This window comes from Psychrobacter piscatorii, assembly GCF_001444505.1.
GTDB classification, from domain to species: Bacteria; Pseudomonadota; Gammaproteobacteria; order Pseudomonadales; family Moraxellaceae; genus Psychrobacter; species Psychrobacter piscatorii_B.
Window position 1 is genome coordinate 1 of the sequence record NZ_LNDJ01000050.1, and the last position, 50589, is coordinate 50589.

Annotated in this window: 50 protein-coding genes; 21 read left to right on the forward strand and 29 right to left on the reverse strand. The window is 43.2% G+C overall.

Annotation, left to right across the window (positions count from 1 at the left end; genetic code table 11):
- The 3 genes from AS194_RS03245 to pdxA all read right to left on the reverse strand — a co-directional run.
- The coding region (locus tag AS194_RS03245) for a transposase (RefSeq protein WP_200960310.1) at window positions 1-237 on the reverse strand (237 nt) is incomplete at its 3' end.
- Window positions 238-550: 313 nt separating this feature from the next.
- On the reverse strand, window positions 551-892 hold the full coding sequence (locus AS194_RS03250; protein ID WP_058024042.1) for a hypothetical protein: 342 nt from the start codon (window positions 890-892) through the stop codon (window positions 551-553).
- Window positions 893-1120: 228 nt separating this feature from the next.
- Complete coding sequence (pdxA, locus tag AS194_RS03255; protein ID WP_058024043.1) at window positions 1121-2221, reverse strand: 4-hydroxythreonine-4-phosphate dehydrogenase PdxA; 1101 nt, start codon at window positions 2219-2221, stop codon at window positions 1121-1123.
- Window positions 2222-2519: 298 nt separating this feature from the next.
- Between pdxA and dnaB the strand changes: the two genes are divergently transcribed.
- The 3 genes from dnaB to argF all read left to right on the forward strand — a co-directional run bounded on the left by dnaB (window position 2520) and on the right by argF (window position 6334).
- Window positions 2520-3923 carry a replicative DNA helicase gene (dnaB, locus tag AS194_RS03260; RefSeq protein WP_058024044.1) on the forward strand — a complete coding sequence of 468 codons (1404 nt, stop codon included), beginning with the start codon at window positions 2520-2522 and terminating at the stop codon, window positions 3921-3923.
- A 164-nt stretch (window positions 3924-4087) separates the two neighbouring features.
- Window positions 4088-5194, forward strand: coding sequence for an alanine racemase (gene alr, locus AS194_RS03265; RefSeq protein WP_058024045.1), 1107 nt, complete (start codon window positions 4088-4090; stop codon window positions 5192-5194).
- Window positions 5195-5410: 216 nt separating this feature from the next.
- On the forward strand, window positions 5411-6334 hold the full coding sequence (gene argF / locus AS194_RS03270) for an ornithine carbamoyltransferase (RefSeq protein WP_057760398.1): 924 nt from the start codon (window positions 5411-5413) through the stop codon (window positions 6332-6334).
- A gap of 122 nt (window positions 6335-6456) precedes the next feature.
- Here argF and rpiA read toward each other — a convergent pair whose 3' ends face one another.
- Window positions 6457-7116 carry a ribose-5-phosphate isomerase RpiA gene (gene rpiA / locus AS194_RS03275; RefSeq protein WP_058024046.1) on the reverse strand — a complete coding sequence of 220 codons (660 nt, stop codon included), beginning with the start codon at window positions 7114-7116 and terminating at the stop codon, window positions 6457-6459.
- Window positions 7117-7429: 313 nt separating this feature from the next.
- Here rpiA and ilvA point away from each other — a divergent pair, with 313 nt between their 5' ends.
- The 7 genes from ilvA to AS194_RS03310 all read left to right on the forward strand — a co-directional run bounded on the left by ilvA (window position 7430) and on the right by AS194_RS03310 (window position 13782).
- Entirely contained in the window at window positions 7430-8983 is a 1554-nt protein-coding gene (gene ilvA / locus AS194_RS03280; RefSeq protein ID WP_058024047.1) for a threonine ammonia-lyase, biosynthetic, read from the forward strand.
- A 188-nt stretch (window positions 8984-9171) separates the two neighbouring features.
- The gene (locus tag AS194_RS03285) at window positions 9172-9594 is read left to right on the forward strand and encodes an RNA-binding S4 domain-containing protein (protein ID WP_058024048.1); all 423 of its coding nucleotides are present in this window, start codon (window positions 9172-9174) and stop codon (window positions 9592-9594) included.
- A 206-nt stretch (window positions 9595-9800) separates the two neighbouring features.
- Window positions 9801-10298 carry a low molecular weight protein-tyrosine-phosphatase gene (locus AS194_RS03290; protein ID WP_083499582.1) on the forward strand — a complete coding sequence of 166 codons (498 nt, stop codon included), beginning with the start codon at window positions 9801-9803 and terminating at the stop codon, window positions 10296-10298.
- A 237-nt stretch (window positions 10299-10535) separates the two neighbouring features.
- Window positions 10536-11645 (forward strand): UDP-N-acetylmuramate dehydrogenase, encoded by a 1110-nt coding sequence (gene murB, locus AS194_RS03295; protein ID WP_058024084.1) that lies wholly within the window; start codon window positions 10536-10538, stop codon window positions 11643-11645.
- Window positions 11635-12408 carry a YdcF family protein gene (locus AS194_RS03300; protein WP_058024049.1) on the forward strand — a complete coding sequence of 258 codons (774 nt, stop codon included), beginning with the start codon at window positions 11635-11637 and terminating at the stop codon, window positions 12406-12408. Before murB ends, AS194_RS03300 begins: the two co-directional genes overlap by 11 nt.
- A gap of 128 nt (window positions 12409-12536) precedes the next feature.
- On the forward strand, window positions 12537-12812 hold the full coding sequence (ccoS, locus tag AS194_RS13875) for a cbb3-type cytochrome oxidase assembly protein CcoS (protein ID WP_058024050.1): 276 nt from the start codon (window positions 12537-12539) through the stop codon (window positions 12810-12812).
- Between the two features lie 91 nt (window positions 12813-12903).
- On the forward strand, window positions 12904-13782 hold the full coding sequence (locus tag AS194_RS03310; protein WP_058024051.1) for a sulfite exporter TauE/SafE family protein: 879 nt from the start codon (window positions 12904-12906) through the stop codon (window positions 13780-13782).
- Between the two features lie 113 nt (window positions 13783-13895).
- Here AS194_RS03310 and AS194_RS03315 read toward each other — a convergent pair whose 3' ends face one another.
- Window positions 13896-15050 (reverse strand): DEAD/DEAH box helicase, encoded by a 1155-nt coding sequence (locus AS194_RS03315; RefSeq protein WP_058024052.1) that lies wholly within the window; start codon window positions 15048-15050, stop codon window positions 13896-13898.
- 278 nt (window positions 15051-15328) lie between these two features.
- Window positions 15329-15544 carry a cold-shock protein gene (locus AS194_RS03320; RefSeq protein WP_058024053.1) on the reverse strand — a complete coding sequence of 72 codons (216 nt, stop codon included), beginning with the start codon at window positions 15542-15544 and terminating at the stop codon, window positions 15329-15331.
- A gap of 417 nt (window positions 15545-15961) precedes the next feature.
- On the opposite strand from AS194_RS03320, the gene aroQ reads away from it, so the two are divergent.
- Both aroQ and AS194_RS03330 read left to right on the forward strand, forming a co-directional pair.
- Window positions 15962-16498: a type II 3-dehydroquinate dehydratase gene (gene aroQ / locus AS194_RS03325; protein WP_058024054.1), complete on the forward strand. Its 537-nt coding sequence runs from the start codon at window positions 15962-15964 to the stop codon at window positions 16496-16498.
- 156 nt (window positions 16499-16654) lie between these two features.
- Window positions 16655-17956 carry an ABC1 kinase family protein gene (locus AS194_RS03330; RefSeq protein ID WP_058024055.1) on the forward strand — a complete coding sequence of 434 codons (1302 nt, stop codon included), beginning with the start codon at window positions 16655-16657 and terminating at the stop codon, window positions 17954-17956.
- A 46-nt stretch (window positions 17957-18002) separates the two neighbouring features.
- On the opposite strand, the gene AS194_RS03335 is transcribed toward AS194_RS03330, so the two are convergent.
- Window positions 18003-18833: an ion transporter gene (locus AS194_RS03335; RefSeq protein WP_058024056.1), complete on the reverse strand. Its 831-nt coding sequence runs from the start codon at window positions 18831-18833 to the stop codon at window positions 18003-18005.
- A gap of 318 nt (window positions 18834-19151) precedes the next feature.
- Between AS194_RS03335 and AS194_RS03340 the strand changes: the two genes are divergently transcribed.
- Window positions 19152-19901, forward strand: a complete 750-nt coding sequence (locus AS194_RS03340) for a YebC/PmpR family DNA-binding transcriptional regulator (protein ID WP_058024057.1) — start codon at window positions 19152-19154, stop codon at window positions 19899-19901.
- A gap of 114 nt (window positions 19902-20015) precedes the next feature.
- Here the strand turns inward: AS194_RS03340 and AS194_RS03345 are convergent, their stop codons facing one another.
- Window positions 20016-20588 (reverse strand): methylated-DNA--[protein]-cysteine S-methyltransferase, encoded by a 573-nt coding sequence (locus AS194_RS03345; RefSeq protein WP_058024058.1) that lies wholly within the window; start codon window positions 20586-20588, stop codon window positions 20016-20018.
- A gap of 54 nt (window positions 20589-20642) precedes the next feature.
- Entirely contained in the window at window positions 20643-22013 is a 1371-nt protein-coding gene (gene ftsY, locus AS194_RS03350) for a signal recognition particle-docking protein FtsY (protein WP_058024059.1), read from the reverse strand.
- 293 nt (window positions 22014-22306) lie between these two features.
- On the opposite strand from ftsY, the gene AS194_RS13715 reads away from it, so the two are divergent.
- From AS194_RS13715 to AS194_RS03360, 3 genes are all read left to right on the forward strand, one after another.
- A complete protein-coding gene (locus tag AS194_RS13715) occupies window positions 22307-22459 on the forward strand; it encodes a hypothetical protein (RefSeq protein WP_156770952.1) in 153 nt (50 codons plus the stop codon).
- A gap of 64 nt (window positions 22460-22523) precedes the next feature.
- Window positions 22524-24023, forward strand: a complete 1500-nt coding sequence (locus AS194_RS03355) for a M16 family metallopeptidase (RefSeq protein WP_058024060.1) — start codon at window positions 22524-22526, stop codon at window positions 24021-24023.
- Between the two features lie 200 nt (window positions 24024-24223).
- The gene (locus AS194_RS03360) at window positions 24224-25666 is read left to right on the forward strand and encodes a M16 family metallopeptidase (protein WP_227511565.1); all 1443 of its coding nucleotides are present in this window, start codon (window positions 24224-24226) and stop codon (window positions 25664-25666) included.
- 132 nt (window positions 25667-25798) lie between these two features.
- Here AS194_RS03360 and AS194_RS03365 read toward each other — a convergent pair whose 3' ends face one another.
- Both AS194_RS03365 and AS194_RS03370 read right to left on the reverse strand, forming a co-directional pair.
- The gene (locus tag AS194_RS03365) at window positions 25799-26293 is read right to left on the reverse strand and encodes a hypothetical protein (protein ID WP_058024062.1); all 495 of its coding nucleotides are present in this window, start codon (window positions 26291-26293) and stop codon (window positions 25799-25801) included.
- Between the two features lie 497 nt (window positions 26294-26790).
- Entirely contained in the window at window positions 26791-27759 is a 969-nt protein-coding gene (locus AS194_RS03370) for a D-Ala-D-Ala carboxypeptidase family metallohydrolase (protein ID WP_058024063.1), read from the reverse strand.
- Window positions 27760-28041: 282 nt separating this feature from the next.
- Here AS194_RS03370 and rodA point away from each other — a divergent pair, with 282 nt between their 5' ends.
- A complete protein-coding gene (gene rodA, locus AS194_RS03375) occupies window positions 28042-29184 on the forward strand; it encodes a rod shape-determining protein RodA (protein ID WP_058024064.1) in 1143 nt (380 codons plus the stop codon).
- Between the two features lie 1048 nt (window positions 29185-30232).
- The gene (locus AS194_RS03380; protein ID WP_058024065.1) at window positions 30233-30847 is read left to right on the forward strand and encodes a septal ring lytic transglycosylase RlpA family protein; all 615 of its coding nucleotides are present in this window, start codon (window positions 30233-30235) and stop codon (window positions 30845-30847) included.
- Between the two features lie 96 nt (window positions 30848-30943).
- Here AS194_RS03380 and radA read toward each other — a convergent pair whose 3' ends face one another.
- From radA to AS194_RS03435, 11 genes are all read right to left on the reverse strand, one after another.
- Window positions 30944-32380, reverse strand: a complete 1437-nt coding sequence (radA, locus tag AS194_RS03385; RefSeq protein ID WP_058024066.1) for a DNA repair protein RadA — start codon at window positions 32378-32380, stop codon at window positions 30944-30946.
- Between the two features lie 267 nt (window positions 32381-32647).
- A complete protein-coding gene (lptB, locus tag AS194_RS03390) occupies window positions 32648-33358 on the reverse strand; it encodes an LPS export ABC transporter ATP-binding protein (protein WP_371532639.1) in 711 nt (236 codons plus the stop codon).
- 135 nt (window positions 33359-33493) lie between these two features.
- A complete protein-coding gene (gene lptA, locus AS194_RS03395) occupies window positions 33494-33976 on the reverse strand; it encodes a lipopolysaccharide transport periplasmic protein LptA (RefSeq protein WP_227511569.1) in 483 nt (160 codons plus the stop codon).
- Window positions 33977-34129: 153 nt separating this feature from the next.
- Window positions 34130-34714: an LPS export ABC transporter periplasmic protein LptC gene (gene lptC, locus AS194_RS03400; RefSeq protein ID WP_058024069.1), complete on the reverse strand. Its 585-nt coding sequence runs from the start codon at window positions 34712-34714 to the stop codon at window positions 34130-34132.
- Complete coding sequence (locus AS194_RS03405; protein WP_058024070.1) at window positions 34711-35277, reverse strand: KdsC family phosphatase; 567 nt, start codon at window positions 35275-35277, stop codon at window positions 34711-34713. Before AS194_RS03405 ends, lptC begins: the two co-directional genes overlap by 4 nt.
- 76 nt (window positions 35278-35353) lie before the next feature.
- Window positions 35354-36346 (reverse strand): KpsF/GutQ family sugar-phosphate isomerase, encoded by a 993-nt coding sequence (locus tag AS194_RS03410; protein WP_058024071.1) that lies wholly within the window; start codon window positions 36344-36346, stop codon window positions 35354-35356.
- Between the two features lie 220 nt (window positions 36347-36566).
- Window positions 36567-37097, reverse strand: a complete 531-nt coding sequence (gene hfq, locus AS194_RS03415) for an RNA chaperone Hfq (protein WP_058024072.1) — start codon at window positions 37095-37097, stop codon at window positions 36567-36569.
- A gap of 417 nt (window positions 37098-37514) precedes the next feature.
- Window positions 37515-38678: a tRNA (adenosine(37)-N6)-dimethylallyltransferase MiaA gene (miaA, locus tag AS194_RS03420; protein ID WP_058024073.1), complete on the reverse strand. Its 1164-nt coding sequence runs from the start codon at window positions 38676-38678 to the stop codon at window positions 37515-37517.
- 52 nt (window positions 38679-38730) lie between these two features.
- Window positions 38731-40467 carry a DNA mismatch repair endonuclease MutL gene (mutL, locus tag AS194_RS03425; RefSeq protein ID WP_058024074.1) on the reverse strand — a complete coding sequence of 579 codons (1737 nt, stop codon included), beginning with the start codon at window positions 40465-40467 and terminating at the stop codon, window positions 38731-38733.
- Window positions 40468-40508: 41 nt separating this feature from the next.
- Window positions 40509-41033: a tRNA (adenosine(37)-N6)-threonylcarbamoyltransferase complex ATPase subunit type 1 TsaE gene (gene tsaE, locus AS194_RS03430; RefSeq protein WP_058024075.1), complete on the reverse strand. Its 525-nt coding sequence runs from the start codon at window positions 41031-41033 to the stop codon at window positions 40509-40511.
- Entirely contained in the window at window positions 41026-41628 is a 603-nt protein-coding gene (locus AS194_RS03435; protein WP_058024076.1) for a 6-pyruvoyl trahydropterin synthase family protein, read from the reverse strand. The genes tsaE and AS194_RS03435 overlap by 8 nt, the downstream gene beginning before the upstream one ends.
- 362 nt (window positions 41629-41990) lie before the next feature.
- Here AS194_RS03435 and AS194_RS14010 point away from each other — a divergent pair, with 362 nt between their 5' ends.
- Window positions 41991-42113 (forward strand): hypothetical protein, encoded by a 123-nt coding sequence (locus AS194_RS14010; protein ID WP_264753426.1) that lies wholly within the window; start codon window positions 41991-41993, stop codon window positions 42111-42113.
- A gap of 74 nt (window positions 42114-42187) precedes the next feature.
- Here AS194_RS14010 and AS194_RS13610 read toward each other — a convergent pair whose 3' ends face one another.
- Complete coding sequence (locus AS194_RS13610) at window positions 42188-42520, reverse strand: YnfA family protein (RefSeq protein WP_058024077.1); 333 nt, start codon at window positions 42518-42520, stop codon at window positions 42188-42190.
- A gap of 6 nt (window positions 42521-42526) precedes the next feature.
- Window positions 42527-43339 carry a PhzF family phenazine biosynthesis protein gene (locus tag AS194_RS03445; RefSeq protein ID WP_058024078.1) on the reverse strand — a complete coding sequence of 271 codons (813 nt, stop codon included), beginning with the start codon at window positions 43337-43339 and terminating at the stop codon, window positions 42527-42529.
- Between the two features lie 350 nt (window positions 43340-43689).
- Here AS194_RS03445 and htpX point away from each other — a divergent pair, with 350 nt between their 5' ends.
- Entirely contained in the window at window positions 43690-44604 is a 915-nt protein-coding gene (gene htpX, locus AS194_RS03450; protein WP_058024079.1) for a protease HtpX, read from the forward strand.
- A gap of 148 nt (window positions 44605-44752) precedes the next feature.
- Here htpX and AS194_RS03455 read toward each other — a convergent pair whose 3' ends face one another.
- From AS194_RS03455 to AS194_RS03465, 3 genes are all read right to left on the reverse strand, one after another.
- Window positions 44753-45304, reverse strand: a complete 552-nt coding sequence (locus tag AS194_RS03455; protein WP_058024080.1) for a ParB N-terminal domain-containing protein — start codon at window positions 45302-45304, stop codon at window positions 44753-44755.
- 292 nt (window positions 45305-45596) lie between these two features.
- Window positions 45597-46871 carry a saccharopine dehydrogenase family protein gene (locus tag AS194_RS03460; protein WP_058024081.1) on the reverse strand — a complete coding sequence of 425 codons (1275 nt, stop codon included), beginning with the start codon at window positions 46869-46871 and terminating at the stop codon, window positions 45597-45599.
- A gap of 296 nt (window positions 46872-47167) precedes the next feature.
- The gene (locus AS194_RS03465; protein WP_058024082.1) at window positions 47168-48409 is read right to left on the reverse strand and encodes a carboxynorspermidine decarboxylase; all 1242 of its coding nucleotides are present in this window, start codon (window positions 48407-48409) and stop codon (window positions 47168-47170) included.
- A 99-nt stretch (window positions 48410-48508) separates the two neighbouring features.
- Here AS194_RS03465 and AS194_RS03470 point away from each other — a divergent pair, with 99 nt between their 5' ends.
- Entirely contained in the window at window positions 48509-49174 is a 666-nt protein-coding gene (locus AS194_RS03470) for a DUF924 family protein (RefSeq protein WP_062946403.1), read from the forward strand.
- Between the two features lie 122 nt (window positions 49175-49296).
- Here the strand turns inward: AS194_RS03470 and AS194_RS03475 are convergent, their stop codons facing one another.
- Together AS194_RS03475 and AS194_RS13880 are read right to left on the reverse strand one after the other, a co-directional pair.
- A complete protein-coding gene (locus tag AS194_RS03475) occupies window positions 49297-50361 on the reverse strand; it encodes a CAP domain-containing protein (protein ID WP_227511566.1) in 1065 nt (354 codons plus the stop codon).
- Window positions 50330-50539 carry a hypothetical protein gene (locus AS194_RS13880; protein ID WP_227511567.1) on the reverse strand — a complete coding sequence of 70 codons (210 nt, stop codon included), beginning with the start codon at window positions 50537-50539 and terminating at the stop codon, window positions 50330-50332. The genes AS194_RS03475 and AS194_RS13880 overlap by 32 nt, the downstream gene beginning before the upstream one ends.
- Window positions 50540-50589 lie beyond the last annotated feature (50 nt).

The following is a 50589-nucleotide window of genomic DNA, read 5'->3' on the forward strand; positions in this document are numbered from 1 at the left end:
TATCTCAAGATCGCCTGTGTCACTGCGTACTGTCTTTTTAGTGTGACCGTTGCGCTTGTTTTGCTTATCCGCCTTTTCATGCTTAGGATAGCCTAGATGATCTTCCATCTCGGCTTCTAAGGCAGTGTCAATAAATGACTGCATGAGCTCTTTTTGAAATGCTTTGATGTCTTCGAAGCTTCCAACGTGTTTAGCCATTTGTTCGGCTAATTTCTTTAGTTCTGTTTCTTTTGTCATTGCTTATTCTCCTTTACATTGGATTATAAGCAGTTACACAGAGTTTGGGAAAGGCTCTTTTGAGATATTTTATCTATAAACCATGTACAATCTAGCACAATCAACACGGCAGCTTTTTGTTCTCGAACCATCTAACATAAGACCCATAATGGGAATAAGGGTGGTACCCTAGTGAGGAGTCGAATCTTTGGCTGTGGGCTAGTGGTAGCAATGGTTCGAGTTGTTGAATTAACAGCAGTGTACTTCATGGTGTACTTACCATGCATATTCTATTCGTGATCGGTGCGCTATACAGGCACCGAACTGTTGGATACTAACGGCTATTCAATAAATTATTGTCAACACTTACTATCAAACTAGTTATATCACTTCTCAACTTTGTTAACACTTTGTTTGCTTCAACTCTTTCGTTAAAGTCTTCTCTCCAAATGAAGAAATCCGAAAAGCTACCATTACCGGAGTTCATAAGACTGTAGGTGTCTCCAACGCTTTTAATGGTTGCTTTAGCGTCTTCGTTATATTTTAACGAGTACTGTATTCTATTTATAATTACATTAATTCCTCTTATATAGTTGTGTTCATCCTCCTGAAGTAAAATTTCTCTCAATTTTAAAAAATAGTGATTTAGCTCAGTTAATTTATCTATATTATTCATTTTATTTGCCTATCGAATTTCCTGAAATAACGTTAGCTATACAATTTTTTATAGGGCATACCCCAAGGGAACCAGCTATTTATCCCTATAACCCCATTTATAGACCACTTAAAACAGAACGGTATAATGGAACCACTTATATCAGGTCATGCTTGATAATTTATAAATAGACATAGCTGATATTAGACTTATCCCATAATGCCTAACAAATCTAGATAAGACAGCAACTTATACAATAGATCCACTAACAATGGATCTGTCTGCCATCTCATTTGCCATTACAATGGCTTGGTATAAACTCGTCGCACTTGCGCCGCCGCGCCCTGCCAAATCAAGCGCCGTACCATGATCGACAGAGGTTCGAATATAAGGCAAGCCTAAGGTTAAATTAACAGTATCGCCAAAACCATGTGATTTGAGTACAGGCAATCCTTGGTCATGATACATGGCAATGACCGCATCGCAATTAGCCAAATGCCTGGTGGTAAATAACGTATCCGCTGGCATCGACTCTGAAATATTGACGCCTGCATCGATGAATTCTCGTAAGACTGGGTTGATGATTTCAATCTCTTCCATACCCAAATGTCCACCCTCGCCTGCATGTGGATTGAGGCCGCAAACCAAGATACGAGGCTGCATGAGACCAAACTTCTCTCTCATGTCATCGATGACGATTTGTACCGTTTGGCGTACATTGTCGGCAGTAATCGCAGCAGGTATGTCTTTTAATGGCAAATGGGTAGTGACAAGCGCGACTTTCATCGCTTGATTGGCTAGCATCATGACGACTTTCTCACAGCCACTTTGCTGCATAAAAAACTCAGTGTGACCGCTAAATATAGTGCCATCTAACAGCTTGATACCAGCATCTATCAGCGCTGATTTTTGTAAGGGACCTGTGACGATAGCGGCAACTGTTCCATTTACTGCTAACTGATGAGCAATGTCTAATTGCTGAGCCACCATCGCTGAGTTGGCAATATTGATTTGTCCGCCAGTAACTCGTTCTGCACAAGGGACATTAAGCAAAATAAAAGCACTATCAACGTTGATCTTTTGCTTTGATATCTGCTCTACCAAGTTAACATCGAAGTTATCGACATTTACATCTGTATTGATAGTATGCCAACTAGGTATGCTTTTGAGCACGCCAGCCGCGACCAGCTCATCTGCGCGAACTTGCATGGCTTTAGCATCGGCGGTCACCCAGATGGGGCGGTCAAAATCTTGTAGCTTGCCCTCTGCCGCCAGATTCAATACGACATCCATTCCAATGCCCGCAGGCTCACCTGTCGTGATTAATAATGGACGTTTTTTTTCTGTCATAACAATAGCCTTATTTTATTTAAATTTTTGATTTTATTATATTTATCGTCAATATTTTCAGTTTTTACGTTTAGACAATGGATGCGGTCTCTTATTTTATGCATAACAACCACTGTAGATTTAGTTGCTTACCCAGCCTAAAAAATCACATTATGTGTTAAACTTTCGCTTCTGATTGTAGCATTTACAGACAAACCTAAAACCACGTTTTGGTACATCTACCGTAGAGATGTACCATATCTGTTTTGCGCTACCATCGACATCCTTTTTTATACCCATTTTGACTCATTAGGCACTCATGGCAGAAAACGACAAAACCGACGACTTACTCAATCAGACACCGCCGCACAATATCGATATTGAAAAGGCATTGCTCGCGTCTTTGATGAGTATCGAAGAGGCGTACGACAAGATTGCCGATATCGTCACCAAAGATGACTTTTATGCTGGGCGACATCAATATATTTTTGATGCCATTGCTCACCTTGCAGCCGTGAATGAGCCTTATGATACGGTCATGGTACACGACTGGTTAGAGGCGCAAAAGTTACTCAAAGGTGCAGGTGGGGACAGCTACTTAGCCGATATTTTGAGCCAAAGTCCGGCGACCTTGTTTAACCTGACCGCTTACGCTCAGCGCGTACGTGAGCTCTCAACGCTGCGTCAGCTCATTACCACGGGTAATGACATGCTAGCGCTGGCCTACAATCCAAAAGACCAAAGCGTTAGTGATATCTTGGACAATGTCGAAGGTAAGATATTTAGTATCAATGAGCAGCATAACAAACGCGCGGAACAGCGTGGCCCTGTCGGTATTACTTCGGTCTTAACCAATGTTATCGATCAGATTCAAGAGTTAAAGTCCAACCCTGACGGCATGATTGGTTTACAAACACCATTTGTCGAGCTGAATAATAAAACGCAAGGTCTGCAAGCGGGTGATCTGATTATCGTTGCTGCGCGTCCTTCTATGGGTAAAACCACTTTTGCGATGAACTTGGCAGAAGGGATTTTGTTTAATGAAGATTTGCCCGTTGTGGTGTTTTCGATGGAGATGCCTGCAGAGTCTATCGTCATGCGTTTGCTGTCATCATGGGGCGCGATTAACCAGACACATCTGCGCTCTGGGCAGATGAATGAAGATGAATGGGCAAAAATGATGAATGCCATTCAACATCTGCAATCAAAGCATTTATATATCGATGACAGTACCGCCCTACCGCCCTCTGAGATGCGCTCTCGCTGCCGCCGTATCGCCAAAAACCATGATGGTCGTTTGGGTGCTATCGTGGTCGATTATCTTCAGCTCATGAAAGTGCCAAGTCTAGATGGTAACCGCGTTGGCGAGATTTCTGAGATTTCGCGCAGTCTAAAGGCACTCGCGCGTGAGCTTGAATGCCCAGTGATTGCCTTGTCGCAGCTTAACCGCAGTCTAGAGAACCGCCCAAACAAGCGCCCTATCATGTCGGATTTGCGTGAATCTGGTGCAATTGAGCAGGATGCCGATTTGATTATGTTCATCTATCGTGATGAGGTTTATAATGAAAACTCAGACCACAAAGGCGTGGCGGAAATTATCATTGGTAAACAACGTAACGGCCCTATTGGTACCGTACGCTTGGGTTTTGAAGGTCAATTTACCCGCTTCATCAATCTAACGCCAGAATACTATCAAGGCGTCAGTTTTGAGAATGATGAGTAATCAGCGTTATAACATTTAAGTCTTAGTGAAATGTAAGCCCATACCGATTCTGGCTTACTCACAAGTTAGTAAGTAGCTTTAACCACATAGCCAGTATAGTATCAACTCCATTGATGCTGTACTGGCTTTATCACTTCATAATTCTACTCATAAAGAAGGCGATTATGCGCACTATCACCATAAAACCAAAAGCCCTTACCCATAACCTAAATCAAGTAAAAAAGCGTGCACCCCAGTCTAAGGTATTGGCTATGGTCAAATCCAATGCTTACGGGCATGGCGTGGCGGCAGTCTTGCCAGCCCTGCAGCAAGCAGATGGTATCGGTGTCGCTACTTTGACTGAAGCGCTAGAAGCCAGACAGCTAGGTTGGGAGAAAACCATTGGTCTAGTAGAAGGGGCATTTAGCGCTGATGAGTGGCAACAAGCGATTGATCATGAGATTAGCTGCGTGATTCACCACGGACCACAGCTAGAGTGGGCACTACAAAATGTCCCGCCAGCTGGCAGTGCAACTAGAATGGCTTGGCTCAAATACAATACGGGTATGAACCGTTTGGGTTTCAATGCTGAGGGTGTGCTATCAGCAGCAAAACGCCTACATGAAGCGGGTTATCAGCTGATTCTAGCCACGCATTTCGCCAATGCTGATGACCACGATCACCCATTAAATGCGATGCAGATTGAGCGCTTCTCAAGCGTACTTGCGACCTTGCAAGATACCATTAGCCCAGATATCCAAGGCTCATTATGCAACTCTGCTGGTATCGTCAACTTCCCAGAGTACCATTATGATTGGGTACGCCCAGGCATCATCTTATACGGTAGCTCGCCTGTCGTCGATAAAAGCGCGCAGGATTTAGACTTGCAGCCCGCGATGGAGTTTAGTGCTCAAATCATTGCTTTACAAACCGTTAGCGCAAATGATGCGATCGGCTATGGTAGCCGCTGGCGTGCGCAGCAAGATACCAGAACGGCGTTGGTCAGCGTTGGATATGGAGATGGCTATCCACGTGTGGTTACTGATGATGCGTATGTCACTGTCATCGATGCTAACGACAGCCAAAGCTACCGCTGCCCAGTAATTGGGCGCGTGGCTATGGATATGATTGTCATTGATATCAGTAGCGCACCTGAGAGTCTTGCTATAGATAGCAAAGTCATGCTCTGGGGCGATGCGCCGCGTGTCGATGAAGTGGCAGGTCATGCTGGGACGATTAGCTATGAGCTATTATGTCGCCTCAGCATACGTCCAAACCGTACACAGGCATAATCATTAGCGGCACAGTCATTAGCATACGAGTATTGTGGCTTGCTAATGCGATTTTGGTCTATTTAGCAAGCCATTGAATCTTGGTAAAATTGAACGTTTACATTGAAAGTAAATACGCTATACTAAAAGTTTGTTGTCAACCCAGTATACGCACTGACGCGATGCTATTGAAGACTGATGACGTTTCACTGACTGCGATCGACTGCTAGGATTACTATGAGTTTGCGCCATTTTTTAACCTTATCTGATTTAACCAAACAAGAACTAGAAAACTTAATCAAACGTGCAAGCGAATTGCGTAAAATGCAACACGCAGGCGAGATATATCAGCCTTTTGTTGGTCGTACACTTGGCATGATATTTGAAAAATCTTCAACGCGTACCCGTATCTCCTTTGAGACGGGTATGGGTCAATTTGGTGGTAATGCTATCTTTTTATCACCCAACGATACGCAGCTCGGTCGCGGTGAGCCATTAGAAGACTCGGCACGCGTGATCTCCAGCATGGTTGATATCATTATGATTCGTACCTTTGGGCACGAAAAAGTTGAAACCTTTGCTGAATACTCAAGCGTCCCTATTATCAATGCGTTGACCGATGACTATCATCCATGCCAGTTGCTCGCTGATATGCAGACCTATTACGAGCACCGCGGTAGTATCGAAAATAAGATCGTCACGTGGGTCGGTGATGGCAACAATATGTGCTCATCCTTTATGCAAGCGGCCAACCAGTTTGGTTTTGAATTACGCGTCGCAGCGCCTTATGGGTTCGAGCCTGATCCAAAGCTTATGGAACGTTTCTCACATTGCGTGAGCTTGGTCGAAAACGTCCAAGATGCGGCAAAAGATTCTAATTTGATTGTCACCGATGTATGGGCAAGTATGGGTCAAGAGTCCGAGCAAAATACGCGTGCACGTCGTTTTGCCCCGTATCAAGTGACGCCGTCTCTGTTAGACAAAGCCGATCCTGAAGTGGTGTTTATGCACTGCTTACCCGCCCATCGTGGTGAGGAGATCTCTCATGATATGCTAAACGATCCGCGCTCTGTTGTGTGGGATGAAGCCGAAAATCGTCTACATGCGCAAAAAGCCTTGATGGAGTTTTTGCTAAAAGACAAAATCAAACTACCTGCCTAACTTACCGTGTAAAAAAAACAGTAAGATAAGTTATTAGTCCGTTCATAAATAAAAAAGCCGTTCAGATTTGGACGGCTTTTTTATCTGTAAAAATGGCTTGAGACTGTATTCTTGAGACTGTATTAGCGCGTAAGCGTTGTTACGCCATCTGCACTGGCTTTTAATAGCACATCCGCTTGGTTTACTGCAAAGATACCATTACAGACCACACCCACGATATTATTCAGCTCTTTTTCAAGCGCGATTGGATTGCTCACATCCAAGTCATAAGTATCTAGAATGACGTTGCCGTAATCAGTGACAAAGTCTTCACGATAGACAGGCTCACCGCCCAATTTTGCTAATTGACGCGCGACATAAGAGCGTGCTTGCGGCAGGACTTCAATTGGTACTGGAAACGCGCGACCTAAAATCTCAACGCTTTTGCTCTCATCAACCATACACACAAACTTTTTGGAAGCAGCCGCGACGATCTTTTCGCGAGTCAATGCACCGCCGCCGCCTTTGATAAGTTGCAAGTGCTCATTGACCTCATCAGCACCATCAATATAAACATCAAGCGTACCCGCAAAGTTTAGATCAACAATTTCGATACCAAGCGCACGCAGTTTGTCTTCAGTCACCTGTGAGCTGGCAACCGCACCAGCAAGCTTCAATTGTGGCAACAACTCAATCAAACAGTTGACCGTACTACCCGTCCCTACCCCAAGTATCATATCATCTTCGATATAGCTTAGGGCAGCGCGGGCGGCGGCTTGCTTTTGTGCTTGCTGATCACTCATCATAAATCCTTGGAAAATAAACGTATGGTCTTAAAAAAGTAAAAGGCTAAAACAGATAAAATGCGCGGCTATTATAACCGATGATATTCATCGATGTTAGCGCAATCACATCCTTAATTGGCTGGTCACTGCATATTTATCGAGTACTGGATTATCGAGTACTGGTCTGATACTGATCTTTGCCGCATGTCTTCACTTTAGTGGCTTTCGGGCATAAAACCCCAAGAAAAATGCAATTGAGTCTTGCAAGATATTCAAAATCAGCATAGGCTAATCTATTTCGTTTTTATATTCATTCTGTTTAGGGATTACTATGCTGTCACACTGGGTACGAGCCATACTACAAGCCACCGTCTATGACGTTGCGATTCAAACACCACTTGAAACGGCGCCCAAGCTGACCCAACGTTTTGCCAATGACATTCGATTTAAGCGTGAGGACTTACAACCGGTCAAATCCTTTAAATTGCGCGGTGCTTATAATCGTATCAGTCAGCTAAGCGATGAGCAAAAAGCGCGCGGCGTTATCTGCGCCTCAGCAGGCAACCATGCTCAAGGCGTGGCTTACTCGGCGCGCAAACTGTCATTGAATAACATCATCGTCATGCCAACCACGACTCCCGACATCAAAGTAGATGCCGTCAGAGCACTCGGTGGTAATGTGGATCTGCACGGTGATAGTTTTGATCAAGCAAACCGCTATGCAATAGATCGTGCTGAACGCGAAGGACTTACATTTATTCCACCTTATGACGATGAGCTAGTTATCGCAGGACAAGGAACCATTGCGCTTGAGCTGACACAACAATGGCGCAACATGGATTACGTCTTTGTCGCGGTTGGGGGTGGCGGTCTCATCTCAGGTGTCGCCGCATTTTTGGGAGAAGTGGCACCGCATGTCAAAGTGATCGCGGTAGAAGCGGAACAATCAGCTTGCCTAAAAGCCGCACTTGAAACGGGTGAACGTGTCAAACTTGAGCAAGTCGGACTGTTCGTCGATGGCGTGGCAGTCGCGCAAATTGGTGAACTGCCTTTTGACGTTGTGCGTACTCAGAAAAGTGACAATTCAGGCCCTGTCGTGGAGCCTAACGTCGTCACCTGTAGCAACGATGAAGTCTGCGCAGCAGTCAAAGATGTGTTTGAGGAGAGCCGCAGTATCGTAGAGCCTGCAGGTGCGTTGGCAGTTGCTGGTATGAAAAAATATATCACAGCGAACAATATTCAAGGCAAAAACTGCGTCGGTATCATTTGCGGCGCTAATATGAACTTTGACCGTCTGCGCTATATCGCTGAGCGCACTGAGATTGGTGAGAAAAAAGAAGCCATCTTTGGGGTTACCATCCCTGAACAAACAGGCGCTTTCTTGAATTTCTGTCGCAGTCTATATGGTCGTAATATCACTGAGTTTAACTACCGTGCTGACAGCAAAAAATCGCCAGATTCTATGGAGCCTGCCTCAATCTTTGTCGGTATTGCATTAAAAGAAGGTGAAAAAGAGCGTCAAACTATTAGTACTCAATTGGCAAATGATGGCTATAATGCTTATGATTTGACCGATGACGATATCGCCAAGTCACATATCCGTCATTTGATTGGTGGTCACGCCAAGGTCGAAAATGAGCAGCTGCTACAGGTGGTGTTTCCAGAGCGCCCAGGTGCCTTACTTACTTTCCTAGAAAAATTAGGCGATGATTTTAATATCACTTTATTCCATTATCGTAACCATGGTGCCGCTGAAGGTCGCGTATTGGTTGGTCTGCAAGCTTCTGACAGCAACTCTCGTCAGCTACAAGACGCCCTTTTGGATATCGGTTACGACTGTACGACGGTCAATGACAATATTGGCTATCAGTTGTTTTTAAGATAACTTCCTAAGAGTATGTTCCTAAAATGAATAACAAAAGCGGCTTCTCTTACGATTAGCCGCTTTTTGCATCATATAACCCTATACTAAGTACTACAATCACAAAAATCAATTTGCAAATAGTAAAGTTGCCCTAATATTATTTATATAAAACTATAATTTAATATAAAAACGAATGTAAAAGGATCCTTATGAGTAAAAATACAAATAATAACCCTCAAAGTCTGGCCAAAATTCGTCTCGATAAATGGTTGTGGGCAGCCAGGTTCTACCGCACACGTACGCTTGCCAAGCAAGCCATTGAAAGCGGACGTGTCCATTATGGTGGCAGCCGCGTCAAGACCAGTAAAGAAATCTCAGTCGGCGATGAGCTAACCATTCGTCAAGGCTCAGCGACCGCCATGACTGAAAAGACTGTCATTGTTGAGGCGCTATCTGCACAGCGGGGCAATGCGACCGCCGCTGAAGTGCTATATTCAGAGACCAAAGAGAGCGAAACGCGGCGTGCTTATTATGCCGAACAGCGCAAACTGGCCAACCTTGCTCGTCCTGATAATAAGCCAAATAAAAAAGAGCGCCGTGACTTACAGCGCTTCAAAAGCAATCAAGATTGATACAGCATTACCCTCGCATCACCCAGTTACATATAGCATTGTCATAAACCCAGTATTAAGTGACGCTGTTGTCTAGTCTCTGTCCTTGCCATTCAAGCGATTAAGCGTTACGCTAGTCGTTGGTTCAATCGATTGCATGCTAATAAAAGCCGCATTAACAATGCTGGTTTCTTATAGCATGTTTTTTTGTTATAGAAGGTCATATTATGCTGATGAAAGCCTGTACTCCCTCGTCTGTATTATTGGTTTGTTTAGGAAATATCTGCCGTTCACCAACTGCTGAGGAAGTTTTCCGTCAGCAAGCGGCGATTGCTGGACTCTCAATAAAGATAGACTCAGCAGGTACCAGTGATTCACATGTCGGCGACAAACCTGACCCACGTTCGCAGCGCCATGCGAAATCACATGGCTACACAATTAATAAATTGGTTGCACGCCAGGTAACCGCTAATGACTTTCGTGATTTTGATTTGATCTTAGCCATGGATTCACAGAATTTAGCCGACCTGCAAGCTATTAAAGATGGCATCATAGATACAGAAGATGACTTGGCAAAGCTGGCCCTATTTAGTGAAGAAGACCCTACCTATTGCGGCAGTGATGTGCCAGATCCATATAAAGGCGATAACGATGATTTCGAAGAGGTGATCGAGCGTATCGAATCAAGCGCCCAAGCTTGGATAGAAAGCTGGAAAGCCTGCTAGCCATACCGTCTATATTTCTGCTACTCTTGCATCCGGTATCCTCTATAATATAGTTAATCCTCTATAAAAGAGCTGAAGCGTTAACCGCGCTTGAAGTATCACAATTACGTCTGCACTCAACTGCCTTGTATCTCTTTTAAATTGAATCAACTATAGCTACCTTATTATTTATTATCCTTTTGCCCCATAGGCTATGTTATGACCCAAGCTGCACGCCTTGATCTCGACGCTCAGACCATGACTATAAATGACTCATCAGCGACTCTGTTAGTCAGTAATTCAGTCGATTTGGCACATAGCAATACGATGGCACTGTCCTGTGTCGCTGACTCTGTAGTGACGTTGACCAATGAGGCACAGCTTGATGACTTTATGGCAACCTATGCAGAGGATGTAGAGCATCAGCTGTCATTATTTGTCTTATCTGGCGGTAGCAATGTTTTATTACCAGCAGCGTTAAATGCGGTGGTATTGCAACCCAAAATGCGCGGTATTCACTTGACTGCACAAACCGACGATTATGTTGATATCGAAGTAATGGCGGGCGAAAACTGGCATGATCTAGTCGTACATACAGTCAATCAAGGCTGGTATGGGTTAGAAAACCTTGCGCTCATACCTGGCCTAACTGGTGCAGCGCCAGTACAAAATATCGGTGCGTACGGTGTGCAATTAGAAGACTGCTTACAATATGTACGCGCCTATCATTTACCGACACAAACTTGGCACCATTTATCAGTAGCCGACTGTCAATTTGACTATCGTGATAGTATCTTTAAACGCACGCCAAATACATGGCTGATCAGCCGCGTGGCTTTTAGACTGCATACAGATCCCACCCATATTTTAGCCAGCTATGGAGATGTACAGACTGTGGCGCAGCGCTATGCGGAACAACAAGAGCGCGAGCAAGCCAATCCTCATGACGTTATGCAAGCCATTATAGATATTAGACAACAAAAGCTACCAGACCCTAAGCAGCTACCTAATTGTGGCAGCTTTTTTCAAAATCCTATTATTGGTCAAGATCAATTTACGGCGTTGCAAACAAGCTATCCAGCTATCGTTGGTTATCCGATGCCTGACGCGATGGTAAAAGTTGCCGCAGGTTGGCTCATCGAGCAAGCAGGATTAAAAGGGGGCGGCATCGCACCTATCATGACTCATAAACATCAGGCGCTGGTACTGACCAACCATACTCCTTATCAAGCAACTCAAGAAGATGTGGAAACAGCACAGCGCTATATCGCCAACATCGTCTATGAGAAATTTGCAATTCAGCTATCACGTGAGCCAGTTTGGGTGAATGCTGATGGCTCAATTGGATATGCTGAGCATGTGGTCTAAACAATCATGGTCTAAACGCTTATGGCGAAACTATTTGCGTTCAGCCGAACGAATGGTGAAGCTATTCCGTATCATCAATATTACCTTTGTATTAGGCTCGACGTCTGTTATTTTAGTCCTAATCAGTTTGTTCACACCGCTATTCTCACAAGCCGTTGTCTATATATTTGCGCTTCTTCCTTTACCAAAAATGCCTTCTGCTGCTATGAGCTCTCCGCCGACTGCTTACGTGGTATTAGGCGGTGGTCTAACTAATGATAATAACAATCAAATCATCCTCAATCGCTATAGCCTGAATCGTGCCCGTACCGCGGCTGGGGCCTATCACGATCTTCCCTTACCTATTGTACTAAGCGGCGCTGAAGCCCCTTGGCTCGGTCAGTGGCTCATTGAGCATGGTATCGATGGGCTGATAAGCGAAAATGCCAGTATGAATACGTGCGAAAACGCCCGTTTTACAGCCAAGCGTATTCCGCTTTATCACGTTTACCTTATTACTGATAGTTATCATATGGCACGTGCGCGCAGACAGTTTGCTTTGAATGGTATTAATAGCACACCACTTAGCGCACCATTGCCAGTTAGACGCGACTGGATGAAGCCTGCGCAAAACCTAAGCCATTCACGGCGGGCTGTTTATGAAATCGCCGCCTATCTACGGGATGTGATACGTCCGCAAATGAACTGTCGTCACGCCGATGATGTGACTTCACAGCAGCTCCTAACACCGCGAGGCAGTGCCAAAAAAGCATCTGATGAATAGGTTTTATACTAAACGCGCAGCTAATATCGTCATATGATGCTACGCCTCATTCTAATCGCTACAGATCATCCACTGCATTTGCGATGGGTGTATAATAATAAAAGACACTGCTATTGAAGAGAGTTACCATGCTCAGTATATTTTTATTAATCCCATTAAGTCTCATGCTATTTGTGGTTGCCATCTGGGCGGTGCGTTATGCGGTAAAATCAAACCAGTTCGAAGATTTGGACAATGCATCACAGCGTATCATATTGGATGATCGTCAAGAGCGCAGGCAAACCATGCAGGCTCATGAGCGCGCGGTGCAGTCTCAGCCTTCTGCTGATACCGAGCCGTCAGATGATAACGTTGATAAAGATGCGCTCGTTCGTACTGATGTAGAGAAAAACACAAAAATCTAACCTTTATTCTTCTCTCTTTTCATCGTGTAATGATGAGCTTTCGTTAGATAATAATCGTATACGGCCTTTATGACTTTTAGGAGATGCATCCATGACCATGGCTTTACTTGCTGCGGCATTACTGATGGGTTTTTTTGGCTCGCCGCATTGTTTGGGTATGTGTGGCGGTCTTGTGACGGCATTTGGCCTGTCTATGAAAGATGTCAGCCCTACTAAACGCCGCGCGCTGGTGGCCACCTATCATCTTGGCCGTCTAACCAGTTATGCATTATTAGGTTTGGTCGCAGGACTTATTGGTGTCACGGTACTAGCGCCATTGATGCAGGGCAACAGCATGCCGCGCATCTTGTTAGGACTGGTATTGGTATTTGTCGGTGCTACCATGCTTGGCGCGCCGTTTTTGACAAAGCTCGAGCGTTTTGGCATGCGCTTTTGGCAGTATCTTAGCCCGCTGCGTCAAAAAGTGTTTCCACTCAATACTTTTCCGCGCGCACTGACTGCTGGATTGTTGTGGGGCTTTTTGCCTTGCGGCTTGGTCTATGGCGCCTTACTGATTGCTGTCGTCGCTCACAACCCATTAAGCGGTGCCGCATTGATGTTTGTATTCGGCTTAGGAACCATACCGATGTTAGTTGCAACGCACAAGACAGTCGGCTGGTTACGTGACAAGATTGGTCGTTTTCGCTTAAGGCAGTTAAATGGCGCGGTGATGGTACTCTCAGGTTTGGCAGTTGCTGTCGTTCCTATGGTCATGGCAAATATGCATGGTGGGCATGGTGGTGGACACGCACAGATGGATCATAGTAGCCACTCTGCTATGATGTCTGAGACAGATGCTCATGATATAGATCAGATGAATCACGATATGACGCCAGCTATGGATCATGGTATGCAAGACATGGATAATCATATGGATCATAGCATGCATGATATGGGTGATGACGCCCCCTCCATGCATCATGGTCAATAATTTCTAACACATAACTCGAGTACTGCGCGGACTTTACCAAGCGTACAAAAACCCCTTAATATCAAAAATAATATTAAGGGGTTTATTGGTTAAGTGATACCTATTTATAGCAATTATTCCTGCCACTGCTCAAGCGTAAACTTGGTTTCTAAATGCTTCTCTAATGCTGGTATATTAAATGCGTCATCTTCACTGACAAAGCTAATGCTAATGCCTGTTTGCCCAGCGCGGCCCGTACGACCAATACGGTGGACATAATCATCTGGTTGATCTGGCAAGGTATAGTTGACCACATGACTGATATCATCGACATGGATGCCGCGCCCGGCGACATCGGTCGCCACCAAGATAGATGCGTGACCATCTTTAAAGCGCTGCAAGTATTTCTCACGTTTTTGCTGAATCACATCACCTGAGAGCATGACAATCTTATGTGCTTGACGCAGTTTATGATAGAGACGCTTGACTTGATCTTTGCGATTGGCGAATACAATGACCTTTTCAACGGCCTCATCACTAATAATACGCTGCAGGGCTTCGAGTTTTTGATCCTCTGTCAGTAAGTAAAAGTGCTGATCAACCAATTCGCTGGTTTTGTGTTCTGGCTCGATTTCCACAAACTGCGGCTCATGCAACCAGCGATACGCCAAATTCATCACATCTTGGTTAAAAGTAGCAGAAAACAGTAAGCTTTGACGGTCTGTATTGGCGGGCATACGCCCCACAAGGCGCTTGATATCAGGGATAAAACCCATGTCCAGCATACGGTCTGCTTCGTCCAATACCAACACCTCTACTCGATCTAAATACACCATGCCTTTATTGGCAAGATCAATCAGACGGCCAGGCGTCGCCACCAAAATATCAACGTATTGGCGCTCAAGCTCATGCTGCTGGGTTTCGTAATTGGTCCCACCCATGATACAGACACTATGCAGCGATGTATATTTGGTCAATGCTATGCAGTCGTCAAATATCTGCTGAGCGAGCTCACGCGTCGGTGCCATAACGACTGCACGTGGCTCACCAAGATAGCGCTCTTCATCATGAGCAAAAGGACGTTTGAGTAACGCCTCCATAATAGTCAGCAAAAACGTTGCTGTCTTACCCGTTCCCGTTTGCGCCTGTCCGATGGCATCTTGATTTGCTAATGTATGCGGTAGTATTTTTGCCTGAATAGGCGTTAAATCAGTGAAACCCAAATCACTCACTGCCCGCAGGGTCGCGGTTGAAAGTGGCAAATCAGTAAACGTTGTAAAATTACTCAAAAAAATATCCTTTTAAATTAGTTGCTTGTATTTTATCAATCACAAATCAGCTCACAATAAAATTTTATACTGACATAAGCGTGACCAATAGCAGTCGCAACATTATATCTATAGATGGCCGCTAGACATACGGGTACAAAAAAAGCCAAGCCCAATACCTGACCTACCAAATATGCTGTTGTTAACTCAACATGGGTAAGACAATACGGGCTTGACTCAGTAGTATATCAGTAGTTCGTACAGACATTATAACTAAACTGCTTTAATGTCTGGATAGATTACTCTTCTAACTTTCTGACTTCTTCAGCTTGTAGACCTTTTTCACCTTCTACTACGCTGAACTCAACTTTTTCGCCATCTTTTAAAGAACGATAGCCATCACCCTGAATCGCGCGGAAATGGACAAAAATATCTTCTCCGCTGTCACGTTGAATGAAACCAAAGCCTTTTGAGTCATTAAACCACTTAACGATACCTTGCTCACGAGCTGACATAATATTACTTCCTAAAAAAGTTCGCTTAGCCCCAAATTCCTTTGCAACATTGCATATAAACGGGATCTAAGATGATGAAATCAAAAACTTAAGAGTACTAATCTAGCCACAGTCATCTTTAAAACGCTTATATAAAAGAAAGCTAATCTTGCAAACTATCTCTCATATCAATGACAGTAACAAACTTGCAATATTTATTGCATAAAAAATATCATAGCACGGGTTTTTAGCAACATAAAGACTTTTAACACGCTTTTTAATGCATGGGTGAGTTTTTCCTGTAATTTTTTTATAACTCAGCCTACAAGCTGCTATTATAAAGGGATACGCTGCATCAGCTTGTGCAACCTATTTGTCATGCATACCTTATTCATTATAATAAATCATCCACATATTTAAACAGCGATAGAGATTACTATGACGTCCTCTTCTCCATATACAGCAGCAGAAAATCCTGCTGACCAACACATCGATCAGACCCTCAATCACAAACTGCTATTGGTGAATGGCGTCAACCTGAACTTATTGGGTAAGCGTGAGCCTGAAATTTATGGCCATATGACGCTAGTAGATATCGAAAAACGCTTGGTCGAACGAGCCGCTCAGCACAGCATTGAATTAACTTGTATACAGTCAAATCATGAAGGCGATCTAGTAGATAAGATCCAATACTATGGCTTATTAGCAGACAAATCTGCCCAAGCTGATGCCATTATTATCAATCCTGCTGCCTTTACCCATACCTCAGTTGCCCTACGTGATGCCCTATTGGCCACGCAAAAACCCTTTATAGAAGTACATTTATCCAACGTCCATGCGCGTGAGCCTTTCAGGCATCATTCCTATTTGAGCGATGTCGCAGTCGGTGTCATCTGTGGTTTGGGTCATATGGGTTATGAGATGGCACTAGACTACTGGCTAAGCAATATTTATTCAGTCAATACAAGCACTTAAGGTGTTTTCTAATTTTATAGATTACTAGCTTTGTTAATAAAGTAAAACTTCTTATTTTTCACACATTTTGTTTTTCACACATTAGTTAAACAGTAATTGTTTGATGAAAATAATAGAATTATGACTGAGCAAACAATCCACTATATGGTGATATGAATGGCAAAAACGTCCGGAAAGCGCTTTATGAAACTCGCTGGCATGACAGCAAGCATCGCCGGCAAAGCCGCTAAAAACTCGTTTAAGCATCTCTCGAGTGACGAAGAAAAGCGCTTACAAGCTCGCTCAGACTTGATGCAAGACGTGGGTATCCAGATTGCCGAGACGTTGGGTGAGATGAAAGGTGCGGTGATGAAAGTCGGACAAATTGCCTCACAGTACAAAGACGTGTTCCCGCCTGAGGTCGCAACTGCCCTAGAAAAACTCCAAAAAGATGCACCGCCCATGCCTTATGCGCAAATACGTGCACAAGTTGAGCGTGAGCTTAAAGCACCGATGGCAGAGCTGTTCAGTGAGTTTGACGAGACGCCATTTGCCGCAGCATCTATCGGGCAAGTCCATAAAGCTGTGCTACCTTCTGGACAAAGAGTCGTGGTCAAAGTCCAGTATCCTGATGTCGATGAAAACTGTGATAGCGACCTCAAACAGGTGCGCATGGCGCTAAAAATTGCAGGTGTGCTCAATATGAGTAAGCAGTTGCAAGAGCAGTTATTTAATGAGATTCGACAGAGTCTACACGACGAGTTGGACTATACCAAAGAGGCGCACAATCTGCGTGTATTTGGTGCCTTTCATGCTGATGATGAAGGTCTCATTATCCCAAAAGTCATTAGCAGCCACTCTTCTAGACGGATTTTGACACTGACTGAGGAGATGGGAGAGACATTGACCGTCGCTGCAACATGGGACAATGCCATTAAGCAAAAAATAGCAAAGCGCCTATTTCATTTTACCGCAGGACAACTATTTAGTCTGTACCGTATGCATTGTGATCCGCATCCAGGCAACTTTGCTTTTCGGCAGGATGGTAGTGTTGTGGCGTATGACTTCGGCGGTATCCGTAGTTACAGTGATAGCGAGGTCCAACTATTCCGTCGTTTTGCCAAGCATGCTATCAAAGGCGATGTGACCGCGCTTGAGCAAGACCTTGTCGCCTTAGATATTCGCCGTGATGATGATAAAAACATCCCTGGCGAGTTTTATGAAAAATGGCTATCTATTGGTCTAAAACCACTATCTATCCGCCCATACCAAGAAGGGCCATTTGATTTTGGTAGCAGTCAAATACACCATGAGGCGATTGCCCAAATGCGCACTTCATTAAAATACTTCGGTCAGTTTCAGCCCTCAGCCACAACGATGATGCTAGATCGCACTATATCCGGACAATATTGGAACTTGGTCAATCTTGGCGTTGAGACTGACCTCTCGCCGCTCGTTGATGAGTACATTGAGGTATAGATAAGAGAGCAATCGGTAGTGATATAAAACCTATCACTACCTATCACTAAATGTGGAGCGCGTGCCCGCAGCGATCACAAAAGTCTGCGCCTACTGCATGACCAAATTTACCGCAGTTTGGACAAGTGACAGGGTTGAGCTGCGGACGCATATTACGAGCCAGCTCAGAGGTGAATATCCCTGTTGGTACAGCAATAATCGAATAACCTGTGATCATAACCATGGTTGCAATTGCTTGGCCTAACGGCGTCTTGGGTGACATGTCACCGTAGCCAACCGTGGTCATCGTGACGACCGCCCAATAGATAGACAATGGAATACTGGTAAACCCGTTCTCAGGCCCCTCTACTACATAAATAATTGAACCAAAGATGGTTACCAATAGCACAAGGGACAAGAAAAAGACTGTAATTTTCTGCTGACTGGTTTTGAGTGCAGAAGCCAAAAAACCTGCCTGTTGCATATAGGCTTTAAGTTTTAGGACACGGAATACACGTAAGATACGCAGCACTCGTATGACTAGTAGATACTGCACCCCTACAAATAGTAAGCTCAGATAGCTTGGCAAAACAGACAACAAATCCACTATCCCAAAGAAGCTAAACGCATAGCGCAAGCGATTGGGTGCTGAAAACAACCTTAGTGCATACTCAATGGTAAATAGAATGGTAAAAAACCACTCTGCATAAAAAAACAACGTGCCATATTGCAAGCGCATGTACAACACACTATCAAGCATGACGACAGCCACACTGGCCAAAATCGCAATCAATAATACAATATCAAAGAGCTTACCCAAACGGGTATCCGTACCTTCGATAATAATATGCGTACGGTTACGCAAGTGTATTAGGGCTTCAGCGGTTGGTTGCTTCATAGAATCAGTAACTTTATAAAATCAATGGCTTGATAGCGTTCCATGACTTAAAATGTGATGGATAAGGGCAAGTTGGTCAAAACAGTTAAAACTGGTTTATAATATTGCTCACTTATCATAGTGAATACAATCTATAATTTGCCACAGTGTAGCAAAAAAGCACTCTCAACAACATACAAATCGTTAACGTGCAAGTAGCGCTATTACCTGATATAGACAAAATAATGATAGTATAAAACAAGGTGATCAGACATCGAAGGCTGTAATTCATCGCCTTTTTGCACATAAAAAATAATACGTAAACCTTAAGGATGTTATATGGCAGGCCATTCAAAATGGGCAAATATTAAACACCGTAAAGCCCGTCAGGATGCAGTAAAAGGTAAAATATTTACCAAAATTATTCGTGAAATCGTCTCAGCTGCCAAACAAGGCGACCCCGACCCTGACAAAAACCCGCGCTTACGTGCTGTTATCGAAAAAGCGCTATCAGTCAATATGACTCGCGACACGATCAACCGTGCTGTCGACCGTGGTACAGGCGGCGGTGATAATGAAAACATGGAAGAAGTCAGTTACGAAGGCTACGGTGTCGGCGGTGTAGCGGTACTGGTCGAAACCATGACTGATAACCTCAATCGTACGGTCAGTGAAGTACGTCACGCCTTTACCAAATGTGATGGCAATCTTGGTACTTCAGGCTCAGTGGCTTATCTGTTTACCAAACGCGGCGAGATCACTTTTAATGATGTAAGCCTAGAAGATGAAGTCATGATGGTGGCACTAGATGCGGGCGCCGTTGATATCGAAAACGATGGTGAAAGCTTGCTTGTCATCACTGAGTGGGAAACTTTCGGTCAAGTTCAAGACGCGCTTAACGCTGCTGGTCTTGTCTCTGACAATGCTGAGGTGACCATGTCACCATCTACCACGGCTGAAATCGACAATGTAGAAGATGCTGAAAAAATCCTAAAGATGATCGATATGTTAGAAGATGCGGATGATGTGCAAGAAGTTTATACTAACGTCAACTTCTCTGCTGACGTCATGGCGCAGCTTGAGGGATAGCCAGCTTAATAACTAAATACTGGCAAGAACACCCCCAGAAAAAAGCACCAATCAATTGTCGGTTTGGTGCTTTTTCTGCTCACTCACTCAATAGTTCAAACGTTATATTTATCTTTATGTTCTACACCTAACCCCTTCAAGCGCCAGCAGATATTCCTTCTTATCTAATCCACCTGTATAACCGCCAAGCTTACCGTCACTCGCAATCACTCGATGACAAGGAACGATAATACTAAAAGGATTTTTGCCATTAGCCTGTGCAACCGCACGGAACCCTTTCGGGCTATTAACACGCTGCGCGAGGGTGGCATAGCTGATGGTTTCGCCATAGCCAATCTCTTGCAGCGCCCGCCATACGCTTTGTTGAAACTCAGTACCCATAGAAAAATCTAAGGGTAAGTCCAATGTCTTGCGTTTACCAGCAGCATAATCTTTGAGTTGGAAAATCGTTTCTATCAGTAAAGCTTGAGTAGGCTCTTTCATGCTTAGGCTATTGCTGTCTATAAAGGTAAAGTCTTCATCTGTCAGGCCATAATATTTCTTGAGTTTGGGAATAGACTTTGAGTTGTGCCACGTATTACCTGATAGCAGCCAGTTGGCTTCAACGAGCACAGGCTGGTCATGCTCATCGAGACGAGCAATGAGCGTTAATCGATACGATCCAAAAGCTGCTTCGGTCACTATCATGGCTTTGATTTCCAAATTATTTTAAAGATTGTTTAGCCGTTACAAATAGCGGTTCTACTCTTTGTCATCTGTCTCAAATAAAGCAGCGACAAATTGCTTCGGACTAAAGGCGCGCAAATCATCAATCGACTCACCCACACCAATATAACGGATAGGCACGTCTGTCGTTTCGGCAATGTTAAACACCACGCCACCTTTCGCAGTACCATCTAGCTTCGTAATGGTGATACCTGTCAATGGTACAATCTTGTTAAATAGCTCAACTTGGTTAATGGCATTTTGACCCGTGCCAGCATCGAGTACGATCATACCTTCATGCGGAGCGCTTGGATCAGCTTTACGCATCACGCGCACCACTTTCTCTAACTCTGCCATCAAATGCGTCTTGTTTTGTAGACGGCCAGCGGTATCTGCTATGAGTACGTCGATATTTTTTGCTTTGGCAGATTGCATCGCATCAAAAATGACAGAAGCACTATCAGAGCCATGACCTTGTGCCACCACTGGAATATGATTACGCTCGCCCCAAATCTGTAGCTGCTCGGTGGCAGCCGCGCGAAAAGTATCCCCTGCCGCTAGCATGACTGATTTGCCTTCACCTTGCAAACGCTTGGCAAGCTTACCGATGGTTGTGGTTTTGCCCACACCATTGACGCCCACAACTAAGATAACAAATGGTTTTTTGCTAGTATCAATCACCAGCGGCTCAACTTTTGGCGTTAAGATATCAACCAGCTCACTTTGCAAGGCTTTATATAATGAATGGGCATAAATCAAGTCACCACGGGCAGTCTGCTCGGTCAGGCTCTTGATGATACGGTTGGTCGCGTTAACACCGATATCAGCAACCAGTAACTGATCTTCGACCTCTTCTAACAGCTCGTCATCAATCTCTTTACCACCGATAAGTATGCTGACCATCCCTTCGGCCAAATTTTTACGTGACTTACTCAGCCCCGTCTTCATACGGTTAAACCAGCTGCCTTTTTTCTTATTTTCTGGTGACTCTTCAGCAGTTTCTTGCGGCGTAGTCGCTTGTACATTACTGCTAGCGACTGGACTCACGCTTGGTGTATCGCCTAATTGCTCTTGTAATGGCATGGCAGGAATGGTTGTCGCAGTGTTAGGTTTGCTCGTAGTGCCTGTCTCTTTAGCGCTCGAAAAGCTCTCAGAGGCACCTTTAGGGACGTTATGCTCTTCTGTCATAACAATTGGCGTGGCCAAAGCAATATTTTCTGCTGCCTGATTGTTTGAGACGTCTGGATTTGCCGTATTATCCCTTTGTGGCGCAGCACTCTCTGTTTTATCAATAATGGGTACAGATTGCGCCGGCAAACTGGGTAAGGTAATATCATCGTCATCTAAGTCATCAAGACCATCATCGAGGTTGATGACCACACGGTTGCTATTGTTTGGGTTATTCATAAGTTTGCCCTAAAAGTTATCGCTATTAATTATTTGTTTATTGTAAATGGATTTTTAGATTGTCATAAGCTTGCCAGCTATATGACCATGGATTTTAGCCTATTTTAGCATAATTCAAGTCGCGCTTAGCCCTTACCATAGTAGACTGTCGTCAAAAATTATCTGCTCAAAAAATCACATAATGATTTGAGAGAGTTTTGCTTAAGGTTTGGACACAAAATTCTGACTTGTTCCTTGCAAGACTTCGCCTACTCTACCAAGACTCATTCAAAAATCCTTATTAGGAAACGCTTATGTCATCACTCTCTAAACACTATAAAAGCATTGCCAATATCAGTGTGGCGATTTTGCTAACGACAACTGTATTATCTGTGGCAGGTTGCAATACTACGCAAGAGTTCAGACCGACCGCTAGTGTCATGATTGGCACACAGACATCACTGTGATGCATTGTATTGCTATGATTACGTCCATCACTTCAGTCATTATTTTATATAAGTAGACCATACCATGCCATTTTCTTTACCACTATCTACTACGCCATTACGCATTGCATGTGCTTTAACGATGGCAACATTATTTTCTGCCTGTCAAACCACCGCATTACCTTCTAGCACGACTACCACTACAAAAAATACGGTCACGACAGATGGGTCATCTCAAAGCGCATTTAGTAAAAATAAAACAACTGATGAGGCAAAGCCCTCTGCGTTGACAATGGATATGTCAGGTCGACATGAATACCAGTTAGAAAATGGCCTAAAAGTCATCGTAAAAGAAGACCACCGTGCACCCGTCGCCATGACCCAGATTTGGTATCGGGTGGGCTCGGCAGATGAGCCGCTGGATAAAGGCGGCATCTCTCACTTACTTGAGCATATGATGTTTAAAGGCACTCCTGATGTTTCAAGTGATGATTATGAGCGTTTAATTGCCAAGTTTGGCGGTGTGAATAACGCTTTTACCAGCTATGATTATACGGGCTACTACGAGCTATTTCCTGCCAATCGTATGCCATTGGCGTTAGAGCTTGAAGCAGATCGAATGAAAAACCTCACCTTCAGTGACAAAGAGTTTGCCAAAGAGCACCAAGTCGTCATGGAAGAGCGACGTCAGCGTACTGATGACAATCCCCTTGCCAAAGCTTACGAATCCTTTCGTTTGCTAGCATTGCCTAACAGTCCAAAGGGTGAATCTGTCATTGGGCCCATGAGTGAGCTAGAATCCATCAAGCTCTCGGATTTAAAAGACTGGTACAAGACATGGTATGCACCCAATAATGCTACTTTAGTCATCGTCGGCGATGTGCAACCACAAGAAGTACTCACTCAAGTCAAACGCTATTTCGGCAAGCTCGCGCCAAGCAACGTACCTAAGCGTAACGCTGTCACTCAAAAAGGCTTTCGTGGTTATCAAAAAGTAGACTCTGAGCAAGCGGTGCAAGTACCCGTTTTGCTAATGGGTTACAACGTACCTAGCCTAGTGACAGCAGGCGCAAACAATGAAAAACAGGCTTACGCCCTCTCGCTTGCTCAAGACGTACTTGATGGTGGTTTATCTGCACGCTTGGAGAGTCGATTGATACGTGAGCAAGGTCTACTGACCACGGTTGGTACTTCTTACGATTTGTTAGATCGCGGCGATGGGCTATTTATGATTCAAGCGACACCACGTGAAGGTGTCAGTTTAGAACAAGCGCAACAAGCCATAATATCAGAGATAGAAAAGCTCAAAACCGATCCCATTGCCGCCGATGAAATCAGTCGCGCCAAGACCAATGCCGTCACTGGCCTAGTATATGCACAAGACAGCATGGAAGGACAAGCACGTATGATCGGCTCACTACAGTCTATCGGGCTAGATGACAGATTACTTGCTAAGTTACCAACCAAACTAGATGGTATCAGTGTCGCTGACATTCAGGCTACCAGTAAGAAGTATTTGGTTAAGGACAACTTAACGGTGATGCATATCGTGCCCCCAAAAGAGAACACTACCAAAGCACAATAAATACTGCCTGTTATCAGAACGTCTCATAAAAGCGACGATATAACCGTATTCTTAATAAGAAGAACATCATGATTCAGAATAAATATGACTCTCAAACAAGACACAAATCTTTGAGTAATGCTTTGCCCTCTACATCATCTAATCTCTCATTAAAAAAGCTATCATACCTTAGTACCAGCATAGTTTTTGCGTTGAGTATATTGGCTAATACTGCCCAAGCCGACACTACAGGCGCTGAAGATTACCGAGCCCCTACTGCTGTTGATGCAAGTGCGCCGATTGCAGCTTTATCTAAACTTACCAGTATCGATGATGCCAAATCTTTAAAAGTCACAGTGCCAACGATTCAAGAGTTTAAGACCAAAGCTGGCGTCCCTGTCATGTTCGTTCAGACCACAGCCTTACCGATCGTCGATGTGGACTTACGTTTCAACGCTGGTAGTGCCCGTGATGGCAGCATCAGTAAAGACGGTTTTGGCATCGCCAACATGACCGCAACGATGCTTGAGCAGGGCTCCAAAAACTTAGATGAAGATGCGTTCACACGTGCTGTTGAAACACTAGGCATCAATCTGGGCAGTAGTGCCTATAAGGATATGTTCATTGTTTCGCTACGCAGCTTATCAGACGATAAACATCTTTTACCAGCTGTTGATTTGATGACGCAAATGGTGAGTGAGCCTACGTTTAATGACGAGGTATTAGCACGTAATAAGTCACGATTACTCGTTGGCTTACAGCAGCAAAAACAAGACCCTGGCAGTCTTGCCAGTATTGCCTTTGATAAGGCTTTATACGGCAGTCATCCTTACGCTCATCCCTCAGTCGGTACGCTAAAGAGCGTGCCAACTATCCAGAAGCAACAGCTGATAGACTTTAAAAATCGGTATTTAGTGGCGGCAAATGCCTCTATCGCTATGACAGGCAATCTGACCTTGGTACAGGCGAAAAAACTGGCTGAAGATATCACGACTAGACTGCCTGCTGGTCAAGCTGCCGCTGATTTACCCGAGCCTAAACCTCTCACTAAATCGCAGCACATTCATATTCCCTTCCCAAGTACCCAAACCACTGTATTGATGGGACAATTAGGCAGTAAACGTGCAACCAATCCAACAGCCCAGCAGCAGCAAACCAATTTTGCGGTTGGTAACGAGGTAATGGCAGGTGGTGACTTTAATGCCCGTTTGATGACTGAGATTAGACAAAATCTCGGGTACACCTACGGTATTTCAGGATCAATGAATCCGATGCTAGCACGCGGGCCTTATCAGATTGGTTTTTCAACGCGCAATGACAAAGCACGTGCGGCAATCGATGCAAGCTTAGCGGTTATCGATGACACGTTAGAAAAAGGAGTCACTCAGGACGAGATACGCCTGACCAAAGACAATCTCAAAAATAGCTTCCCGATGGGTTTTGCAAGTAATGCAGGTATCAATGGTTTGTTAGGAATGATGAATTTTTATCAATTGCCAAACACTTACTTGGCCGATTATGTCAACCGTATTGATCAAGTCACGCTGTCAGGGGTCAACAAAACGCTGCGCGATACCTTAAATCCGGATAACTTTTTAATCGTGACAGTTGGGCAAGACGATCCTTGGAAGGGGATAGAAGCGACGACAAAAACGACCAAATAACAAGAGGGAAATAAGCTAGGTTAAATTCACTCAGTTAGATAATGAATAGCGTGAGTGATGAGCGATTCAGTATGCCCGACTCATCACTCATTTGCTTATTATCTTGTCACTGACTTGTGCTATCAAAAAAGACTACGAATACTCTTTATCAGAGTTATCAGAAATGGTCATTACGATGTCGTAATTGAGGTTTTGAGGCTTATAGGTGGCACCATTGTAGCTTAGTCGAATGACATGCTTGTCGTAAGACATGACCTTATAACCACCATTAGCAAAGTTATGTAGCGCGGGAACTATAAGTAAGGCTTCGATTTGGCGATTGTTGGTGGCGACTGAAATATGCTGACCCTCTCGAGGATATAGGAAATAGTCACAATAATCGTTTACCATTACTTCTGCAACGCGCTCAATAACCTGACTACCCTGTTCTTCTATCAACTTTGGGCATACATCAGCGCGCTCTGAGGCCAAACGAGCATAAGAGTTTCTAATACTGTCTTCAATGTTTTCAGAATTTTGTGCGATGCTATCACGTGTTAGCGCAGCTTTATCTGTCACCAGCGAGCTGTTTTCAGGATAGGGTTCTGGACTGCAGGCACTCACCAATAATACGGAAAATGATGCCATTCCTATTAACGTGGTGTAAATATATTTTGAGCGAAAAAAACGTTGTTTCCTTTCATTCGATTTACTGCATCTTGCAACTGCTGAATGCTGCTTTGTCATAAATCCCGCTTATAATAACCGTGATCTTCTTCCTTGAAGATCGATAAGGATATACAGATAATTGATAAACATGCCACTATTAGAGCATGAAATTCTAATTCCAAACAATTTTTTAGTGAACTTGCGCGTCTAGCCAGCTCATCCTATTAATCATTTAGCTTTAAAATTTATAAGCGATATTATACTGTTTCTCGTTTTTTTATTGTCACTAATTTGAGTGTGCGCTTGCTTATGACGCGTTAACCCTTAGCTATAGTGAATTCAGTATAAAAACGATACAGTGGGACTGGGATAAATTTTTCGCAGCCTCTGTCTGCGTAGGCACAGCACGCAAGGAAAATTTAGACCAGTTCCACCTTGATATATAATGTATCTGTTTTATTTAGGATTGACTATATCTAATAGCGACAAGAAGAGCTACTACTGGCATGGTTAAAACCCCATTTACGATAACCATCGGTATCGAGATGAATCGCACCTGTGGCATATAAACCCAAGCCAAAGTTGTAAGACTGTCCTTGATATTGCCAAAACTGGCACAGGCCATCCTGCATCGTACTAAGCCGCCATAAGTTGTCTTCGTACTCTGGCACCCAAATATCCATGGCACTTGCATTCATATGCTTGCTACTGCCAGCACCGCCAGCACAGTCGTTCAGCCCAGGGCTACGATACACCGAGCGTATCTCAGTACTTAGAGGCAAAATGCCTTGATTTTTTAGCTCACTATAGAGGTGTAGTGTTGGCACGATATTGGCCCACAACTCTCGCGGCGGCAGCTGATAAGGCTCATAACCGCATTTGTCCCAGCTGCGCGCGGTGGTAAGTAGCTGAGACAGTGGTGGTACATTTTGTGCACCCACACGTGCACTCAAATAGCGCTGATATTCGGCTACTTGCCTAGCACGGTAACTATTGCTGTTGAGCCATGCATTAAAGTCCATGCTCGTAAGATCGTTATTAGCACTATTATAGGTGTTATTCGTTGTGCTATAGCTGTTATTACGGTAAGTTGTATTATAAGTCGCTCTTCGTTGGTTCACATTAACGCGTTTGTTTTCCTCGATAGACAGACTGGCATCAATTTCAAAATCACGCTGCTTTTGTGCAATCAAGCTTTGCATACTATCGCCATTTGATGCATTTGCGCCACTTAACATAGTGACACCAGGGCGCTGACTAGAGACATTGTTAGAAGGCGATATATAAGCATTGCTAGTGTCGCCACTGCCTTGACGCACTTCGATACGGCGTTCACTACTATCAGTTATAATAGCGGCATGAACACTGATGCTACTCATACAAACAACCAGTGCAAGAATAGGCTTCTGGATTTGTCCATAGTTACGGTTTTTTGATTTTATCATTGCAGGAATCTACCGCTAAAAACGTTTTATCGATACTATCAAATTTTCAGCAAGCAGGCTAAACTATCGCCTCTAATCTGAGGCAGGATATTCGTAATTAACACTTATCCTTATCACTTTTATAATTCAGTGACTTTATTGCCTAGATGTTAAGTATCTGCTTGTTTTTTTGTCCGTGAGCTTCTATTAGAATAGAGACCGTCAAATACTCATCACATATTTTATATAAGACAGCTTAGATAACCTCTCCCTTTTACTCCAACTGCTAGCCAAACTTTGCCTATGTCTTCTAACCCGCAATACCGTTTTTCACGTCAGAGCCATCACTTAGGCAAAAGTCATGCACCGACGATCTGGCAACGTATTCACATCGATCCGTGGTTGACCTTGCTTTTGTTAACAGTTTGCTGCATTGGCCTGACGATTTTATATAGTGCTGCCAGTCAAGACGTTGGCATGGTCATACGTCAGATGGTAAGTTACGGTGTGGCATTCACCGTAATGTTTGCGATGGCACAAATACCGCCAAGCCTTTACCGTACCTTTACGCCTATATTTTACGTGTTAGGTCTTATATTGTTGGTATTGGTTGATATCATCGGTGAAGTGCGTATGGGTGCTCAGCGTTGGATCAACTTACCTGGGTTTGGTAGTGTGCAGCCGTCTGAGTTTATGAAGCTTGGTATGCCGATGATGTGTGCTTGGTTTTTGTCCAAGCGTGATCTTCCGCCATCACCGTCCAGTATTTCCATTACTCTGGCATTGATTATCGTACCCGTGTTATTGATTGCAAAAGAGCCTGATCTTGGCACTTCGCTTTTAGTCGCTGCTAGTGGCATTTTTGTGCTGTTCTTGGCAGGTCTGTCTTGGCGTCTGATTTCTGCTGCTGTGATTTTAGCGATACCTTTTATTGCGTTTGCTTGGAACTTTTTGTTGCATGATTATCAGCGTACGCGCGTCCTAACCTTACTCAATCCTGAAGCCGATGTACAAGGTGCTGGGTGGAATATTATCCAATCAAAGACCGCTATTGGTTCAGGTGGTCTCACTGGCAAAGGGTATTTAGAAGGCACACAGTCGCATCTGCATTTTTTACCAGAAGGTCATACTGACTTTATTATTGCAGCTTTCTCTGAAGAATTTGGTTTACTAGGTGTCATGCTGCTGATGTTTATTTACTTTTGCCTTTTGTCGCGTGCCTTGTATATCGCTTTCACCCATCCTGACATTTATAGCAGGCTGCTTGCGGGCGCTATTGCCATGTCTTTCTTCGTTTATATATTCGTCAATGTCGGTATGGTTGGCGGTATTTTACCTGTTGTTGGCGTACCCCTTCCTTTCATCAGCTATGGTGGTACCGCTATCGTGACTTTGATGGCAGGTTTTGGCTTATTGATGTCGATTCACACTCACAAATCTGGTTAAAAACACTTATAATCAATACCTTATATGGTGAAACCATTATAAAAATGGTATAGCAAGATTAAACGCTATTTTTCGCAGCCTCTGGAGACGCAGTCATAGCAAGCAAAGTAGCATTTAATCGAGCGCGTTTCCTATGCTGTATCAATTTTATTGAGGTTCTACTATATATAAAACATCAGTAAATTATCATTGAAATATGACAAACACACATCATTTATATCTCTCAAAAACACTGAGCATAAAATAAAGCACTCTCGCATGACTAATGACAACAAAGTTTAGATTAAATCAAAGTATCAGCGATTTTTCTACTATTAATATTTTGTTACTTTTAATAGATACTACATAATCCCCAGTCATGACCAGCCTATCAAAAGGCTTTATGAGACATAAAGCATTGTTATTTAATTACTTGTATCATACTGTCATTAACAGTGATTTTTTAACAAAAATGAATTGTAAATCAGGGCTGAAATATTTTATTTCTTGTTTTTTACAAAAAATTGCGTTAACCTCGTTTTACTGTACTTTGATACATAACCCGTACATAGCCACTAACAAACTTTGCATTTAATTATACTTTGGTTGTAGATTGGTCGTATAGTTAGCATCTTGTAGATTTCAGACTTTCAAATACACTACTTAATTAACGGTTTAATAACAAAGCATCACGCAAAAACTTTTAAACCCTTCATTACTTTAGCAATATCAGAAAGTTTGTATATCGGAAGTTTTATAGATACGACATATAGTGACATTGGTACTTACTCTCTAAGTTAAAAATAAGTACTCAATGAATATCGCTGACTATCATTTAAGCATGTCCTAAGTAACTACGGTCATTACTACCGCTACTTATGATCATAAAATGAAAAATTGCCATATATTGAAACCTATAAGAGTCTCGCCCTAAATATTAATCGCTATCAAAACAATAGATTAATATAAAGATTCTAGAGTTTGATTCACTGTTAGATTGGTCTAACGCTGTCATACTCAATCTAAAAATTTAGAGTTAGGTTTTGGTGTATAAGTTATAGAGGTATTTATGAATAAGCGTTTATCTGGTTTACTTACTATGTCGGCAGTTTTATTCGCTGGCTCTGCAGTTGCTACAAATGTAAATGCTGTAGAAGCAAAAACCTCCCTTGCGATGATTTCACAAGATAACGCCTCCCATATCGATCGTGTACTTGGTGAGCTTAGCCGTCAGCATGATGGTGCATCAAGTTTGGTCAAATCAGCACGTCAGCCTACTTCATTAGCACTTAGTAGTTCACTATTAGCGAGTGATACCACTCAAGTCACCAATGATGAAGATGTGTTAGAGCGTCTAACCGCAGTAGCCTCTAATTCTGTTAGTAAATTTAAGCAAACTGGTCTTGCCTCTTGGTATGGTCGTAAGTTTCATGGTCGTAAAACAGCCAGCGGTGAAACCTTTGACATGAATGGTTTGACGGCAGCACATCGCTCATTACCACTCAACTGCTATGTCAAAGTGACCAACAAGACGAATGGCAAGAGCGTTGTAGTAAAAGTCAATGATCGTGGCCCATTCCATGGCAACCGTGTTATGGACTTATCTTACGGCGCTGCTAAGCGTTTAGGTATCACAAACAAAGGTGTTGGTAACGTTTCTATTGAGCGTGTTTCAGGGCCTTAAGTTTAGACAATTCATATAAGACAAACACTAAAAGCGCCTAACTTATCATGAGTTAGGCGCTTTTTTGATAACATCCTTTATACTTCCTGAGACTATCTATAACTCAAAGGCACTTTCGATGGCATCGTCAAGACGTTCAACAGCAATCACATTGATTCCTTTAAATTGAGGCGCATCTTTAGCAGGTGCATTGGCCTTTGGAATAATCGCATGTTTGAACCCATGCTTCATCGCTTCTTTTAAACGCTCTTGACCGTTGGGTACTGGACGGATTTCACCAGATAAACCGACCTCACCAAACACTGCTAATGACGATGGTAATGGCTTTTCTTTGATGCTTGAGGCACATGCCAACAACACTGCCAAATCAGATCCAGTCTCTATGACTTTGACGCCACCAACAACGTTGACATAGACGTCTTGTCCACTGGTATGAATGCCACCATGACGATGCATCACTGCTAGTAGCATGGACAAACGCTGGAAGTCCAAACCCAACGCCATGCGTCTAGGCTGTCCTTGGGAGTCATCCACCAACGCTTGCACCTCAACCAGTAATGGCCTAGTCCCTTCACGGCTAACCATAACAACAGATCCAGCAACGGGCTTATCATAACGGCTCAAAAATATCGCTGATGGGTTGGCAACTTCTTTGAGCCCCATGTCAGTCATGCCAAAAATACCCAGCTCATTAACCGCACCAAAACGGTTTTTGACTGCACGAATCATCCGAAAACGTGAGTCAGACTGACCTTCAAAATACAATACCGTATCGACCATATGCTCAAGTACACGTGGGCCTGCTAAAGTGCCTTCTTTCGTCACATGGCCCACTAAAAATAGCGCTGTACCTGTTTGCTTTGCATAGCGCGTTAAGATCGCGGCAGACTCTCTGATTTGACTGACGCCGCCTGGTGCAGAATTGATGGCGTCAGTATAAATAGTCTGGATAGAGTCAATAATAGCAATGGCTGGCTGCTCTTGGGTCAAGGCCGCACAAATGGTTTCCACATTGGTTTCTGCGAGTACGCGAAGTCTATCAGCAGGTAAATCTAAGCGTTTGGCACGCATAGCTACTTGTGCAAGTGACTCTTCGCCAGTCACATAAAGCGCACTACCTGCCAAAGAATCAGCACGTGCCATATTAGTCGCTGTCTGCAACAATATGGTTGACTTACCAATACCAGGATCACCACCAATTAGTACGACAGAACCAGCTACCAATCCACCACCTAGCACACGATCAAACTCACTAATGCCTGTTGGCAAGCGTGTGTCTAACGTCACACTGACTGCGTTAAGTGGCATAACTGCGCTGTGAGTGCCAGAGTAGTTACCAGCTGGTGCAGCAGTACTACGAGAAGTGGAACGGCTGGCATTAGGCTTGGCAGTACTTTTATTGTGATGCGGCATACTGACATTTGGCGCTTCTACCAAGCTATTCCATTCACCGCAATCTGTACACTGCCCTGCCCATTTGCCAAAATGCGCGCCGCAATTCTGACAGACATAACTGCTTTTATTTTTTGCCATAAATGATGAGCCTTATCCAGATGATTAGTCGAGAATAATGAATAAAATATCGTACGCTCTTTGATGAGTGGGAATGTAAGAGTGTTTGTCGCGATCAGTCAGTTGTGAGTATCCAAAGCTGTATTTGATAGAAGGGAGAGCGTTAAGCGTAGGTTATTCTAAATATAATGAAGATGTTGACTGCTGGCTTTATAAGTTAGTTGCAATGCTAAAATCAGCAGTTCGTGTAGATAAGAATATGAGTAAAAAATGATTTATCACAGCGGGCTATACTTGAAAGTCTTTACCTAAGTAAACAGATTTGACCAGATCATTTTCTAAGACTTCCGATGAAGTACCTTCGGCAATGATAGCCCCTTCTGAAACAATATAAGCCTTTTCACAGATGGCTAACGTATCACGAACATTGTGATCAGTGATTAAGACACCAATACCACGATTTTTCAGTGTCAAAATAACGTCCTTGATATCGCCAACAGAAATGGGGTCTACACCGGCAAATGGCTCATCCAATAAGATAAATTTAGGATCCGCTGCTAGCGCACGAGCAATTTCACAGCGACGACGCTCGCCGCCTGACACACTCATTCCAAGTGAGGTACGTACATGTTCTAAATGAAATTCGCCAATCAGCTTTTCAAGCTCTTGCTGCTGCTCAGCTTTACTTAATTCTGTACGAGTCTGCAAAATCGCCAATATATTGTCTTCGATAGATAATTTACGGAAAATCGACGCTTCTTGCGGCAAATAACCAATACCAGCACGAGCACGCTCGTGCATAGCGTATTTAGACAGATCCATTTTTCCTAGAGTGACACGGCCCTTATCCATATTGACCAGTCCCACCACCATGTAAAAACTGGTCGTTTTACCAGCACCATTCGGGCCTAGCAGTCCAACAACTTGGCCTTGCTCAACAGAAAACGAGACATCTTTGACTACCCAGCGCTTGCCGTAACGTTTACCCAAATTTTGCATAGTCAAGCGAGCGACAGGCGCCGTATTGCTATTTGATACTGAAGAATCTATATTTTTACTGTCACTCATAGCTTACTCTTGCTTTCACGATATTCGTATACTACCAAAAACCTATTCATGCTTTGGTTGGCTAGGTTAGCGAACGCCACTTTGGTTGGTATTATTATTTGGTGGAAATACCAACTCTACTCGCTGATTACCACCAGCGGTCGCTTCTACATCACCTGCTTTTAGACTATAACGAATAACATTACCGGCAAAACTTGCCCCATTCTGAACCAGCTTGGCATTTCCTGTTAAGGTGATAATGCCAGATACCGCGTTATAATCAATCTTATTTGCCTGACCTTTTGCCAAGCCTTTTTCTTGCGTCACAACCTGCTGCATAGTTGCTGGACGACCCGTCGCTACCGCTGAATTAATGCTGCGCTGCTGCGAGAGATTGACTGTAATATTGTCCGCAGTCATTTTAAAAGTACCTTGAGTAATAATGACATTACCTGAGTAACTAGTGACGCCAGTACGCTCACTATAAGTGGCCTTGTCCGCTAGCAGTTTGATTTGCTGATTGGCATCTGATGGCAGTGCATGGCTATACAATGGTAGGGCTAACAACATAAACGTTGGAACAACACGTAGCTTATGTGAGCAGATTGATGCGCATAAAGTAGGCAAAAATTTAGATTTCATATAATAACTCGTTTCATAATTGGTGATAGGATTTGCAAACTTCATGATGGCTGCTGTTTTAATGTAGTAGAAAACGCTAGTTTAAAATAATGCTTTGTCTTGACGATCAGCGGGCGTAAAAGCGACAGCAACTTGCCCAAACTCATATTCACCCGTTTCCAGATTGGCAGTCATGCTGGATGCTTCAAAACGATTCATCCCTTGTTCAATTTTGACAGGCTCATCGCTATACACTTGACCAGACTTTGTATTGCCTTTTAGGGTACTACCAGTCACTTTGATTGGCTCAATATCAGACGCCTCTTTATTACCTTCGCTAACCAGTGTAAAACCACCTGATAAGCTCAACTCCCCTGTTTGCTGACTGATGGCTGCACTACCTGCTTGAATACGGTAGCGCTGCTCTGTTGACGGCTCCCAATTCATCGTGATGCCTGACATCTCATCCTGATTGGTCTCAGGATTATGCGTTAAAGACTCAGCAGTAAGTTCATACTCAGTTTCACCTTGCTCATTCGTCTGAACTGCTTTGATATCAGTGGCTTCATAATCGACATCTGTCGTCTCGATATTGACTGGTGGCGATACATCCCCTTGTTGCTGGAAAAACCAGCCCGCAATACCGGCAATAATCAACGCTAATATAATAAGAACACGTGTATTCACGACAGTTCATCCTGAGCTTGAGTTTCATCAAGCGTATAATGTGCGATAAAGTCTTGATAATGTCCATGACCCTTCAAGATGAGATCACATACTTCACGTACTGCGCCGGTACCACCTGCTCGAGTGGTGACCATATCACTGCGTTTTATGACTTCCGCGTGTGCGTTGGGCACGGTTGCTGCAAACCCTACCGTTTGCATCGCTTTAATATCTGGCAAGTCATCACCCATATAAGCGCAGTCGGCAGCAGTAATATTGAGCGCAGGATCAAGAGACGATAATAACTCTTTTAGTGCAATGAGCTTATCATCCCGTCCTTGTACCACGTGATTGACACCCATTTCTGTTGCACGTTTATCAACCATAGCGCTGCTACGCCCAGTAATAATAGCAGTTAAAATGCCATAACGCGCTAGAGACTTAACACCCACGCCATCCTGTACTGAAAACGCTTTGGTTTCGATACCATTTGCGTCGTAGATAATTTGACCATTAGATAAAATCCCATCGACATCCATGACCAATAGCTTTACTTGTCCGGCTTTTTTTATTAAATCTTGCATTATTTGTCTCTTTTTGACGAATATTTTTCTAACTATTTTATATGAAAAACCAATCGTTCTATCAACTATTAATGAATTACTTTACACCAGCTTGTAATAGATCATGAACAGTAATGACTGCTTCTAAACGATCTTCATTATCAATAATTAGTAATTGACTGATACCATTTTCATTCATGACACTCAAGGCATCCGATGCGCGCATTGTTTTACTGATATGGCGTGGGTTACTAACCATTACCTCATTCATCGGCGTTTGTAGATCAATACCTTTTTCAAGAACACGGCGTAAGTCACCATCTGTAAATACCCCAACGACTTTCTCATTATCATCCGTCACCACTGTCATCCCTAAGCGTCCAGCAGACATCGTAAATAGTGCTTGCTGTAGCGGTGCTTGTTGGTGAATCAAAGGTAAGTCTTCTGACTTGGTATGCATTAAATCTTCGACACGCGTCAATAGTTGACGACCTAATGCGCCCGCTGGATGCGATAATGCAAAGTCCTCAGAAGTGAAGTTACGAGCATGTACCAAGGCGACCGCTAGAGCATCCCCTAACGCTAAGGTAGCCGTTGTACTCGATGTAGGGGCAAGATTGAGCGGACAAGCCTCTTGTGAGTGGCCAAGGGTCAAAACAATATCAGCCGCTCGTGGCAGCATACCGCGTTTATCTCGGCTGATACTAATTAGAGGGATGTTCAAGCGTTTGACCACTGGCAGTAGCATCTTAATCTCATCGGATTCACCAGAGTTCGAGATAGCAAGCAGTACATCACCTTTGACAAGCATGCCCAAATCGCCATGACCTGCCTCACCAGGATGCATAAAAAAAGCAGGCGTACCCGTCGAGGCAAAAGTCGCTGCTATTTTACGTCCAATCAATCCTGATTTACCCATGCCCGTTACTACCACTCGACCCTGACAAGCCAAAATAACGTCACATGCTTGTGCAAACCTGTCATCTATCTGCTCTGTCAACAATGCTAATGCAGATATCTCAGTATTAATCGCGTCAATAGCCGTTGTGATAAATTGCTCATGGGTCAAATCAGTTTTAGTATCGCTCATGAATCTGCTCTATTTTTATAATGAATCAACCTAGTATTTTACTATACTCTGTTTCATATTAATAATGGCCTACCATTTATATAATGGAGGCAGCCATTATTTTTTACAGTAACTATCTGCTTATTTATATAAAAAAAACCCACTATAGCAGCAGGTCTTAATCGTATAAATCATGTCTCTTGATGTATAGTTGGATAATACACTCAATTCGTACAACTAATTAACTATTGGTATCATTCGATCCGTTGTCCGGCTTTTCTTCAAAGCCCGTACCGTCTGTCGGTGCATCAAAACCACGATCCTGTCCAAAGCCGCCGCGCTCAAAACCGCGTTCCTGACCTTGTCCAAAGCTACCACGCTCAAAGCCACGTTCTTGACCTTGACTGAACCCTCCGCGATTAAATCCACTACGACTAGAGGCGAAACCACGCTCTTCAAAACCGCCCGCAGCAGGATTGCTGCCACGCTCAAAGCCACCACCTTGATAGCCAGTTTGCGCTAAGCCTTGAGGTTGAGCGCCAGTACCTGTAGTGGTTGTACTACTACGCGGGTTACGAGCTGGCACTACGGTTGAGATGGCATGTTTATATACCATCTGACTGACTGTATTTTTGAGGAGTACAACATATTGATCGAACGATTCAATTTGGCCTTGCAGCTTGATACCGTTAACCAAAAAAATAGAGACAGGAATGCGATCTTTGCGCAGCGAATTCAAGAATGGATCTTGTAAAGTTTGTCCTTTTGACATGAAATCTCTCCTAAATATTATATAGTTATGTTTTGAGTGCCAATTATTCTAAGTGTCAATTTAATTATAGTGGCTAAAAGGTAGATACAATAATATGTTTTCTTTATAAAACGTATCTAAATAAATATTCATTGTTCTTAAGTTATTCCACTTTATCGCGAATACGTTATTATTGTAAATAATTAAGTAACTACTTGTTTCACTAATTATTTTATCTACAAATGTCAACTAATGCTTGTTATCGAAGCAGTTATATTCGTTTCCTACTGCATTTTCAGATAATTTAAATTATAACAGCTATCTATGCTAATTTTTGAAACTAATTGTGATTATGCTTTTATCTCTGAATAGAGCTTTCTACGAAAATAATCCACATTAAGTTTGACTCTTATAAAGTAAAAAGCAAGAAACATCTTTTCAATACAGATAATTTCTTGCCTGCTCCATCGTCGCAAATGTTTTTAGTACTATGGTGTTATTAGTAGCAGTACTATCAGATCCCATTGCCAATGCTGAAGAAGCATTAGGGAGCTGTATTACTTTTCGCAACCATGTGTACTGACGCTTTGCCAGCTGCCTTGTGGCATATAATGCCTTATTTTGCATTTCCTGACAAGCAAGCGCTTCGGTCTCAGCATAGGACACATCTGGCTGAGCATTTGTGTACACGCCCTCGCCTTCTATCTTATTTATGGCCATTAGGCTTTTAGAGTCTGCGAAGGCTTCATAAAATTGGGCTTTGTCCAAATGGGTTTTATCCAATACTGGATGTTGCGTACGAACGAGATATTCTAATACTTGGCGATAACCCACACAGCGCATCGACGGCATATTAGGGGTCAGCGGGTACTTCTCAAGTAAGCCAACAACCTCTGCCACTAACCCTTCTTTCCACATGATATCAAGGCGCTGTTCGATACGCGCATGTAACCACGGGCGGTCTGGTATCACTGACAATGCATGCCACTGCTGTTCTGGATGATGGGCCAAAGCTTGTTTTGGCTCACGCTGCCAGTCGCTTATGGGCCTATCTGTCTGCAAATAAACCTCAATTGCCCGAGTAATGCGCTGAGTATCCGTCGCATTCAAACGCTGATGGCTAACTGAGTCAACATTGCCAAGATAATCATATAAAGCACTGATACCTTCCTCTTGACGCCATTGTTCTACGCGTGCACGTACGCTGTCATCGCTATCAGGCACTGAAGACAGGCCATCGAGTAGCGCCATGTAGTACATCATAGTGCCGCCTACTAACAGCGGTATCTTTTTGCGCTCATGACACTCATCAATAAGACGTGCTACATCACCAACAAACTCAGCGACGCTATAGCTTTGCATGGGATCAATAATATCAACCAAATGATGCGGATAACGCGTTAACTCATCTGCTGTTGGTTTTGCGGTACCAATATTCATATCGCGGTATATCAGTGCTGAATCCACAGAAATCAGTTCAAAACGGCCTGTATCGTATAATTCATATGCTAATGCTGTTTTTCCGCTAGCAGTTGGTGCCATCAGACACACGACACTATTATCAGGCAGATTAGTAGAGACGCTATCAGACGAATATTGCATAGAATTGCCTTTCTCAATATGTAGTTGGCTAAAATAGTAGTCAGCTTGATATTTATTCGGATGTAGAAGATAACATTAGTGTGACTAAACGATGACTGTCTAAGATTTTGATCGCATTTCTTGTCAGTATATCAGCGAGATCTGCAACAAAAACTGCTGAGTCTTGTGCAGTCATTTGCGAGCTTACTGTTGTAAGCTGTTGATTGATCTCCATAGCACTGTTTGACATTTTATCTTTTTTAAATACCTTATTGCTAAATATAGATGATTCAAATAACTGGCTTACCTTTGACTGCCAGTCTTTAGTACTTATTAATAGACATTGCCCTTGATGATAAAATAAGAGCCAAGGTAGGTTTTTATCAGTTGCGGTTGAATCGATAACAAGAGCCTCTGCATCATTAATAATATCCAAGCAGATTGGTAAGGATGAAACTGTAGGCGCTTCGGATGAACGATACGAAGTATGGCGACTTTGCTGTAACGGCTTATCGACATAAGATGGTGTTGATTCTTTAGCTGGCGACTTATTTGAAAATGATTTGCTTGAAGCAGATTGATATGATTGTCTAGGTTCTTGTACTTGCCTGCTCTGTCTTGTGTGATCTATAGGCATATCATTAGGCAAATGTGTGTCAGACAAATTATCTACAGAGACGTCTTTTTTTGACACTTCTGGATTATCGGGGCTAGCAACCTTTGGCGTAGCATTGACTATTTTCAGCTGTGAACGAATCGTATGGCTTAAGTGAGCCATGATATTGTTTAGCGGACTGATTTTGATACGCTGCTTCGATGGATGCACATTGACATTGAGCCACTGAGTTGGCAACTCAAAATAAAGCGCATACCCCATACCTGCTAGCTGAGCACTCTGAGCAAGTTGACGCATTTGGTTACTGATCAACGCCTCTTTTACCAAGCGACCATTCACATAGATCAGCTTTGGCAAGTCTTTTTGCTCATCAGTCATCGGCCATAACCAGCCACTGATTGCTGCTCGATCAACTGTGCTATCGCCGTACGCTACAGACGACTGCACAAGACTCGATAGATCTATCGATACTGCTAGCGCATTGTCCGTTAATGGCATACCAGTCGCTTGTTCTAAACGCGGCAACGGTAGACGGTTAGCATCATTATCGTTAACGTTTGTAGCATTTGCAGACAATGATAACCGCTTTTTATTGTCATGAAAAAGTGTCAGTGCGACATCAGCTCGCGCCAGTGCGACTTCACGGACGATGGTCTCGATGTGGCCAAATTCAGTGGCAATAGATTTTAAATTACCGCGGCGGGCAGGCACATTGAAATATAAGTCTTTGACTATGATTGTTGTGCCGCGATTATGAACGACTGGTGTTAGCTTTGGGGTATCATCTAACACCCCAGCGACCTGTAGTTGACGGCCTATACCACTCTCATCATGGCTACTCGTCAAGGTCAAACGAGAGACAGCCGCCATCGCTGCCAATGCTTCACCGCGAAAACCGAGCGTCGTAATGCCGTGCAAGTTCGCAACATCAGCGACCTTGCTGGTCGCATGACGCGTAATCGCCATCACCATATCATCAGGATGAATACCCACACCGTTATCCACCACTTCAATCATGCCCATACCACCTTGAGTAATACGTATCTCAATATCGGTGGCACCTGCATCAATAGCATTTTCGAGCAGCTCTTTGACGACCGCTGCTGGACGCGTCACGACCTCACCTGCTGCTAGTTGATTAATGAGCAGCGGCGATAGTTTTTTGATACGGGTATAGGCATGGCTATCTGGCATGGATAAATATCATATTTTAATGAGTTGAGCTGAGATAAGGTTTACATACTGAGAGTCGTTAAATCTATTCCTTGCGCCTGCCCTGCACTCGAGAGACACAGCGTCACTTGCCGCGCTTCCTTATCATCGCTGACACTTTGAGTCATATCGATGAATAACGTAGGCGGCGGAAGATAGCCATCAGCGCGGCTCGCCCATTCAATGATAACGAGCGCTTCAGGCTCATCTAAATACTCATCAAAGCCAATAAAAGACAGCTCTTCTGGATCTTGGAGACGGTATAGGTCTGCATGATAAACTGGCTTAGTCGAGCCATCATTTCGATGAATACTATAAGGCTCAACCAAGGTATACGTTGGGCTTTTTACCGCACCAGTATGACCGAGAGCATGCAACCAGTAACGCGTTAAAGTAGTTTTACCAGCACCCAAATCTCCTGCCAGCCACACACTACCCGTCAGCGGCAATGTCGCTAATTGCTCAGCCAGTGACTGAGTGTCTTGCTCAGAGTTCAGTATCAAAGTTTGCACGATGTCACTGTTTTCTATTGATTGATCATTATGCATCAGTCTGAACCTGCATAGTCACCGTTGGGTTGGTGAAGCTTTCACCGCGAATCAGCTTGGCATACAGATCAGAGTCCGTCCATTCAGCACGAACTTGTTCACTAAATTCAAAATCCTCTAAAACCAGCTTACCCATCTGCTCATTTGCCACATCATCGGCGAAACACTGCGCGTAACCCGTTGCCGTTTCATGGGCAATTACCGAATACACACTGACATCCGCTTCGCCATTTTGCATTTGCGTCTGTCGCAGTATTTCTTGCGCCCAAAAGAAAATCACCCGTGAAAACTGCTCTGCTGACGGAGATACTGGTAGGCTGATCCAACGTGCGCTAAATTTCTTACACGCTGCGACATATTCAGGATCGTCTTTGTTCCAAAAACAAATGGCATGATCAAAGCTGTCGATAATATCTTTGATCGAAGATTTTAGTAGCCCAAAGTCATAAACCATTTGCCCATGGTCTAGACGGGTGGCCTCTAAAATCAGCTCAATCTGATAGCTGTGACCATGGATGGAGTGTTTGCAGCGCTCAGAGCTACAGTTACGAACGATATGAGCATTTTCAAATTTGAATAGTTTACGTATACGCATAATAATTTGACCAAAACAGTGAGCACGATGGTGCTAAATGTTAATAAATAAGAGTTTGCCGCGTTTATGAATCGGTTTATGGCTAATTATAGCAAATCGCCATGTATCCGTAAGTAAGCACTTATGAATACCATGATTAATTGAACGAATCGATTAGCGCATAACTTGGCTAAAACAATGATTTCGCTAAAGGAAAGAAGCAAGAGAACTGAATCGTAGGCGAATTGTGCGAGTACTATCTATTACTAATGCTTAAGCCTATACTCGATTTAGTAAGCGACTATGTTAGTCGTCACCATATTTACCTTAAGTCAGCTCAATTGGCTTAGCAGGTTGTATGCGTTATCTACAAAGGAATTACCATGAGTAAAGGTCAAGACAGTAAAAAGAATATCAAAAAGAAGCCACTTTTGACCGCCAAAGAAAAGAAAGCGGCGAAACAAGCGAAAAAAGACGACAATGGTAGCATCTTAGGTAAACATTAATATCTTTCGTATCAATATGCCGATCTGACCTAGTGGTTTGATTGGCGTTTTTTTGAGTTGGCCACTCGTTTTTTTTAGGCACTGCGCGGCGCAAACATAATAATCGCCATTCCTAATAGTGCAACTACTGAGCCCACTATGTCCCACATGGTTGGTCGTATCCCATTGACCGTCCATAACCATAAAATCGCCATACAAATATATACACCGCCATAGGCCGCATAGACCCTACCTGCAGCAGTCGGATGTAATGACAGCAGCCAGACAAACGCAATCAAACTCAGCGCGCCAGGTATTAATAGCCAGATTGATTTACCTTCTCGCAGCCATAGATAAGGCAAATAACACCCTGCAATCTCAGCCAATGCGGTCAGCGCAAAAAGCCCAACGGTCTTTAATTCTGTCAAACTTACCTACTCCTCAACGGTGATAAATCCAGTCAAATATGGTACGGCATTGCCAGAAATAAGCACTCTATCGTCTGCCACGGTACAGTCAAGCACACCGCCGCGACTAGATGCTTGATAAGCGACTAATTCATTTTTAGCTAAACGCTTCGCCCATAAAGGGGCAAGTCCAGTATGAATCGAACCTGTTACTGGGTCTTCATCACCACCATTTGCTGGCCAAAAGTATCTAGAGACGAAATCATAATCATGATACTTCTCTGAGGTTGCCTGACAAGTTACCACCACATCATAAGGCGCTAGCTGCTTCAACTTCTCATTATCACGCGCGACATTCAACACATCGGATTCAGAATCATAGATGACGAAATACGCTTGAGCATTACGGTAGACTTCAGCAGGCGCAATGGATAGACCTGCTAATAAACTATCAGGAATCTCATCGATTTTTTCAGGCATTCTATTGGGAAAATCCATTTGCATTTTGCCAGAATCCGTTTTTACGACTGTCAAAATACCAACCGCTTTGGCTGAAAAATTAATCGACTGTACGTTTGAATTTTTATTAAACAACACAAAGGCAGCGGCTAAAGTCGCATGACCACAGAAGTCAATTTCGGTCAATGGTGAGAACCAACGAATATGATAAACACCTTTGCCATCAGGAACAATAAAAGCGGTCTCAGACAAGTTATTTTCAGACGCAATAGACTGCATCAAAGCATCATCTAACCATGTATCTGTCACAATAACCGCCGCGGAATTACCTTTGAATAGCGTGTCAGTGAAGGCGTCTATAATATTTATTTCTAGTTGCATGGGATGTTCTCATTTTTATAATTTTTTAAAGATTAATCTTGGTCATCATTATCTTCGGAGAAATCAAAATAAGAAATAGTTGACCAAAACTTAATACTTAGATCAATAGGCAATAGTTTCAGTGATGTTTTACTGTAGCTAACCAGTCTTGGCAACGAGCTAATATACCTAGTTCGCTAATTATCTCAAAAAATCTCGCTATAGCTAGGACAACATAATTACTTTAGCATTTTGACAATATTGAAATAGTATGACACACAAAACCTCAGTAAAATCTATCATAGCAAACAAACCTCTTAGATAACCGCCTATCTAGGCCATACCAACACTTTGATTAGGAAATTAGCGTCATGATGCGTATTGGATTATTTTTATTGACCAACTTGGCTGTGATCGTGGTCTTTAGCATTGTGTTTGGGATACTATCTAGGCTTTTTGGGATTGGAGGTGTATATACGGCAGCTGGGCTAAATTATGTCAGTCTTGCAGTTATGTGCGGTATCTACGGTATGGTCGGCTCAATGATTTCGCTATTTCTGTCGAAATGGATGGCCAAAAAATCCACGGGTACGGTGGTAATAGAATCCGCACGCAACCCAACTGATCAATGGCTGGTCGATACAGTGGCAAAACAAGCGCAAGCGGTAAACATCGGTATGCCTGAGGTTGGTATTTTTAACAATTCGCAGCCAAACGCGTTTGCAACTGGCTGGAATAAGAATAAAGCGCTGGTAGCGGTATCCTCTGGTCTACTACAGAATATGAATCAAGATGAAATCGAAGCGGTACTAGCGCATGAGATTGGCCATGTAGCTAACGGCGATATGGTAACCCTTGCCCTTATTCAAGGTGTGGTCAATGCGTTTGTGATGTTCTTTGCACGTATTGTCGGTAGTTTCGTTGACCGTACTGTGTTTAAAAATACCAGTGATCGCCCAGGTATCGGTTACTTTATCACCAGTATTGTGATGGATATTCTGCTTGGGTTTTTGGCATCTGCCATCGTCATGTGGTTCTCACGCTTACGTGAATTCCGTGCGGATCAAATGGGCGCAAAACTTGCCAGCCGCGAAAAAATGATCAGTGCGCTTGATGCGTTGCGTCCCTCTGCACAGCGACCAGATCAAATGCCTGAGAGTATGAAAGCGTTTGCGATCTCGTCTGGACAATCTCAAGGCTTTAGTATTGCCAACCTGTTCCGCTCACACCCAACATTGGATGACCGTATTGCGGCGTTGAGAGAATATAATCCTAATGAAGGGTGATGAAGAAAACATAATTACGCTGTCATAAAAACGCTTATATAGCAGATCTCTTGCATAAGTCATTGCTAGCCTTTGATACTCCGTTAACGAAGGTCAATAAAACGGTACTTTTGCAAGAGGTCTAGCGTACAGTGTGTATTTCACTACTCTAGCTAATCCAATCTATTTCCATGAGTTTATCGATTTTTTTCCTATACTTTGGCTCTACATAAATAGGAATATATTTCTCCCCTATTTCTTTTGCAATAGCATATCGGTGATGTCCGCCCATTAACATAACCTGTCCCATAAGGTGAGGTTTTACCAGTGGCGGCGATATAGGTCTTTTTTCAGATAAATAGACAATCAAATATGCCGAGCTACTTTTACACCCTACCGTCCACAGCTCGCCTTTATCCCTACGGCTAAAATGACATAGTTTACTATTTAAGGCATGCAACTCTACTTTCCCTAATATAAAACCTTCTGGATAGTGAGTTTTAAAATTTGATTCATTCTCACCATCTAAAGAGAAGCGTTGACCTTCTTTTGATAAGTCCCAATTAAAGGTGATAGGTGGCCAATCTGAAGAATCTGTTTCTATATACTGATTTGCCTCGCTGGATATTCTTGAATGTAGTATCTTTTTAGAACGATAACTTTCTAAAGTTTCACCTGCGTTATCGGCAAAAATATTGTCAATGATCTCATCCATATCCATATTTAATTCCATTTCTCAATGCCAGACGAGCTGTCATAAATTTTGTTCATTATATAGATCAACCTTGAAAATACTCAGCTCTTGATCCTCGTTAGTAGTATTTAATCATCCCATAGAAATAGTGAATCCAGCTCCTCTTTTTTACAATAGACTTCTTGCATAAGTCATCGTCAGCCTTTGTAACTCCGTCAGTGGAAGTCAATGAACTGGTACTTTTGCAAGAGATCTAATACAGTCAAACACAAAAAAGCCTATCTATAAAAGACAGGCTTTTCTAAATTACGCTTACTAATTAAATATCAAACTCAAGCGCTCTGTCACCATTGGCGTCTTGAATACGGGTTGGCAAGCCAATCTTATTGAGTAGATTGATAAATGGCTTAGCATCTAGCTCTTCGACGTTGACCATCTTGCCTGCATCCCATTCGCCATTCGCGACCAGTATCGCAGCAGCAACAGGTGGCACGCCTGCAGTATACGAGATACCTTGGCTACCCACTTCGTTGTAAGCGTCTTTATGATCTGAGACATTATAGATAAACACTTCTGTCTCAACGCCATTGATTTTGCCTTTTACTTTGTCACCGATACAGGTCTTGCCTGTATATTCTGGTGCCAGCGAGCTTGGATCTGGTAGTACTGCCTTCACGACTTTTAGCGGCACCACTTCTTGGCCTTCAGCCGTCATCACTGGCTGCTCAGACAGTAGTCCTAAGCTCTGTAGCACGGTGAATACATTGATATAATGCTCACCAAAGCCCATCCAAAAACGAATGTTTGGTACATCTAGATTGGCTGACAATGAATGCACTTCATCATGACCACTCAGATAGCTGTTCTGCACACCCACAACTGGTAAATCGTCTGTACGTTTGACTTCAAACATTTTGTTAGACTGCCACTTGCTGTCTTGCCAAGAGTAAACTGTCCCTGTGAATTCACGGAAGTTGATCTCTGGGTCAAAGTTAGTCGCAAAGTATTTGCCATGACTGCCCGCATTGATATCAATGATGTCAATATCAGTCACAGATCCTGCATCCATCATATCATAGCCCAAGCGTGCATAAGCATTGACCATACCGGGATCAAAGCCTGCACCTAAAATAGCAGTGACATTATTGTCTGCACAGCGCTGTTTGCGTTGCCACTCGTAGTTGTTGTACCAAGGCGGTGTCTCACAAATCTTGCGTGGATCTTCGTGAATAGCCGTATCTATATATGCCGTGCCTGTTTCAATACAAGCTTCTAGTACGGTCATATTGATAAATGCCGAGCCAACATTAATCAGTATCTGTATTTTTGTGTCTTGTATCAGCTGCACGAGTGCTTGGCTGTCCAAGGCATCGACCTGATGTGTATGCAAGACTGCAGCCTGCTTAAAGCTGTCTTTTTCTTTTACGCTCTGCGCGATGGCATCGCATTTGTCTTTGGTACGTGAGGCGATATGGATCTCGCCAAGCACATCATTATGCATCGCACACTTATGCGCGACCACTTGAGCGACACCACCTGCTCCGATGATAAGTACGTCTTTTTTGTTAGATTTGGCTTGTTGGTTTGTGTTCAATGAACAATCCTCCTTTGTGTCCCTGTCGATACCATTGATTGCGGCTATGCAAAACAGAAACGAGTGAATGATATGCGTGAATTAAAAAGGAAGACCGAGGAAAACCCACGCACCCGTCGGGCAGATAATACTCCATTATTTGCCCGACGCGATTATAACAATTTTTATTCCCTTATCGGTAAAAAATATGTATAAAAAGTAGAGATATTAAAATGCATACTAGTACAGGTTAAGCCTTTGTTTTTTAAACATTAAAATACAAAACCCGACAATAACATAGTCTTAAAAATTAAGGCTTAAGATAGGCTGGCTTTATATTCCTCATAGTCGAACTCACGCTGGATATCGGTACTGCCGTCCAAACGACGAATCACAATCGCTGGCATATTAACCCCATTGAACCAGTTTTTCTTGACCATCGTATAACCTGCCGCATTACCAAAGGCAATCTTATCGCCTATCTGAAGATTACTCGGTAATGCATACTCACCAAAGATATCACCTGCCAAGCAAGAACGACCATAAATAATGGTATGGTCTGCTGACTCAGCATTGGCTTCAGACGGCGCAGCTTCTGCTGGATTGCCAGTAGGTGCAATATTGCCAGCAGTATTATTGATCGCGGCAATCGGTGCGGACTCACGATAGATAAGCAAGTCGAGCATATGTGCTTCAATCGAAGCGTCGACGACGGCGAGATTTTTTTGATTGTGCATGGTGTCTAACACTGTCGTCACCAACGTGCCCGCGCCATGGATGCTTGCCTCACCTGGCTCAAGATAAACTTGCACGCCATAGGTCTCACTAAATACTTTTAATCTGTCAGCCAGTTTTTCTAATGGATAATCAGGCGCGATAAAATGAATGCCGCCGCCTAAGCTTACCCATTCAAGTTGCTGCAAAATATCGCCAAATCTAGATTCGATATCTGCCAAACTTTCACTAAAGGCTTCAAAACTGTCATTCTCGCAGTTGTTATGAATCATAACGCCTGTAATATCGCTAAGTACCGCTGCGATTTTATCTTTATCGTGCTCACCAAGGCGGCTAAATGGACGTGCAGGATCAGCAATCAAAAATGATGAGTTGCTGGTTTTTGGATTTAATCGTAAGCCTACTGGAACACCTTGCGCTGCCGCTTGATTTTTAAAAGCAGTTAGCTGTGAGATTGAGTTAAATATAATCTTATCAGCATAACTGAGTACTTCAGGAATTTCATCTGCACTATAGGCGACGCTATAAGCGTGGGTTTCTTTTTTATCGCTGCTACTGGCATCAGCGTTATTACCAAAGGTCTCATAGCCCAATCTCACTTCGTTAAGTGAAGACGAAGTCGTGCCATGCAGATACGGCTGCATCACATCAAACACACCCCACGTAGCAAAGCATTTGAGTGCCAATAATGCCTTGGCACCAGACAGCTCACATAGCCTAGCGATAATTTTCATATTAGCAACGATGGCCGCTTCATCAAGCATGTAGTATGGCGTTGGTGGCAATGTCGCGTTGATAGAATTCTCTAGATTTTTTGCATTCATAATAGGTTACCTAATAGACACTCTGCTGTTGGTATCTTGACAGACAGATATAAATATTTGCGCTATAGTAGACTAAATTCATCATAATTAGAATATCTTATGGCACTCTCAACCGATTATTCCACCTCTGCCAGTCGATCCCATGCCTCTCAACTGGATCCAAAACATATAGACTTGACGCACCTCTACCCGGATGCGCGTGCAGTATTGGATTTTTGGTTTAATAAAGATAATGAAGCGTGTTGGTTTGAACAAAACGATCGTTTTGATCAGCAGATAAAGGACAAGTTTGGTGACATTTGGCAGGCAGCAAAGCAAGGTGAATGCGTTAATTGGCGCCTCGCAGAATCTTCTCTAGATGGCAATAGTTCAATAACAGCGCTAGCAGGGCGACTGGCAGAAATCATTGTCTTAGATCAGTTTTCACGAAACCTGTGTCGCGAACAAGCCTGTGCTTTTGCCCAAGACGGTATGGCATTAGTTTTAGCACAAGAAGCCACTCAGCAGCTCTATTTTGACACTTTACCGATGCAATGGCGTAAGTTTATGATTATCCCATTTATGCACTCTGAATCTGCCTTAATTCATGAGCGCTATTTGCCATTATTTGAACAGTTGGATGATGCCACTACGCTAGATTTTGAATATCGTCATAAAGAAATTATTGATCAATTTGGGCGTTACCCACATCGTAATGAGGTACTAGGGCGCAAATCAACTGAGGATGAAAAAGCCTTTTTACAACAGCCAAATTCTTCATTTTAAAGTAAATTTTATCCAGTCTGCTTACTTTGTCACATTCTTATAGTGTCTTTATATAAAACAAAAGGACTGAACCAGTTATCTGGTTCAGTCCTTTTGTTTGTACAATTGATTAAACGGTTTAACTAATAATTTACCTTACCAGTCGTAAAAGTGAATGACTTACTTTCTAAGTTTTTATTATCCACTAGAATATCAAAGCTTACTTGATACTTTGTATTGCCATACAGACCACATTGCTGGCTTTGATTTGCCGCGCGATTAACTTCGCAGCTCTTTAGTGCATCTGTTAATGGCAAAATAAATGCCTCATTCGCTGGTAATGCGTAGTTGGTGTTCACATACGGATCGTTATCAAAGTCGATCAATTGAATCGGTACATTAGTATTTCGCTGAGTATCTCGGAACTTGATGTTGCTGACTTTGATTTTGTTCGCTGATGGCATACTCACATAAACAGGCTGTCCGATAGGATCGGTACGTAAATCGCGACCTGTGCCTTTAACAGGGTTTGGCGACTCATTATACAGAGCAGTTACTGTATCAGTCACACCTTGACAGGGATAAGTAAAAACACCTGACGCGGTTGTATCTTTGGTCGCTTGTGTCGCTGAGGCATGGCTAACCAAGACATAACCTTGGTTAAGAGCTGGATTTTTGGCATCAGGTTTATATAAAACCATGCCTGAGCCAACAACGCTTGAGGTGGGTAGCATCAATGAACGCAAATGATAGGGTGCTGCCAACAACGACTTGGCCATTGATGTTGCCACCACATCCGTTTTCAGAAAGCTTCCTGCTGAATTGAAGTAGACAGATTGAGCAATATTTTCTGTGGCACCATATTGTGCGTTGCTGTATTTTGCGTTTAATAAGCGATTTGAGAAATCTAATCCACCGAAGAATGGGTTATTGCTACCTGTCACACTAGCAATATCGCTGATTTTATTTTCGACATGGGCATTAAAACTGGTCGGCGTGCTATCAGCAAAGACGTATTTGATATAGTTTGCGTGCTTAATCGCAATATCATCAAGCGCGGTATCAACAGATAAGCCACTTAAGCCACAGCTGGTTCTTGCCAAACTAAACTGATTATTAGCACTTAAGGCAGCTTGCGGATTGTTCTCAGTTGGCGCATTGCTTTCATTAATAGGATTACTTATCGCTTGGCTCACTATCTTGCTCATCAGGCGACGCTGTAATCGGCTCTGAAGTGATTGGCTCTGATACGAGCTCTTCTTGTGTTTCGCTCTGTGGATTATTGGATGTAGAACCATTATCAGAGTCGCCACCACCGCAGGCCGTTAAAAATACCGCCAAGAAAAGCACTACAGCAAGGTTCTTTTGAGGGGGATGAGCCAGCATTTCTTATCCTATAAAATAGTAATATATAGTCAGTTCAAAATAAAAGTGTT

Coding starts and splice junctions, on each gene's coding strand:
- AS194_RS03250 (WP_058024042.1), bottom strand. CDS start 892: ATGAATAATATAGATAAATTAACTGAGCTAAATCACTATTTTTTAAAA.
- pdxA (WP_058024043.1), bottom strand. CDS start 2,221: ATGACAGAAAAAAAACGTCCATTATTAATCACGACAGGTGAGCCTGCG.
- dnaB (WP_058024044.1), top strand. CDS start 2,520: ATGGCAGAAAACGACAAAACCGACGACTTACTCAATCAGACACCGCCG.
- alr (WP_058024045.1), top strand. CDS start 4,088: ATGCGCACTATCACCATAAAACCAAAAGCCCTTACCCATAACCTAAAT.
- argF (WP_057760398.1), top strand. CDS start 5,411: ATGAGTTTGCGCCATTTTTTAACCTTATCTGATTTAACCAAACAAGAA.
- rpiA (WP_058024046.1), bottom strand. CDS start 7,116: ATGAGTGATCAGCAAGCACAAAAGCAAGCCGCCGCCCGCGCTGCCCTA.
- ilvA (WP_058024047.1), top strand. CDS start 7,430: ATGCTGTCACACTGGGTACGAGCCATACTACAAGCCACCGTCTATGAC.
- AS194_RS03285 (WP_058024048.1), top strand. CDS start 9,172: ATGAGTAAAAATACAAATAATAACCCTCAAAGTCTGGCCAAAATTCGT.
- AS194_RS03290 (WP_083499582.1), top strand. CDS start 9,801: ATGCTGATGAAAGCCTGTACTCCCTCGTCTGTATTATTGGTTTGTTTA.
- murB (WP_058024084.1), top strand. CDS start 10,536: ATGACTATAAATGACTCATCAGCGACTCTGTTAGTCAGTAATTCAGTC.
- AS194_RS03300 (WP_058024049.1), top strand. CDS start 11,635: ATGTGGTCTAAACAATCATGGTCTAAACGCTTATGGCGAAACTATTTG.
- ccoS (WP_058024050.1), top strand. CDS start 12,537: ATGCTCAGTATATTTTTATTAATCCCATTAAGTCTCATGCTATTTGTG.
- AS194_RS03310 (WP_058024051.1), top strand. CDS start 12,904: ATGACCATGGCTTTACTTGCTGCGGCATTACTGATGGGTTTTTTTGGC.
- AS194_RS03320 (WP_058024053.1), bottom strand. CDS start 15,544: ATGTCAGCTCGTGAGCAAGGTATCGTTAAGTGGTTTAATGACTCAAAA.
- aroQ (WP_058024054.1), top strand. CDS start 15,962: ATGACGTCCTCTTCTCCATATACAGCAGCAGAAAATCCTGCTGACCAA.
- AS194_RS03330 (WP_058024055.1), top strand. CDS start 16,655: ATGGCAAAAACGTCCGGAAAGCGCTTTATGAAACTCGCTGGCATGACA.
- AS194_RS03335 (WP_058024056.1), bottom strand. CDS start 18,833: ATGAAGCAACCAACCGCTGAAGCCCTAATACACTTGCGTAACCGTACG.
- AS194_RS03340 (WP_058024057.1), top strand. CDS start 19,152: ATGGCAGGCCATTCAAAATGGGCAAATATTAAACACCGTAAAGCCCGT.
- AS194_RS03345 (WP_058024058.1), bottom strand. CDS start 20,588: ATGATAGTGACCGAAGCAGCTTTTGGATCGTATCGATTAACGCTCATT.
- ftsY (WP_058024059.1), bottom strand. CDS start 22,013: ATGAATAACCCAAACAATAGCAACCGTGTGGTCATCAACCTCGATGAT.
- AS194_RS13715 (WP_156770952.1), top strand. CDS start 22,307: ATGTCATCACTCTCTAAACACTATAAAAGCATTGCCAATATCAGTGTG.
- AS194_RS03355 (WP_058024060.1), top strand. CDS start 22,524: ATGCCATTTTCTTTACCACTATCTACTACGCCATTACGCATTGCATGT.
- AS194_RS03365 (WP_058024062.1), bottom strand. CDS start 26,293: ATGGCATCATTTTCCGTATTATTGGTGAGTGCCTGCAGTCCAGAACCC.
- AS194_RS03370 (WP_058024063.1), bottom strand. CDS start 27,759: ATGATAAAATCAAAAAACCGTAACTATGGACAAATCCAGAAGCCTATT.
- rodA (WP_058024064.1), top strand. CDS start 28,042: ATGTCTTCTAACCCGCAATACCGTTTTTCACGTCAGAGCCATCACTTA.
- AS194_RS03380 (WP_058024065.1), top strand. CDS start 30,233: ATGAATAAGCGTTTATCTGGTTTACTTACTATGTCGGCAGTTTTATTC.
- radA (WP_058024066.1), bottom strand. CDS start 32,380: ATGGCAAAAAATAAAAGCAGTTATGTCTGTCAGAATTGCGGCGCGCAT.
- lptB (WP_371532639.1), bottom strand. CDS start 33,358: ATGCAAAATTTGGGTAAACGTTACGGCAAGCGCTGGGTAGTCAAAGAT.
- lptA (WP_227511569.1), bottom strand. CDS start 33,976: ATGTTGTTAGCCCTACCATTGTATAGCCATGCACTGCCATCAGATGCC.
- AS194_RS03405 (WP_058024070.1), bottom strand. CDS start 35,277: ATGCAAGATTTAATAAAAAAAGCCGGACAAGTAAAGCTATTGGTCATG.
- AS194_RS03410 (WP_058024071.1), bottom strand. CDS start 36,346: ATGAGCGATACTAAAACTGATTTGACCCATGAGCAATTTATCACAACG.
- hfq (WP_058024072.1), bottom strand. CDS start 37,097: ATGTCAAAAGGACAAACTTTACAAGATCCATTCTTGAATTCGCTGCGC.
- miaA (WP_058024073.1), bottom strand. CDS start 38,678: ATGCAATATTCGTCTGATAGCGTCTCTACTAATCTGCCTGATAATAGT.
- mutL (WP_058024074.1), bottom strand. CDS start 40,467: ATGCCAGATAGCCATGCCTATACCCGTATCAAAAAACTATCGCCGCTG.
- tsaE (WP_058024075.1), bottom strand. CDS start 41,033: ATGCATAATGATCAATCAATAGAAAACAGTGACATCGTGCAAACTTTG.
- AS194_RS03435 (WP_058024076.1), bottom strand. CDS start 41,628: ATGCGTATACGTAAACTATTCAAATTTGAAAATGCTCATATCGTTCGT.
- AS194_RS14010 (WP_264753426.1), top strand. CDS start 41,991: ATGAGTAAAGGTCAAGACAGTAAAAAGAATATCAAAAAGAAGCCACTT.
- AS194_RS03445 (WP_058024078.1), bottom strand. CDS start 43,339: ATGCAACTAGAAATAAATATTATAGACGCCTTCACTGACACGCTATTC.
- htpX (WP_058024079.1), top strand. CDS start 43,690: ATGATGCGTATTGGATTATTTTTATTGACCAACTTGGCTGTGATCGTG.
- AS194_RS03455 (WP_058024080.1), bottom strand. CDS start 45,304: ATGGATATGGATGAGATCATTGACAATATTTTTGCCGATAACGCAGGT.
- AS194_RS03465 (WP_058024082.1), bottom strand. CDS start 48,409: ATGAATGCAAAAAATCTAGAGAATTCTATCAACGCGACATTGCCACCA.
- AS194_RS03470 (WP_062946403.1), top strand. CDS start 48,509: ATGGCACTCTCAACCGATTATTCCACCTCTGCCAGTCGATCCCATGCC.
- AS194_RS03475 (WP_227511566.1), bottom strand. CDS start 50,361: ATGAGCAAGATAGTGAGCCAAGCGATAAGTAATCCTATTAATGAAAGC.
- AS194_RS13880 (WP_227511567.1), bottom strand. CDS start 50,539: ATGCTGGCTCATCCCCCTCAAAAGAACCTTGCTGTAGTGCTTTTCTTG.